A 55819-nucleotide genomic window follows, 5' to 3' on the forward strand; every position below is an offset into this window, starting at 1 on the left:
ACGACTTCGCCGGCGCCAAGCCGGACAAGGCGGCATTGCGGAAGCTGATGGGGATTTGAGGAATAGGGGAATAGGGCAGTAAGGCAGTGGGGCAGTAGGGGAAGCGGTAGGAGGCGGCTGGGCGGCAGATCGAGAGCGGACAGGTCGCGCTTCGTTTCGCTACTGCCTTACTGCCCTATTGCCTTACTGCCCTCACACGGGAGGACAAAATGGTCAGCGGCAAGACGATCGAATCCGGCAATGGGCCGATCAGGCTCGGCATGGTGGGTGGCGGGCAGGGCGCCTTCATCGGCGGCGTGCACCGCATCGCGGCACGCATCGACGGCGAGTTCCAGCTGGTCGCCGGCGCGCTGTCGTCGAGCCCGGAAAAGGCCAAGGCTTCCGCGGCCGAACTCGGCCTCGATCCGGCGCGCAGCTACGGCTCGTTCCAGGAAATGGCGAAGTCCGAGTCGAAGCGTGCCGACGGCATAGAGGCGGTGTCGATCGTCACGCCCAACCACATGCATTGGCCGGCGGCGAAAGCTTTCCTCGATGCCGGCATTCACGTCATCTGCGACAAGCCGCTGACGTCGAACCTTGCCGACGCCAAGAAGCTGGCAGCACTCGTCGCGAAGTCCGGCAAGGTCTTCGTGCTGACCCACAACTACACCGGCTATCCGATGATCCGGCAGGCGCGGGACATGGTGCAGAAGGGCCAACTCGGCGAGATCCGCGTCGTTCAGGCGGAATATCCGCAGGACTGGCTGACCACCAAGGTTGAGGACACCGGCGCCAAACAGGCGGTCTGGCGCACCGACCCGAAGCAGTCGGGCGTCGGCGGTGCGACCGGCGACATCGGCACGCATGCTTACAACCTCGCGCGTTTCGTTACCGGACTGGAGCTCGACAGCCTCTCCGCCGACCTCAAGGCCTTCGTGCCGGGACGCCTGCTCGACGACAACGCCCATGTCATGCTGCGCTTCAAGAGCGGTGCGAAGGGCATGCTCTGGGCGAGCCAGGTGGCGCCGGGCAATGAGAACGCGCTGAAGCTGCGCGTCTACGGCACAAAGGGCGGTATCGAGTGGAGCCAGGAACAGCCGAACCATCTCTGGTTCACGCCCTTCGGCGAGCCGAAGCAATTGATCACCCGCGCAGGTGCCGGCGCGGGGCCGGCCGCAGCCCGCGTCAGCCGCGTGCCGTCTGGCCATCCGGAAGGCTATCTCGAAGGCTTCGCGACCATCTATGCCGAAGCCGCCCGCGCCATCCGCGCGGCGCGCAGGAAGAATGGAAAGCCGGCAAAGGACGTAGTCTATCCAACCATTGCCGACGGCGTTGAAGGCGTGGCGTTCGTCGAAGCCTGCGTCAGGTCATCGAACAAGAACGCTGCCTGGACGAAGCTGTAGAAGGCAGTAGGCGGTAGGCAGTAGGCAGTAGAATGATCTGCGCCCGGCTTCGCCGAGACTGTGATCGGTATTGACCGTACGTCGCCGTCAGCACTTGTTCCCTACTGCCTACCGCGTACTGCCCCTACTCCTCCTGGAAGTATTCCCGGTTGAGATCGCGGATCTGGTGGATCTGCGTGTCGATCTTGCGCAGGTGCTTGCGCATATGCGCCTCGGCGAGGTCCGGATTGCCTGACAGGATCGCCTCGCCAATGTCGCGGTGCTCGCGGATCGTCGCCGGCATGCCGAGCTTGAGCGAGAGATAGCGCACGCGGTCCATCTGCACCTTCTGCGCGTCGATCAGCTTCCAGACGAACTCGTTGCCCGACAGCTTGGCGATCAACCGATGGAACGCGTCGTCCTTGGCGTGGAAGGCACGATAGTCGTTGGCGTCGGACGCGTCCGTCTGCGCCTTGAACAGCTCGTCGAACATATCGGCCGGCATCTCGGCACATTCGGTCGCGGCCTTGCGCACCACAGCCACCTCCAGCGCCTCGCGCACGAAGCGCGCATTCAACACGTCGCGGATCGAAATGCGGATCACTTCGGTCGACCGCTGCGGCCGTATCCGCAGCAGCCCCTGCTCTGCCAACTGGATGAAGGCCTCGCGCACCGGCTGGCGCGAGACGCCGAACCGCGCCGCGATATCGCTCTCCGAGATTGTGTCCCCGGGCTTGAGATCCAGTGAGACGATCGCATCGCGCAGCGATTCCGCGATGCGCTTGGCGATCGTCGGACGTGTCTCGGCATCGAAGGCCAGCCGCTCAATATTCATCATACGAATTTCGTCCAGTTCCGTGTTGACATAACATGTATGCTTCCATACCAGTTCATCGCAAGGAGTTCTCGGGAGGAAAGTCCAGCGTGCCCCTGCTGAGCGACGACAGGTTGTTTCCCGCCGACGCGGCTGCGCGTTCCATAGCGCGACAACTCTACGCGTCGGTCAAGGACCTGCCGATCGTCAGCCCGCATGGCCACACCGATCCGCGCTGGTTTGCCGAGAATGCCAACTTTCCCGATCCCGCCCAGCTCATCGTCGTTCCGGACCACTACATCTTCCGCATGCTGTTCAGCCAGGGCGTGCCGCTGGAGCGGCTGGGTGTGCCGCGGGTCGACGGCGGCGCGGTCGAGACCGATCCGCGCGCGATCTGGCGGCTGTTCGCCGAGCACTATCATCTCTTCCGCGCCACGCCCTCGCGGCTTTGGCTGGACCACACGTTCGAGAGCCTGTTCGGTCTCGACGCTCCGCTCTCAGCCTCAACGGCGGATCTCTACTACGACGCCATCGACGCGAAGCTGAAGCAGGACGACTACCGCCCGCGCGCCCTCTACGAGCGCTTCAACATCGAGGTGATCGCCACGACCGAAGGCGCGCTCGACGACCTGCGCTGGCACGCCCAGCTCAAGCAGTCGGGCTGGAAGGGCAGAGTGGTGACGACCTACCGGCCGGATTCGGTCACAGATCCCGATTTCGAGGGATTTCGCGACAATATCCGGGTTCTGGGCGAAATCACCGGCTGCGACACCGGCACATGGCAGGGCTATCTGGAGGCGCACCGTCGTCGTCGCGCCTTTTTCCGCGACCATGGCGCCACGGCAACGGACCACGGCCACCCGAGCGCCGACACCGCGAACCTGTCCGCCGACGCGGCCGCCAAGCTCTACCAGATCGTCACGTCCCGCGATGCGACGCCCGACGAGGCGCGCCTGTTCCGCGCCCAGATGCTGACGGAGATGGCGAAGATGAGTGTCGAGGACGGCATGGTCATGCAGATCCATGCCGGCTCGCGTCGCAACCACTCGGCCGACATTTTCGCCCGCTTCGGCCGCGACAAGGGTTTCGACATCCCTGGCCGCACCGACTACGTGCAGGCCCTCAAGCCGCTGCTCGACGCTGTCGGCCTTGAGCCGAACCTCACCGTGATCCTCTTCACGCTCGACGAGACCGTCTATTCGCGCGAGCTCGCACCCTTGGCCGGCGTCTATCCGTGCCTGCGGCTCGGCCCGGCCTGGTGGTTCTTTGACAGCCCGGCCGGCATGCGCCGCTTCCGCGAGCTGACGACCGAGACCGCCGGCTTCTACAACACCGTCGGCTTCAACGACGACACCCGCGCCTTTCCCTCGATACCCGCCCGGCACGATGTGGCCCGGCGGGTCGACTGCGCTTACCTCGCGGACCTCGTGGTCGCGGGCCAGCTTCGCGACGATGAAGCGGCGGAGCTTGCCCACGATCTCGCCTACCGCCTGGCCAAGTGCGCCTACCGACTCTGAACTGCAACGTCAGGAACAATGGGAGGAAAGCATGAACCTGATACGCACACTGGCGGCCGCCGTGGCCGTGACTGCCCTGATGACGGCAAGCGCTTTGGCGCAGACCGTGCTGAAATCGTCCGACACGCATCCGGACGGATATCCGACCGTGGAGGGCGTCAAGTATTTTGGCGAACTGGTGAAGGAGCGCACCAACGGGCGCTACTCCGTCGAGGTCTACCACTCGGCCCAGCTTGGCCAGGAGAAGGACACGATCGAGCAGGTCCGCTCCGGCGTGATCGAGCTGAACCGTGTCTCGATGGCGCCGTTCAACGGCACCGTGAAGGAGACCATCGTGCCTGCGCTGCCCTATCTCTTCCGCTCGGAAGAGCACATGCACAAGGTGATGGACGGTGCGATCGGCGACCAGATCAAGGCGGCGTTCGAGCCGGCCGGGCTGGTCGTTCTCGCCTTCTATGACGCCGGTGCGCGCTCGTTCTACAACAAGACCAAGCCGATCAACTCGGTGGCCGACATGAAGGGCCTGAAGTTCCGCGTCATCCAGTCCGACATCTTCGTCGACATGGTCGCGGCCCTCGGGGCCAACGCCACTCCGATGCCGTATGGCGAGGTCTATTCGGCCATCGAGACCGGCGTCATCGACGGCGCGGAGAACAACTTCCCGAGCTATGACACCGCCAAGCATTTCGAGGTCGCGAAGAACTACTCGCTCGACGAGCACACCATCCTTCCCGAAGTGTTCGTCATGAACAAGGGCGCGTGGGACAAGCTGACGCCCGAGGACCAGGCGATCTTCAAGCAGGCCGCCACCGACAGTGTCGCCAAGCAGCGTGAGCTGTGGTCCGCCAAGGTCGCGGAATCGCGCAAGATCGTAGAGGCCGCGGGCGCGCAGATCACCACGCCGGAGAAGCAGGGCTTCATCGACGCGATGAAGCCGGTCTACGAGAAGCACGTTACCGACGACGTGCTCAAGAAGATGGTCGCCGACGTCCAGGCGGTCCAGTGAGCTTGTGAAGTAGTGGAATGACCCCTCGCCGTCTCAGGCTTCGCCCGATCCACCTCGCCCCCAGAACGGGGGGAGGGGTGGCTGCCGAAGGCAGACGGTGAGGGGAGTGCTTTAGGCGTTGCGGAGCCATCTATGTCCACCGACCTACGAACCGGCGTGCCCATCCTCTCGCGCCTCAACACTACAGCGCTCTACCTCGCCGGCCTCGGCCTCGTGGTGATGACGGTTACCGTCGCCTACCAGGTGTTCTGCCGCTACGTGCTGAACGACTCGCCGAGCTGGACCGAGCCCGGCGCGGTGATGCTGATGAGCTGGTTCATCTTCCTCGGTGCGGCGGTCGGCGTGCGCGAAAACAACCACATGGGCTTCGACGTGCTGCTCTACGTGCTGCCCCCGGCGGCGAAGAAATGGCTGCGCATGACCTCCGACATCGTCGTGCTCGCCTTCGGCATCGGCATGATCTGGTACGGCGGCAAGCTCGTCGGACTGACCTGGAGCACCGTCATGCCGGCGCTGCACATCTCCGGCGGCTGGGACTACGTGCCGGTGGTCGCGGGCGGCCTGCTCGTTTCGCTCTTCGCGCTGGAGCGCATCGTGCTGCGCTTCACGGGCGCGCCGATCGACGACATCCTCGACGACCTGCCGCCGCCTGAAATCGCCGTCGAACTGGAAAACGTCGAGGAAGTGCGCCGCGACGCGGCAGAATTGGCGAAGAGGACCTGACGATGGAACTGTGGATCCTCTTCGGTACCTTCACGCTCCTGATGCTGATCGGCACGCCGATCGCCTTCTGCCTCGGCGTCGCCAGCTTCGCGACGGTGCTCTACATGGGCCTGCCGCCGCTGGTCGTCTTCCAGCAGCTCAATTCCGGCATGAGCGTCTTCTCGCTCCTGGCTATTCCCTTTTTCATCTATTCCGGCGACCTGATGGTGCGCGGCGGCATCGCCCAGCGCATCGTCGCCTTCGCCGCCTCGCTGGTCGGCCACATCCGTGGCGGCCTCGGCCAGGTCAACATCGTCACTGCCACGCTCTTCGGCGGCATCTCGGGCTCGGCGGTCGCGGAAGCCGCGGCGGTGGGCGGCCTGATGATCCCGCAGATGAAGGCGCGCGGCTATGGCGCGGACTACGCGGTCAACGTCACCTCCATGGCGGCGCTGATCGCGCTGCTGCTGCCGCCGTCGCACAACATGATCATCTATTCGATCTCGGCCGGCGGAAAGATCTCGATCGCCGACCTCTTCACCGCCGGTGTCATCCCCGGCCTGCTGCTCGCGGCGTCCCTCATGGTCACGGCCTATTTCGTCGCGCGCAAGCGCGGCTATCCGACCGAGCCTTTCCCCGGCTTCGGTGCGATCGTCTATCTCTTCGCGGTCGCCACGCCCGGCCTGCTTCTCATCGCCATCATCTTCGGCGGCGTCCGTTCAGGCATCTTCACGGCGACCGAGAGTTCCTGCATCGCTGTGCTCTACGCGCTGCTGGTCACGCTCACGATCTACCGCCAGATGAGGTGGGAGGATTTCGTCCACGCTACCATGGGCGCGGTGCGCACCACGGCGATGGTGCTGCTCATCATCGGCACGGCGGCAGCCTTCTCCTGGCTTATGGCCTTCCTGCGGGTGCCGGCGACGCTGGTCGCATGGATGCAGACGATTTCGGACAATCCGATCATCATCCTGCTCCTGCTCAACGTCATCATGCTCGTGCTCGGCACCTTCATGGACATGGGGCCGACCATCATCATCACCACGCCGATCTTCCTGCCGATCGTCCAGGCCTATGGCATCGACCCGGTGCATTTCGGCGTCATCATGATCCTCAACTACGGCATTGGCCTGAACACGCCACCGGTCGGCGGCGTGCAGTTCGTGGCCTGTGCGGTGGGCAAGATCACCGTGTGGGAGGCGATGCGGTCGATCTGGCCGTTCTACGGCGCCGGCGTCGTCGTTCTGTTGCTCGTCACCTACATCCCGGCGCTCTCGCTGTGGCTGCCGGCCGTGTTCAGGTGAGCATGGCGATGAGCGACGAAACGCTGGCCCCCCTCCGCAGGCCCAAGCTGGCCGACCGGCTCGTCGAGGAGATCCGGACCCGGATCTCCTCGGGCGACCTCAAGCCGGGCGCGCGGCTGCCGACCGAGCAGCAGCTTACCGAGGAGCATCGAGTGAGCCGGACCGTGGTGCGCGAGGCGGTCACCCGGCTCGCCGCCGACGGGCTCGTCACCGCGCGCCAGGGTGCAGGCGTCTTCGTCAACGATCGGCCTGAGGCCATGCTCGGAAGCCTGCTCGCCGACATGACCGGCAAGGTCTCCATGGTGCTCAACGTGCTGGAGGTGCGCATGGCGATCGAGATCGAGGCCGCAGCGCTCGCGGCACAGCGCAGGACGGCCTCGCAGGAAGCCGACATCCGCGTGGCCTTCTCCGCGTTCGACACGCAGCTGAGCCGCGGCGAGCCGACCGGCGCGGCGGATTTCGAATTCCACCGGGCGATTGCGGCGGCGACCAGCAATCCGTTCTATGTCGAGATCCTCGACGTGCTCGGCCGACGCACCATCCCGCGCGATCTGGTCACGACGGTCTCGGCCAGCCTGCTGCAATCCTCGGACTACCAGCAGCGGCTGCAGGCCGAGCATCGCGACATCATGAACGCCATCATCGACGGCGACGCCACCTCGGCACGCGACGCCATGCGGCGGCACCTGTCGGCGAGCCAGCGCCGCTACCAGAGCCTGCTGCACGGCGGCGACCTTCCGCGCTCCGCCGCCAGGGCGTGACGATCATCTTTCATACAGGGACTGCAAGCCATGCATGTTGAAGTCAGACAGGCCATCGATCCACAGGCAGCGGCGGGCTACGGTACCGACCGGCTCCGGGCGGAATTCCTGATCCAGAGCCTGTTCGTCCCGGGCGAGATCAGGCTCACCTATTCGCAATACGACCGGATGGTGGTCGGCGGCGCCACGCCCGCGGGCGCCGCGCTAAAGCTCGAGCCCGTCAAGCAGGCCGGCACGCCATCATTCCTCGATCGCCGCGAGCTCGTCGCGGTCAATATCGGCGGCAAGGGCACGATCTCCGCCGGCAACGACAGCTTCACGCTCGACCATCGCGACATGCTCTATCTCGGCATGGGCGCCGGGGAGGTTTTCTTCGCCAGCGCGGATGCCGCGAACCCGGCGAAGTTCTACCTGCTCAGCGCCCCCGCGCATCATTCCTATCCGTCACGGCTGGTGCGGATCGGCGAGGCGAACCGTCTCGACCTCGGCGCGCAGGCGACGTCGAACGAGCGCTCGATCTATCAGTTCATCCATCCCGACGTGTTGCAGACCTGCCAGCTCGTCGTCGGCATGACGGTGCTGGCGCCGGGTTCGGTATGGAACACCATGCCCTGCCACGTGCACGACCGGCGTTCCGAAGCCTATCTCTATTTCGCGCTGGGCGAGGACGCGCGCGTCGTCCATCTCATGGGCGAGCCAAACGAGACGCGGCATCTGATCGTGAAGAACGAGGAGGCGATCCTGTCGCCGGGCTGGTCGATCCATTCGGGCGCCGGCACCTCGAACTACACCTTCATCTGGGCCATGGCCGGCGACAATGTCGACTACAAGGACGTCGACATGGTCGCAATGGGAGATCTGAGATGAGCGGTCTGTTCAGCCTTGAAGGCCGGCGCGCCATGGTGACGGGCGCCAACACCGGCATCGGCCAGGGTATCGCGGTCGCGCTCGCCGCGGCTGGCGCGGAAGTGCTCGCGGTCGGGCGCTCGTCGATGGCCGAGACCGAAGCCGCGATCCGCGACGCCGGCGGCAAGGTCGTTGCGCTCAAGGCCGATCTCGCCAGGACGGCGAGCGTGGCGCCGATGCTCGACACCGCCTGGGAGGCGCACGGCCCGATCGACATCCTCGTCAACAATGCCGGCATCATCCGCCGCGCGGCGGCGGTGGATTTCTCAGAGCAGGACTGGGACGACGTGCTCGACGTCAACCTCAAGAGCGTCTTCCTGCTCAGCCAAGCCTTTGCCCGCCGCGTCTTCGCGGCGGAGCGCACCGGCAAGATCGTCAACATCGCCTCGCTGATGTCGTTCCAGGGCGGTATCCGCATTGCCTCCTACACGGCCGCGAAGAGCGGTCTCGCCGGGCTCACCCGCATCCTCGCGAACGAGTGGGCGGCCAAGGGCATCAACGTCAACGCCATCGCGCCGGGCTACATCGTCACCAACAACACCGAGGCGCTGCGCAACGATCCGGAGCGGTCGACCGACATCCTCAAGCGTATTCCGGCCGGCCGGTGGGGCAGCGCGCAGGACATCGGCGGCACGGCGGTCTACCTCGCCAGCGACGCGGCGAACTACGTCCACGGCGCGATCCTGCCGGTCGACGGCGGTTGGCTGGCACGCTAGGAGAACTCGATGACCGCGAGCGACAATTTCGTGAGACCGGGCGAGGCGGACTGGACCCCGACCGAGCCCGGCGTCAAGCGTCGCATCCTGACCTACAACGACCAGCTGATGGTGGTGGAGGTCGCCTTCGAGGAGGGCGCGGTCGGCTCGCTGCACCGGCACCCACACATCCAGGCGAGCTATGTCGCAGAGGGCGCCTTCGAGGTGACCATCTCCGGCCGCACCGAAGTGCTGACTAAGGGCCAGAGCTTCATCGTGCCGGGCGACGAATGGCATGGCTGCCGCGCCCTGGAGGCCGGCGTGCTGATAGACACGTTCACGCCGATGCGAGCCGAATTTCTCGCTAATTGAGCCGTTGCCGCGATTCTGCATGGATTTCATGCACGAAGTTGCGTTGACGGAATGCGACCCGCCTGTTCATCATTCCCTCCAAGCTCGCAAAGAGTACCCAGAACAATTTAAGGGAAGAAGCGATGTCGCATGCTGAAATCGGACTGATCGGGCTCGGCGTGATGGGGTCCAACCTCGCGCTCAACATCGCCGAGAAAGGTCATCCGATCGCGGTCTACAATCGCACGGCCTCGCGCACCGGCCTGTTCTTCGAGAATGCCGAGGACCTGCGCGAAAACATCGTTCCCTTACCACGCTCGCCGACCTCGTCGCCGCCATTCGGCCGCCGCGGCCGATCATCATCATGACCCAAGCCGGCAAGGCGGTCGACGAACAGATCGCCGCGCTGCGCAAGCTGTTGTCGCCGGGCGACATCATCATCGACGCCGGCAACGCCAATTTCCGCGACACGATGCGCCGCTTCGCCGAGCTCGAGGGCTCGGGCATCGAGTTCCTCGGCGTCGGCGTGTCCGGCGGCGAGGAGGGCGCACGACACGGCCCCTCCATCATGGTCGGAGGTGCCAAGGAGTCCTGGCAGCGCGTCGAAGCGGTTTTGACCGCGATCGCCGCCGCCTACAACGGCGAGCCCTGTGCCGCATGGCTCGGTCCGGACGGCGCCGGCCATTTCGTCAAGACGCTGCACAACGGGATCGAATATGCCGACATGCAGATGATCGCCGAGGTCTACGGCGTCATGCGCGACGGGCTCGGCATGGGGCCGAAGGAAATCGGCCATGTCTTCGGCCGCTGGAACGAAGGCCCGCTCAACTCCTACCTGATCGAGATCACCTCCACCGTGCTCGCCGCCGACGACCCGCAGACCGGCCGGCCGATGGTCGATGTGATCGTCGACAGCGCCGGCCAGAAGGGCACCGGCCGCTGGGCCGTGATCGAGGCGCAGATGATGGGCGTCCCGGCCACCGGCATCGAGGCGGCGGTCGCCGCGCGCAGCCTGTCGTCGATGCGGCAGGAGCGCGACGCGGCCGAGCGGGCCTATGGGTCGCCCGTAAAGTCGATCGATCCGGCCGATCGCGACGGGCTGATCGCGGATCTGGAACAGGCGCTGTTCGCCGCCAAGATCGGCGCCTATGCACAGGGCTTCGCGGTGATGCGCGCAGCCTCGCAGGAGTTCGGCTGGGACCTGCCGATGGCGACGGTGGCGCGGATCTGGCGCGCCGGCTGCATCATCCGCTCGCAGTTCCTCGACACCATCGCCTCCGCCTTCGAGGCGAAGGCCGACCTTCCCAACCTTCTCGTCTCGCGCGCCTTCGTCTCGATGGTGTCGAAGGCTGAGCCGTCGCTGCGCCGCGTCGTGGCAACGGCCGCCACGCATGGCCTCGCGGTGCCTGCCATCTCGTCGGCGCTGGCCTATTTCGACGCCTATCGTCTGGCGCGGGGAACGGCGAACCTGATCCAAGCCCAGCGCGACTTCTTCGGCGCCCACGGCTTCGAGCGCATCGATGGCCCTGGCGCGCATCACGGCCCGTGGGGTGGCCACATGGCCGGCTAGGCCGGCCGGGTGCTGTCTCTCACGATCAACGTCGCCGGCAGTGTGCGGACAAGTTCGGTCGTCTCGCCGTGGAAAGCCTTCAGGAACGTTGCGAACGCCGCCTCGCCGATCTCGTGCCGGGGCTGTCGCACCGTGGTCAGCGCCGGGATGTAGCGCTCCGCGATGTCGATGTCGTCGAAGGCGACGACAGACAGGTCGCGCGGCACCTCGACCCCCTTGCGGTGCAGTTCCGAGATGAAGCCGAACGCCATCTCGTCATTGGCGAGGAACACCGCGCGCGGGCGCTCTACCAACTCCAGCCATGCGCGCCCGGCCTGCACGCCGGACTCCAGCGTGAAGTCGCCCTGCAGGATCCAGTCCGCGCGGATCGGCAGGCCGTGCCGCGCCATCGCCCGCCTGTAGCCGGCGAAGCGGGCATCAGTCAGCACGTTGCCGGGCGGGCCGAGCAGGTGGCCGATGCGGCTGTGGCCGAGCGAGACGAGGTGGTCGACCGCCAGCTCCGCGCCGCCCTCATTGTCGAACCTTACCGAGGGAACGCCGAGCCCGTCGCGCCATTCGCAGGCGAAGACCAGCGTCGGCATGCCGCGCCCGCCGGCGGCGGACAGGACCGATCCGGGCAGATTGCCGTCGAGCGAGATCAGCCCGTCGGCGCGATTGTTGCGGACGAAGTCCATCAGCATCTCGCCGCCGCCCGGCGGGCGGGTGTCGGAAACCAGCACCGTGTAGCCCGCGCGGCTTGCGGCGGATTCGATGCCGGCGATGATGTGGGAGAAGAACTGGTTGCCGAGGTTCGGCACCAGCACGACGATGGCGCTCGTCATTCGCCGCCGCAGGTTGCGCGCGAGCTGGTTGACGACGTAACCGGTCTGCTCCACCGCGCGCAGCACCTTGAGCCGCGTCGCCTCGGACACCTTGTCCGGAAAGGACAGCGCCCGGCTCACCGTCGCGGCGGAGACGCCGGCGGCTTGTGCGACGTCGCGTACGGTCGGCTGGCGGTTCGGCATTCCCCCTCGCGTGCTTCGCCGGACTCTTTCGCGTCGAAGCCTGGAAATCAATGTAATCGATTGCAGAACCGGCGACTTTCGCTGTCGAAATACTGGAGCGCCGCCCCTTAATCGATTAGAACCAGACATGACAGATCGGCAATGGGCCGACGATACCGGGAGAAGACGCAGATGGCCTGGCAGCCCGCCGCGAACCGTTACGACAAGATGATCTACAACCGCTGCGGCACGTCGGGCCTGAAGCTGCCGGCACTGTCGCTCGGCTTTTGGCACAATTTCGGCGACGACACGCCGCACGCCACCAAGCAGGCGATCGCGCGCAAGGCCTTCGATCTCGGCATCACCCATTTCGACCTCGCCAACAATTATGGCCCGCCGCCCGGATCGGCCGAGCTGGCCTTCGGCGAGATGCTGCGCACCGATTTCGCCGGCTATCGCGACGAGATGATCATCTCCACCAAGGCCGGCTACAACATGTGGCCCGGCCCCTACGGCGAATGGGGCAGCCGCAAATACCTGCTCGCCTCGCTCGACCAGAGCCTGAAGCGGATGGGCCTCGACTATGTAGACATCTTCTATTCCCACCGCTTCGACCCGGACACGCCGCTGGAGGAGACGATGGGCGCGCTCGACCATGCGGTGCGCTCCGGCAAGGCGCTCTATGTCGGCATCTCCTCCTACAACTCGCAGCGCACCCGCGAGGCGGCGACCATCCTGCGCGAGCTGGGCACGCCCTTCATCCTCCATCAGCCGAGCTATTCAATGATCAACCGCTGGATCGAGGACGACGGCCTGCTCGATACGCTCGACGGTCTGGGCGTCGGCTCGATCGTGTTCTCGCCGCTGGCGCAGGGCATGCTGACGGACAAGTATCTGAAGGGCATTCCCGAGGGCAGCCGCGCCACGCAGGGCAAGTCGCTCCGGCAGGATTTCCTCAACGACAAGACGATTGAGAACATCCGCGCCCTGAACGGCATTGCCAGCCGCCGCGGCCAGACGCTGGCGCAGATGGCGATCGCCTGGGTGCTGCGCGGCGGCCGCGTGACCACGGCCCTGATCGGCGCGAGCCGGCCCGAGCAGGTCGAAGACTGCGTCGCAGCACTCGACAACCGCGATTTCACCCCGGCCGAACTCGCCGAGATCGACACCTACGCCAAGGAAGCGGACATCAACCTCTGGGCGGCGTCGGCGGAGCGGAAGGGACCGGCGAGGAAGTAGGCTATCCACGCAGGGCAGAGGGGGGTCCCTGCGCCACGCATCGACGAAACGGGCTTTGGGAGGAGCCGCACGCATGACAAAGATCCGCAACCCGATCCTGCCCGGCTTCAATGCCGATCCGTCGATCTGCCGGGTCGGCCGCGACTACTATATCGCGACATCGACCTTCGAGTGGTATCCGGGCGTGCAGATTCACCACTCGACCGACCTGGCGAACTGGACGCTGGTGAAGCGTCCGCTGGATCGCGCGAGCCAGCTCGACATGCGCGGCAATCCGGACTCGGGCGGCATCTGGGCGCCGTGCCTGTCCTATGCCGACGGCCTGTTCTGGCTGGTCTACACCGACGTGAAGCGGCTGGAGGGCAACTTCAAGGACGCGCACAACTACATCGTCACCGCGCCCGCGATCGAAGGCCCGTGGTCGGACCCGGTCTATGTCAATTCGTCTGGCTTCGACCCGTCGCTGTTCCATGACGACGACGGAAAGAAGTGGTTCCTCAACATGCAGTGGAACCACATCTCGCACGGCGTCGGCGGCAGCCCGAAGCATCCGTCCTTCGACGGCATCCTGCTGCAGGAATACGACCCGAAGGCGCAGAAGCTCGTCGGCCCGATCCGCAACATCTTCGCCGGTTCGACACACGGGCTGGTCGAGGGGCCGCATCTCTTCAGGCGCGACGGCTGGTATTATCTGACCACCGCGGAAGGCGGCACTGGATACGACCACGCGGTGACCATGGCCCGCTCGCGCGACATCGCCGGGCCCTATGAACTGCATCCCGGCACGCATCTCATTACCTCGAAGGACGCGCCCGACGCGCCGCTGCAGCGTGCAGGCCACGGCCAGATCGTCGAGACGCCGGACGGCGAGGTCTACCACACGCACCTGACCGGCCGGCCTCTGCCCGGTCTGCGCCGCTCGCCGCTCGGCCGCGAGACGGCGATCCAGAAATGCGAGTGGCGCGACGACGGCTGGCTGTATCTCGCGCATGGCGGGCAGGTGCCGGCGCTGGAAGTCGATGCGCCGAGGGGAACGGCGGGCAGCAGGGCGGACCGCTCGGTCTCCATCCGCCACGATTTCGCCGATGCTACGCTGCCGCTCGACTTCCAGTGGCTGCGCACGCCGGTGCCGGAGCGCATCTTTGCGCTGCCCGGCAAGGGGCTGCGCCTCTTCGGCCGCGAGTCGATCGGAAGCTGGTTCGAGCAGGCGCTGGTCGCGCGCCGGCAGGAGCATTTCATCTACCGCGCCGAGACGTCGCTCGCATTCCAGCCGGAAACCTACCAGCAGGCGGCGGGGCTGGTGAGCTACTACAACCGCCACAAGTTCCACTTCCTGGCGGTGACCTATACGCCCAAGGCCGGCCGCGCGCTGATGATCATGTCCTGCCTAGGCGACTGGCAGAACGGCAAGCTGACCTTCGGCCTGCCCGAGCCGATCCCGTTGCCGGACGGCGAGATCGGACTGCGCGCCGACGTCGACGGCGCTGCGCTGCAGTTTTCGTATTCCACCGGCGGGGACTGGATGCCCGTGGGCGAGATGCTCGACCAGTCGCTGATTTCCGACGAAGGCGGCCGCGGCGAGCACGGCTCCTTCACCGGCGCCTTCGTCGGCATGGCGGCGTTCGACACATCGGGCCGGGCGATGCCGGCGGACTTCGGATACTTCCTCTATGAGGGTTTCGACCGGCCTTAGGCGTTCGCGACCGGCACTTGCCGGCACTCGCCTACGTCGCGACCGGCTCGATCTCGATCAGGAAGATGTCGCAAGAGTGATTGGCCTGTACCCTGATCTTCTCCCCACGGCTGAGGGCGACCAGGGCGTCGAAGCGATGGAGGGGGGCGCCGACGACTGTGACCGGGCCGTTCAGCAGGAGCACGTTCGTGTCGCCGGCGCCCTGCACGACGACCAGTCCATCGCACCGCATCCGCGTCATGCGGTGGCTAAACGCGTCGCGCCGGGTCATGACGTTGAGGTCCGTGGTCTCGCCCGCGAGCAGCTCCGACCGGACCACCGCCTCTCCGGGGAACCGGAACGGTGCATCGTCCGGCGTCAGCACCATGAGCTCCCCGTCGACATCGAGCCGCATGCCTGCGCCGTCCAGCACCGCGATGCTGCGGTCGATGCCCGGGAAGCGCGAGAACGGGCCGGCTTCGGCCACCGTCGCGATGCTGATGCGCCAAAGGAACTGCGTGGGATTGGCGGGGTCCGGCTCGACCATGACCTCGCGCGTCAGGCCGCCGCCGTTTTTCCACGGCACGACGCGGTGGTCGGCGGCGCGGATGATGCGCATCAGTTGCCGAGGATGCCGGGCAGCCTGAGGCCCTTGTCCTTCGCGCAGTCGATGGCGATGTCGTAGCCGGCGTCCGCGTGGCGCATGACGCCCGTCGCCGGGTCGTTCCACAGCACCCTTTCCAGCCGGCGCGCCGCGTCGGCCGTGCCGTCGGCACAGATGACCATGCCGGCATGCTGCGAATAGCCCATGCCGACGCCGCCGCCATGGTGCAGCGACACCCATGTGGCACCGGACGCGGTGTTGAGCAGCGCGTTGAGCAACGGCCAGTCGGACACGGCATCGGAGCCGTCCTTCATCGCCTCCGTCTCGCGGTTGGGCGAGGCGACGGAGCCGGAATCGAGGTGGTCGCGGCCGATGACGACCGGGGCCTTCAGCTCGCCCTTCGCCACCATTTCGTTGAAGGCGAGGCCGAGCCGGTGCCTGTCACCCAGGCCGACCCAGCAGATGCGCGCGGGCAGCCCCTGGAAGGCAATGCGCTCGCGCGCCATGTCGAGCCAGTTGTGCAGATGCGTGTTGCCGGGCGTCAGCTCCTTGACCTTGGCGTCGGTCCTGTAGATGTCCTCGGGATCGCCCGACAGGGCTGCCCAGCGGAACGGGCCGATGCCGCGGCAGAACAGCGGGCGAATGTAAGCCGGCACGAACCCTGGGAAGGCGAAGGCGTTCTCGAAGCCTTCGTCCTTGGCGACCTGGCGGATGTTGTTGCCGTAGTCGAGCGTCGGCACGCCGTCGTTCCAGAAGGCGACCATCGCCTCGACATGCTCGCGCATGGAGGCGCGGGCGGCTTTTTCGACACGCTTGGGATCCGTCTCCCGCGCATCGCGCCACTCAGCGACAGTCCAGCCTTTGGGCAGGTAGCCATTGAGCGGATCGTGCGCCGAGGTCTGGTCGGTCAGCATATCGGGGCGAATTCCGCGCCGGTAGAGCTCCGGCACGATGTCGGCGGCGTTGCCCAGCAGGCCGACCGACTTCGCCTCACCGGCCTTCGTCCAGCGGTCGATCATCGCCAGCGCGTCGTCCAGCGTCGTCGCCTTCTCGTCGACGTAGCGGGTGCGGAGCCGGAAGTCGATGCGGGTCTCGTCGCATTCGATGGCGAGGCAGGACGCGCCGGCCATGACGGCGGCGAGCGGCTGCGCGCCACCCATGCCGCCGAGTCCTGCCGTCAGTATCCACTTACCTTTCAGGCTGCCGCCATAGTGCTGGCGGCCGGCCTCGACGAAGGTCTCGTAGGTGCCCTGCACGATGCCTTGCGTGCCGATGTAGATCCACGAGCCGGCGGTCATCTGGCCGTACATGGCCAGCCCCTTCTTATCCAGCTCGTTGAAATGGTCCCAGGTCGCCCAGTGGGGCACAAGGTTGGAATTGGCGATCAGCACCCGTGGCGCGTCCTTGTGGGTGCGGAAGACGCCGACCGGCTTGCCCGACTGCACCAGCAGCGTTTCTTCCTCGGTCAGTGTCTTCAGCGTCGCGACGATGGCGTCGAAGTCGGCCCAGGTGCGCGCCGCGCGGCCGATGCCGCCATAGACGACCAACTCGTTCGGGTTTTCCGCGACGCCCGGGTCGAGATTGTTCATCAGCATGCGCATCGGCGCTTCGGTCATCCAGCTTTTGGCCGAAAGCTCCGGACCGTGCGGGGCGCGGACCTCGCGGATATTGTGGCGGGGATTGGTCATGTGCGGCCTCCGAGTTCGTAGGCGATACGTTCGATCTGGGTGAGGATGTCGGCGAGCACGGTGCGCAGCCGCCGCGCCTTGCCTGGGTCGAGGGCGAAGGGGAGCTCCTCGGCGGCGAGGTGCGTGATCTGCGCCAGCTCCATCTGGATCGCGTGGACGCCAGTTTCTGGCCTGCCGTAGTGCCGCGTCGTCCAGCCGCCGCGGAAGCGGCCGTTGAGGACGGATGTGTAGCCGACGGCTCGTGCGCAAATCTCGGCCACGGCGCGTTCGATCTCCGGTGCGCAGGTGTTGCCGTTGTCGGTGCCGATGTTGAAATCCGGCAGGACGCCGTCGAACAGGAACGGGCAGCGCGAGCGGATGGAGTGGCAGTCGTAAACCACCGCGATGCCGTGCAGGGCTTTCACGCGCGAGATCTCGGCGGAAAGCGCGGCGTGGTAGGGCCGGTGGAAGTCGGCCAGCCGCTCCGCGATCTCCGCCTCGGCCGGTGCGTCGTTCCAGAGCGGCTGATTGTCGAAATCCGTCAGCGGCACCAGGCCGGTCGTGTTCTGGCCGGGATAGAGGCTTTGGCCGGACGGATCGCGGTTGGCGTCGATCACATAGCGATGGAACGTCGCGCGCACCGTCGTCGCGTCGGGCAGCAGGCCGCCATAGAGCTCGTGGATGTGCCAGTCGGTGTCGCGGAGTTTTGTCCCTTCAGCGTTGAGGCGGGCGGCGATCGAGGATGGCACCTCGGTTCCCGTGTGCGGGAAGGCGAGGATGACGGGGGAGGAGCCGGGGTGGAGTTCGAAGGGGGTCATCAAGGCGTGCCCCCTCCACCACGCTTCGCGTGGTCCCCCTCCCCCGCTTCGCAGGGGAGGATCGACGGCACCGCCGGCACGACCTTAATCCTCCCCCGTTTACGGGGGAGGGGGACCACGTAGTGGTGGAGGGGGCGCGGCGTCATGTCAGTCCCGGCAATATGCGCGCGCTGACGCTCGCATTCAGCGCGCCGCTCTTCACCAGTTCGGCACCTGCCTCCAGGTCGCCGGCCATGAAGCGGTCGACCTCCAGCGTCGGCACGACGCAGCGGATCGTCCGGTGTGCAGCAGCCAGCTCGATGCTTGTCGTCAGCGGCGCGCGGAAATCGAGTCCCTGCGCTGCCACCACCGCTTCGATGCCGATGATGCCGGCTAAATTGTCGGTCATCTGCAGCAGCCGCCGGGCGCCGTGGCAGGCCATCGACACGTGGTCCTCCTGGTCGGCGGAGGTCGGCGTGGAGTCGACGGAGGCCGGATGGGCCATCTGCTTGTTCTCGCTCATCAGTGCAGCTGATGTAACCTCGGCGATCATCATGCCGGAGTTGAGGCCCGCGTTCTTGGCCAGGAAGGGCGGCAGGCCGTAGGAGAGCTTCGGGTCGACTAGCAGCGCCACGCGGCGCTGCGCGATCGCGCCGATCTCGCAGACGGCGATGGCGATCTGGTCGGCGGCGAAGGCCACCGGTTCGGCGTGGAAATTGCCGCCGGAGACGACCCGGCCGTCGGAGAGAACCAGCGGATTGTCGGTGACGGCATTCGCCTCGGTCTCCAGCGTCGTCGCGGCCATGCGCAAGAGGTCGAGGCAGGCGCCGTCGACCTGCGGCTGGCAGCGTATGCAGTAGGGATCCTGCACGCGCTCGTCACCCTCCAGATGGCTGTCGCGAATCTCGGAGCCGGCCATCAGCGCGCGCAGCGCCGCTGCCGTCTCGATCTGGCCGCGATGGCCGCGCAGCGTGTGGATTTCCTCGACGAAAGGCGCGGACGAGCCCATCGCAGCATCGGTGGACAGCGCGCCGGTGATCAGCGCCGCATTGGCCGCGCGATGTGCGCGGAACAGGCCGGCAAGCGCAAGTGCTGTCGACACCTGGGTGCCGTTGATCAGCGCCAGCCCTTCCTTGGCCGAGAGCACGATCGCGGCAAGGCCGGCCCTGTCAAGCGCGGCCTTGCCGCTCATCCGGTCGCCGGCAAAGAAGGCTTCTCCCTCGCCGATCATCACCGCCGTCATATGCGCCAGCGGTGCGAGGTCGCCGGATGCGCCGACCGAGCCCTTCTCGGGGATCACCGGAATCACGCCCTTGGCCAGCATCGCCTCGATCAGCTCGACCACCACCGGCCGCACGCCCGATGCGCCGCGGCCGAGCGAGATCAGCTTCAGCGCCATGATCAGCCGGACGATGTCCGGGGCGAGCGGGGCGCCGACGCCGCAGCAGTGCGACAGGATCAGGTTGCGCTGCAGGGTCGCGAGGTCGGACGGCGGAATGCGCACCGAGGCGAGCTTTCCGAAGCCGGTATTGACCCCGTAGACGGCATCCCCGCCGCCCGCGATCTCCGCTATGCGGGCAGCGGCCTTCGCGATACCGGGGCGGAAGGCGTCGTCCAGCCGGGCGGGGGCGCCGCTGCGGTAGATGGTTTCAAGGTCGGAGAGGGGAACCGCGCCGGGGTGGAGGGTGATCATGCGTAATGCGCCTTTCCTGATAGGTCCGTCCCCCTCACCCGGCCTCCGCTTCGCTCGGCCACCCTCTCCCCAAGGGGAGAGGAGGCCTGCAGACGTCCGTGCTCCTTCCCCACCAAGGACGTGGCGGAGGCAGTGGATCGCCTCCTCTCCCCTCGGGGAGAGGGTGGCCGAGCGAAGCGGAGGCCGGGTGAGGGGACATCACGCAATCTTCCGGAACAGCGGGTTGAACCCGATCCTGTAAGTGAGCTCTGCCGGTTCGGCGGCGTTCCAGATGGCGATCTCGGCGCGCTTGCCAGGCTCCAGCGTGCCGATGTCGCCGGATAGGCCGAGCGCGCGGGCGGCGTTGCGGGTGAAGCCGGCCAGCGCCTCCTGCGGCGTCAGCCGGAACAGGGTACAGCCCATGTTCATCGTGGTGAGAACGGAGGTGAGCGGCGAGGTGCCGGGGTTGCAATCGGTGGCGAGCGCGATCGGCACGCCCGCCTCGCGCAGCAGCTTCACCGGCGGCGCCTGCGTCTCGCGCAGGAAATAGTAGGCGCCGGGCAGAAGCACCGCGACGGTGCCGGCCGCGGCCATTGCCGCGACGCCCGCGGCGTCGAGATGCTCCAGATGGTCGGCCGACAGCGCGCCATAGGAGGCGGCGAGCCGGGCCCCACCGAGATTGGACAATTGCTCCGCGTGCAGCTTCACCGGCAGGCCGAGCGCGCGCGCCCTGTCGAAGACGCGGGCGATCTGGGCCGGCGAGAAGGCGATGCCCTCGCAGAAGCCGTCGACGGCGTCGACGATGCCTTCGGCTTGGGCGGCTTCGAGCCCCGGCAGCGCGACCTCGTCGAGATAGGCCTCAGCGCGGCCCTTGTATTCGGCGGGCACGGCATGCGCGGCGAGCCAGGAGGTGACGACGCGCACGGGCCGCAGGCCGCCGAGCCGGCGTGCGGCGCGCAGCATCTTCAGTTCGTCGGCTATGGTCAGCCCGTAACCCGACTTGATCTCGACCGTGGCGACGCCCTCGGCCAGCAGTGCGTCGAGGCGCGGCAGCGCCTGGGCGACCAGCTCGTCCTCGCTCAATGCGCGCGTCTGCGTGACGCTCGAGACGATGCCGCCGCCGGCGCGTGCGATCTCCTCGTAGCTCGCGCCTTCCAGCCGCATCTCGAATTCGCGCGCGCGGTTGCCGCCGAAGACGAGGTGGGTGTGGCAATCGATCAGCGCCGGCGTGGCAAGGCGGCCGGCGAAGTCCTCGCGCTCCACGCCCTGCCAGCCGGCAGGCGCGGCGCCGACGAAAGCGATCCGCCCGTCCTCGATTCCGATCGCGCCGTCGACCATGCCCCAGCCGTGCGGCCCGGCCATGGTGGCGATGCGCAGATTGTCGAGAAGGCGACGGCTCATCGGAATTCGCTTTTAATGTCTGCGCATATTGCTATTATGTATAGACATAAAGAGTCAACGGGTGGTTTGTCGATGCAGACGATTTTCGCGCGGCGGGCATTGCTGGCAAGGGGCTGGGGTCACGACGTGGCGGTCTCGGTCGACGGGAGCGGACGGATCGCCGATGTCGTCGAAGCTGCTTCGAGGCCGTCCGGTGCGTCGAGCGTCGACGTCCTGCTGCCGGCGCTGTCCAACCTGCACAGCCACACCTTCCAGCGCGCCATGGCGGGACTGACCGAGACGCGCGGGCCGTCGCAGCACGATTCCTTCTGGACCTGGCGCGAGGTGATGTACCGCTTCCTCGACGTGCTGACGCCCGACGAGATCGAGGCGATCGCCGCCTTCGCCTTCATGGAGATGCAGGAGGCGGGCTTCTCGGCCGTGGCCGAGTTCCACTACCTGCACAATCGTCCGGGCGGGGCGGGCTACGACAACCCGGCGGAACTGTCGCAGCGCATCGCGGCGGCCGCGGCGGAGACCGGTATCGGCCTGACGCTGCTGCCGGTGCACTACGCGCAGGGCGGCGTCGACGGCCGGCCGCTTGCCGGCGGACAAATGCGCTTCCGCAACGACCTCGCCTCCTTCGAGGCGCTCGCAGCCCGGATGCCGCAGATCGCGGCCGGCCTGCCTGCCGACGCGGGTTGGGGCGTCGCGCCGCATTCGCTGCGCGCGGTCTCGCGCGACGATCTGCGCCATCTTGCGGCGATTGCGCCCGACCGCCCGCTGCATATGCACATCGCCGAGCAGGAGAAGGAGCTGGAGGAGACCCGCGCGGTCTTCGGTGTCCGGCCGGTCGAGTGGCTTCTGTTCGAGCACGACGTTTCCGCGCGCTGGTGCCTGGTCCATTGCACCCATATGACGCCGGCGGAGACCGAGGGCCTGGCGCGCAGCGGCGCCGTCGCAGGCCTGTGCCCGGTCACCGAGGCCAATCTCGGCGACGGAATTTTCGATGGCCGGCGCTATCTCTCCGCCGGGGGCTTCTTCGGCGTCGGCTCCGATTCCAACATCCGCATCTCGGCGTCCGAGGAACTGCGCCAGCTCGAGTATTCGCAGCGCCTGCGCGACCGGCTGCGCGTGGTGCTGGCCGATCCCGGCCAGTCGGCGGGCGATGTGCTCTACCGCGGCGCACTTGCCGGCGGCGCAAGGGCGCTCGGCCGCGACACGGGCGCGATCGAAACAGGCCGCTGGGCGGACCTCGTCGCACTCGATCTCGACGCGGCAGGCTATGCGCCTCTTGGCGAGCAGGCCGCGCTCGATGCATGGGTCTTCTCGGCCGGCAATGCCGCCGTGTCAGACCTCTGGTCGGCGGGGCGGCACAGGGTCAGGGGCGGCCGGCACGTCGCGCGCGAGGCGATCGCCTCGCGCTACCGGGCCTGCCTGGCATCGATACTGGAGCGTTTCTGATGGCCACCTTCCGGGCGATCAAGGAAGAGATGGAACGCCGCATCGCCGCGCGCGAATGGGAGCCAGGCGCGACCATTCCCGCCGAGGAGGAGCTGGCGCGCGAATTCGGCTCGGCGCGTGCGACCGTCAACCGCGCGCTGCAGGAACTCGCCCGCGCCGGCGTGGTCGAGCGCAAGCGCAAGGCCGGCACGCGCGTCTCGCTGCACCCGGTGCGCGAGGCGCGCTTCGTCATCCCGCTGGTGCGGCAGGAGATCGAGGCGGAGGGCGCGGAATACCGCTATGCGCTCTTGTCGCGCGGGATGGAGCGCGCGCCGGATCTCGTCCGCGCCCGCCTCGGCGTCGAGGGCGAGCTCCTCCACCTGCGCTGCCTGCATCTCGCCGACGGCGCGCCGTTCCAGTTCGAGGACCGCTGGATCAATCCGGCGGCGGTGCCCGGCGCCCTGGAGGAGAGCTTCGCCGGAATCAGCCCGAACGAATGGCTCGTCCGCAATTCGCCCTTTTCGCAGGCCGACTTCTCCTTCCGCGCCGCCCGCGCTTCGCGCTCCGAGGCCGAAATCCTCGGCCTGCCGGAAGGCGAGGCCGTGTTCGTCGCCGAGCGCGCGACCTTCATCGGCAAGGCGCCGGTCACCCTCGTCCGCCTAGTCCATCCGCCCGGCTACGTCCTGCGCACCTCGCTTTGATGGACGGCGCGGCAATCCTTCCTTGACGCTGATCCGCCTGCGGCCTTGACCTCGGGCGCAGAGCGGCATTCTGATCCGGCCAGCCAGAAAGCCATCCGGAGTTGTTCATGCCTCGCCTCGTTGCCTCCACCCTTGCCGCGCTTGCTTTCATCCTGTCTGCCGGCGGGGCGAACGCCCAGGATACCGAGGCGGGCAAGAAGATCTTTGCCCGCTGCGCCGTCTGCCACGGCATTGGCGATGCGAAGAAGCCGATCGGCCCGACCCTCAACGGCGTGATCGGCCGCACCGCGGGAACCGAGCCGGAATTTGCCGCCAAGGCGTCCGGCTACTCGAAGGTGATGAAGGAAGCCGGAGAGCACGGCCTGGTCTGGGACGAGGCCAATCTCGACGAGTATCTGGCGGAGCCGCGCAAGAAGCTGCCCGGCAACAAGATGGCGTTTGCCGGTCTCAAGGAGGAAAAGGACCGGCTCGACGTCATCGCCTACATCAAGACGTTCGGCGAGTGAGCGCGCACACGACACAGTTTCGATACGCCGCCATGCTACCGCCGAACCGTCCGGATGTCCGGACGACGAAATGTTTTCCGGGCCGATGCGAGCAGCGTACCTAGCCCAAACCTGGTTGAGATTTGCGTTGTGCCTCGCTCTGCTTGGCGCAGCGGTGGCGCTTGTCGCGCGGCCGGCGCTGGCGCAGGAGCCGAAGAGCCTGAACGGCGTGGCGCTGGTCATCGGGCAGTCGGCCTACGAGAACATCGCGCCTCTGCCCAACCCGGCCAACGATGCGCGCGAGATGGTGAAGCTGCTGACCGATCTCGGCTTCGATGCGCGCGGCGTCACGGACCGGGACGCCAGCCGGCTGCGGCGCGACATCGAGCGCTTCGTCGAGGACGCCGCGGAGGCGGACGTGGCGCTGCTCTATTATTCGGGACACGGCATCGAGGCCGCCGGCGACAACTGGCTGGTCCCGGTCGACGCCGGCCCGGCGGCGCTGGAGTCGGCGGAGGAGTCCTTCATCTCGCTGGCCTCGATCGTCGAGGAGCTGAAGAAGTCCGTGCCGGTGACGATCGTCCTGCTCGACGCCTGCCGCACCAACCCGTTCCCGCCGGACGCGACGCTGAAGCGCACGCCGACCGGCTCGGCCGAACCCGTCTCCGCCGGAGGTCTCGGCGCGGTGCGCGGTGTCACCGGCTTCAAGGCGCAGACGCCTGCCAACGACAATCTCGGCATGGTGATCGGCTTCGCGGCCGAACCCGGCCAGCCGGCGCTCGACGGCGAGCCGGGCGCCAACAGCCCCTATGCGGCCGCGCTGATCCGCCATCTCGCGGCGATGAAGGGGCTGGAGTTCGGCCAGGTCATGCGCATGGTGACGGAGGAGGTCTATCTCGCCACCGGCGCGAAGCAGCGGCCGTGGATGAACGAGAGCCTCAGGCGCCTGCTCTATTTCGGCCTCGCGCCGGAGGAACCCGAGGGCATCGACGCCACGATCACCGGCGAGCGGCGGCAACTGCTGCTCACCATGGCCGACCTGCCCGACTTCGAGCGCGTCCAGGTCGAGCAGGTCGCGCTGCGCGAGGGCGTCAAGCTCGATTCGCTCTACGGCGTGCTGCGCGCGCTGGGCGAGGAGCAGACGCCCGGCAATCCGGAGGAACTGGGCAAGCTGCTCGACGCTCAGGCCGGCCGGCTGAAGTCGATGCTGTCGGAGCGCGCGGCGCTGCATACCGACGATCCCGAACTGCTGGCGCTCGCCAACGCGGCCGACCGCGCCATCGGCGAGGGCGCGATCGTCGCGGCACGGCGCTTTCTCGACGACGCGGTGGCGAAGGTAGAGGCGGGGAGCGCCGCGGTCGACGCGCTGGAAGACCAGGTGAAGGAAAAGCGCCTCGCCGACGCCGCGATCTACGCCAAGCGCGCCGACGCATCGGCTCTCGTCTTCGATTTCCGCGCTGCGGCGGCCGATTATGCCAAAGCCTTCGACCTCGTCGAGAAATGGGACGACCGGCTGGCCTGGAATTACAAGAACCTTGAGGCGGAGGCACTGCGCGGCCAAGGTGCTGCCACCGGCGACCGCGCGGCTCTCGACGGCGCGCTGACCGCCTACCAGGCGGCTCGACATGCTGCCCAACGGCGAGAAGGGCCGGGACTGGGCGATTACCCGCAACAACATGGCGGTGGTGCTGAACACGATCGGCGAGCGTGAGGAAGGCACCGAGACGCTCAAACGCGCGCTCGACACGTTCCGCGAAGCGATGGAGATCTTCAAGGCCGAGGGCGACGACACCAACTGGGCCGCCGCGCAGAACAATATCGGCAACATCCTGCTCGCCATGGGCGGGCGATCTGGCGACCTGGCCATGACGCGCGATGCCGTCGCCGCCTATCGCGCAGCGCTGGAGAAGCGTTCGCGCGACAAGGTTCCGCTGGACTGGGCGTCGTCGCATAACAATATCGGCATCGCGCTGTTCCAGCTCTCGCAGCCCACTGGCGACGTGGCGGGGCTGGTCGAGGCGGAGGCGTCCTATCGCGCCGCGCTGGAGGTGCTGACGCGCGATTCCGCACCTGTCGACTGGGCGCTGGTGCAGAACAATCTCGGCAATACGCTGAACGCGCTCTCGCTCGCGCGCAACGATCCGGAGCCGGCGAAACAGGCGGCCGAGGCCTTCAAGGCGGCCATGACCGTGCGCACCAAGGAGACCTGGCCGCTGCAGTGGGCCAGCAGCCAGCTCAATCTCGGCAATTCCTACACCGCGCTCGGCCGCCACGAGCTCGGCACGGCGAGTATCGAGGAAGCGCGCGGGGCCTACGAGAACGCGCTGACCATCTTCGACCGCCAGAAGACGCCGCTCGACTGGGCGTCGGTGCAGAACAATCTCGGCTCCTCGTGGCAGACCATCGGCCAGCGCACCCAGGACCTGTCCGCACTGCAGAAATCGCTGGACGCCTTCCAGGCGGCGCGGCGCGTCTACAAACGCAAGGATTTTCCGTCAGACTGGGCGATGACTGAGAACAATGCCGGCAACACGCTGCGGCTGATGGCGGTGGTGTCGGGCGACCCAAAATATTACCGCGAGGCGATCGAGGCCTATGACCTGGCGCTGCGCGAATACACCCGCGAGCGCGCGCCGATGCAGTGGGCGCTGGCGACGTCGAGCATGGGCGACGCGATGCAGTTCCTCGCCGCGACGGAAGAGAAGACCGACAATCTCCACGCTGCCGTGGCCGCGCGCCGCGCGGCGCTGGAGGTCCTGACCGCGGAGAATGCGCCGGTGGACTGGGCCAATGCGCAGAACGGCCTCGGCATGTCGCTGCTCAACCTCGCCACGCGCGAACAGAATGCGGCCTTCCTGCTCGAGGCCAAGGCCGCGTTCGAGGCGACGACCAAGGTCTTCACCCGCGAGACGCAGCCGGTGCAGTGGGCCTTCGCGCTCAACAATATCGGCGACGTGCACTGGTCGCTCGCCGCCCAGGGCGGCGGCGCGGCCGACTACCGCCAGGCGCTCGCCATGTTCGAGCAGGCGAAGGAAGGCTTCGCGGCGGCAGGCTACGCGCCGCTGATCCAGCTCGTCGACCAGAAGATCGACCTGGTGAAGCAGAACCTGGCGAAGTGAGCCGGAAGTGATTTTCGGCTCGGTGCGGGGCAATTGACTCTCATTACTGGCGCAATACCCCCGACCCCTCCCCACAAGGGGAGGAGGATCTGGGCGTGCGCCTATGGGGCAGTCCGGCGTGTCAGCCGAGCCCGTCGAACAGGACCGTCGACAGATACCGCTCGGCGAAGGAGGGGATGATGACGACGATGTTCTTGCCGGCATTTTCCGGCCGGCGGCCGACTATGGTTGCCGCCTGCAGCGCGGCGCCCGAGGAGATGCCCACCGGCACGCCTTCCAGCCGGGCGACGAGGCGGGCATTGGCGAAGGAATCCTCGTTGGAGACGGTGACGACCTCGTCATAGACCGTGGTGTCGAGGATCTTCGGCGCGAAGCCGGCGCCAATGCCCTGGATCTTGTGCGGGCCGGGCTGGCCGCCCGAGAGCACGGGCGAGGCTTCCGGCTCGACGGCGACGACGCGGACGCCGGGCTTGCGCGCCTTGAGCACCTGGCCGACGCCGGTGATGGTTCCGCCGGTGCCGATGCCGGCGACCAGGATGTCGACGCCGCCCTGCGTGTCGTTCCAGATCTCCTCGGCCGTCGTCTTGCGATGGATCTCCGGATTGGCCGGATTCTCGAACTGCTGCGGGATGATCGCGCCGGGGATGGTCTGCACGAGCTCCTCGGCCTTGGCGATGGCGCCCTTCATGCCCTTGGCGCCTTCGGTGAGCACGAGCTCGGCGCCGAGCAGCGCAAGCATCTTGCGGCGCTCCATCGACATCGTCTCGGGCATGGTCAGGATCAGCCGGTAGCCCTTGGCGGCCGCGGCGAAGGCGAGCGCGATGCCGGTATTGCCCGAGGTCGGCTCGACCAGCGTCGTCTTGCCGGGGACGATGCGGCCGTCGGCCTCCATAGTCTCGATCATCGCCACGCCGATACGGTCCTTGACGCTGGCGATCGGGTTGAAGAATTCGAGCTTCGCCAACAGGTTGGCGACGATCCCCTTCTCCTTGGCGAACTTGTCGAGCCGCACGATCGGCGTGTCGCCGATGGTCTCGGTGATGGAATTGTAGACCCTGCCGCGGCCCGGCACGTGCGTGGCGCTCGCATGCTTGTTCATCGTTTTCTCCCTGAGGCGGTTTGCAGCACCATAGTCTCTCGCAGGCCGAAATCCGAGAGGCGAACGATCGCGCTGGGCCCCTTCTGTAGAATTTCGTCCCAAGAACGCGCGGAACCTAGAATGAAATTCTATGGCTTGGATACCCGCTGCCTTGCGGGCACCGTTCGGATGGCAACGGAAGGCCCGGCGGAGTCGTCCGAGGCGCTTGCAATCCGTCATCCACGCGCTAAACCCGTGGTCGACAGGCGCCCCGTGGATGGACGGCGCGAAGAGCGGGACGCTTCATGAGTCAGTATGACGTGCTGTGCATCGGCAACGCGATCGTGGACATCATCGCGCGGTGCGAGGAGAGTTTTCTCGTCGACAATGCCATCATCAAGGGCGCGATGAACCTGATCGATACCGATCGCGCCGAACTTCTCTACAGCCGGATGGGGCCTGCGATCGAAGCCTCCGGCGGCAGCGCGGGCAACACGGCGGCCGGCGTCGCGAGCTTCGGTGGCAGGGCCGCCTTCTTCGGCAAGGTGGCGAAGGACGCGCTGGGCGAGATCTACGCGCACGACATCCGCGCCCAGGGCGTTGCCTTCGACACCAAGCCGCTCGATGCGCCGCCGCCCACTGCGCGCTCCATGATCTTCGTGACCGCCGACGGCGAGCGCTCGATGAACACCTATCTCGGCGCCTGCGTGGAGCTTGGACCCGAGGATGTCGAGGAGGACAAGGCGGCCGGCGCCAAGGTCACCTATTTCGAGGGCTATCTGTGGGACCCGCCCCGCGCCAAGGACGCGATCCGGCTGACCGCGAAGCACGCGCACGCCGCCGGCCGCGAAGTGTCGATGACGCTGTCCGATTCCTTCTGCGTCGACCGCTATCGCGACGAGTTCCTCTTCCTGATGCGTTCGGGAACGGTCGACATCGTCTTCGCCAACGAGAGCGAACTGAAGGCGCTCTACCAGACGTCGTCCTTCGAGGCCGGGCTGGAGGCGATCCGCAAGGATTGCAAGCTCGCAGCCGTGACGCGCTCGGAGCTCGGCTCCGTCGTCGTGCGCGGCGACGAGACCGTCGTGGTGGACGCAATCGAGATTGGCGAACTGGTTGACACGACGGGTGCGGGCGATCTCTACGCCGCCGGTTTCCTGTTCGGCTACACGAGCGGCCGCTCGCTTGCGGATTGCGGCAAGCTCGGCTCTCTCGCGGCGGGGCTGGTGATCCAGCAGGTCGGCCCACGCCCCCGCCAGAGCCTGCGCCAGGCGGCCGTCGAGGCGGGGCTGCTCTGAGCAGGGCTTGACAAGGCGGGCCGCTGCGGCAGTTCATGGGTGCGGGCCGGCATGGCAGCGCACCCAGGGAGGTCGCCAATGAACGTCGCCAATCTCCAGCTTCAGGGTCTTCTGATGGCGGTTGCGTCCATCAACGAGATGCTCGTCAGAAAAGGCCTTCTGTCGGTCGAGGAAATCGACCTCGCGCTGCGCAAGGCGGAAGCCGATCTCACCTCCGAGGAAAGGATGACGGAAGACCTGTCGCACTCCAACCGGGACGCGATCTGCTTTCCTATCCGTCTTTTGAAGGCCGCGAACCGCGGAACGTCGGAACGGACGACTTTTTCCGACCTTTCGCGCAAGGTCGGCACCAACAAGGAACGCTATGCCGATCAGGCGTAGCGATCAGAGACTGTCTGGAAGTTCTGCTCTGACGGCCATCTGAGGGCGCTTTCTGCGCTTCCGGTGCTCACGGACCCGTTTCCGAAACCACCACCAGCTGACTCGCCAGAGCTCTCAGAACTTGTAGGTGAGCTTGCCTTCGATCAGGTCGATCTCGAGCGAGTTGCCGGTGTTGTTCAGGTCTTCGAACTTGTATTTCAGGTACTGCAGCCCGAAGATCGCGTTCTGCAGCGTCGCGAAATCGAGGCCTGCGCCCACGGCCGTGCCGCGGCCGTCGAAGCCGGCGCTCGTGCTGCCATAGGCGCCGCCGGCGGTGCCGTAGACCAGCACGCGGTCGAAGGAATAGCCGAGCCTTGCCCTGAGATCGATGACGGAGGTCAGTCGGTTGTCGGGGCCGATCTCGATGTCGGCGGCGGACAGCGAGCCTTCCACACCCGCGACCGCGTCGCCAAGCGTCCAGTCATAGCCGCCATGGATACCGCCGATCGCGCCGTCGCCGGCCACGACACCCGGGCTGCCCCAGGCGTAGCCACCCTGCACGCCGAGCCGGAAGCCGCTCCAGTCGAAGGTCTGCGCATTGGCGAAGCGCTCGGCCGAGGGGGCCGGAATCTCGTCAGCCGCTACGGCGGGCGTCGCGGCGAGCAGCAGGATTGCGGTCACACAACGTTTCACGCTTCAGTTCCCAGATACAACAGCCGTGTTTGTATCGAATCACCGTTTCAGCAGAATGCCGTTCACCGATAATTGTTCCGTTAAAACGGTTACGTGAACGTTGCTGTCGAAATGCGTCAGAAATGCGAAAACCGTGTGGCGAAGGTCAAGGGATGTCTTCCGGCCGCCGTCCCGGCCGGGTGCGGTAGCGCGGAAAGGTCCAGCTGAACTTCAGCGCGCCGCCGCGCACCACGAAGGCGGCCGCCGCCGCGATCAGTGCCGAGGCGAGCAGCGGCAGGTCCGCAAGCATCAGCCCGGTATGCATCGCCGCGCCGACGAGGGCCGCGGTGACATAGATTTCCGGCCGCAAAAGCACCGAAGGCTCGTTGGCGAGCAGGTCGCGCAGGATGCCGCCGAAGGTCGCCGTCAGGACGCCGGTAACGATCGCGACGGCCGGCGAGCCGGTCGTAACCAGACCGATCTGCGCGCCGAGCACGCAATAAGCAGCCAGACCGACCGCATCCAGCCAAAGAAGAAGCTTCCACCGGCTCTCGAAAAGATGGGCCGTGAAGAACACCAGCACAGCGACGCCCGCGCAGACGAGGATGTAGCCCGGTTCCCGGACCCAGAACACCGGCGTCAGGCCGAGGATCAGGTCGCGGAACATGCCCCCGCCGACGCCCGTCACGCCGGCCAGGAACAGGAAGCCGATGATGTCGAGCTGCTTCCGCGACGCCGCCAGTGCGCCGGTGGCGGCGAAAACCGCGATGCCGGCGTAGTCGAAGGCGAGGATGGGGTTCATGGACTAAGGGAGTAGGGGAGTAAGGGAATAGGGCAGTAGGGCACTAAAGACGCATTTATAGCACGTCTCCGCGGGTGCCAGGAACGACTTCCTCCTGCCTTACTCCCCTATTCCCTTGTTCCCCTACTCACGCATCCTTCTCGGCCTGCTCGTTCACCGGGCCCGGTTCCGCGGCCTGTGCGGGTGCAGCCTTGGGGCCGCCCTTGGCGATGCCGACCATGGCGGGGCGCAGCACGCGGTCGCCGATCGAATAGCCCGACTGAACCACCTGCACCACGGTGCCGTTCGGCACGTCGGGGTTCGGCACTTCGAACATCGCCTGGTGGAAATTGGGGTCGAAGCGTTCGCCCTGCGGCTCCAGCTTCTTCACGCCGTGCCGTTCGAGCGCCGAGAGCATGGCGCGCTCGGTGATGTCGACGCCTTCGAACAGCGCCTTGAAGCCGGCGTCGCCAGCTTCCTTCGCCTCGGCCGGCACGGCATCGAGCGCGCGGCGCAGATTGTCCGACACCGTCAGCATGTCGCGCGCGAAATTCGTCACCGCGTAGGTGCGCGCGTCCGCCACGTCGCGCTGGGTGCGGCGGCGCAGGTTTTCCATCTCGGCTGCAAGGCGAAGCGCCCGGTCCTTGAGCTCCTCGTTCTCCTTCATCAGCCGCACCAGCGCCTCATAGTCGCCGTCATTGCCCTGGCCACTTTCGCCGGGCGTGGCATCTTCGATGCGCTCGTCGTTCATGTCGTCGTTGGGCTTCTCGCTCATCGCGTCGGTCCTGCATCAACTGTTCGTGAGTTGTGCCCGATATCGATACTTGCGGTCGAAAAATCAAGGCTGGATGCGCATGCCGCTAACGACGGCGCGCTTTTGCTCCGGCCTGCCGCCAGGCCATCCGCAGGGCGTCGGCAAGTTCGGCCTCGGAAAGAGCCGAAAGCGTCGCAGTCGTCCAGCCCTGTCGACCCCAGGCGTTGGGCACTGCCGCGAAGGCGTCAGGCGCGACCTCGCATTTCAGTGCCTGCTCGTCCGGCGTGAACTTAAAGTTGGCGGTGGCGCCATCGGCGGCGAGCGTCACATATATCCGCTTTACCTTGAAGGCTGCGCGGTCGAAATGCGGCGCCTCGGTGGTGCCGTCGAGCGCAAGGGCGGCCTGCCGCAGATCGCTGGCGGTTGTCACCTGAGCATCCGGCTGATCATTTGCGCGGTATAGTCCACCATCGGCACGATGCGGGCATAGTTGAGCCGCGTCGGCCCGATGACGCCGAGCGCGCCGACGACGCGGGAGTCCTTGTCGCGATAGGGCGCGACCACCAGCGACGAGCCGGACAGCGAGAACAGCTTGTTCTCCGAGCCGATGAAGATGCGCACGCCCGATCCGCCCTCGGCGAGGTCGAGAAGCTGCATCAGCCCGTCCTTGGTCTCGAGATCCTCGAACAGGTGACGCAGGAGCTGGATGTCGGCCTCGGCGGTGACGTTTTCCAAAAGGTTGGCGCGGCCGCGCACGATCAGCGTCGCCGGCAGGCCGCCGTCGCCGCCCGACCAGACGGCCAGACCCTTGTCGACCAGGTCCTGCGACAGCGCGTCGAGCGCCGTCTTGGTCTGCGCCTTGAGCCGGGCGACCTCGGCGCGGGCCTCGGCCAGCGTGCGCCCGACGATATGCGCGTTGAGGAAGTTCGACGCCTCCATGAGCTGCGAGGTGGTGACGCCCGGCGGAAGCTCGACGATGCGGTTTTCCACGTCGCCGTTCTGCGACACCAGCACGGCGAGCGCCCGGGTCGGCTCGAGCTGGATGAATTCGAGATGCTTCAGCGGCACCTCGTTCTTGGCCGCGACCACGAGGCCGGCGCCGCGCGACATGCCCGACAGCATCTGGCTCGCCTCGGTCAGCATCTGCTCCAGCGTCGATCCGGAACCTGAGGCCTTCACCTGCGCGTCGATCGTCCGCCGCTCTTCCTCGGACAGGTCGCCCAGCTCCATGAAGGCGTCGACGAAGAAGCGCAGGCCCTTCTGGGTCGGCAGGCGGCCGGCCGAAATGTGCGGCGCATAGATCAGGCCGAGCTGTTCCAGGTCGCTCATCACGTTGCGCACGGTCGCCGGCGACAGCGAGGCCGGCAGCATGCGCGACAGGTTGCGCGAGCCGAGCGGCTCGCCGTCGCGCAGGTAGGAATCGACGATCGCCCGGAAGATGTCCCGGGAGCGGACGTCGAGCGACTGGAGATTCTGATCGAAGACGGGGTTCGTCATGGCCGGAGGATGGGACCGGAGCGCTGGATTCTGTGCAGAAGAATATAGTCGGGTGCGCGACCCGCGCAACCGAGCCGGCGTTTCGGTTGCCCCGCGCCCGGACTGCGTCTACAAGCGCCCTTCTCCAGCCAACCGGAACCGAGTCATGCGTCCTTCCAAGCGCCAGCCCGACGAGATGCGGGCCATTTCCTTCGAACGCGGCATTTCCAAGCATGCCGAGGGCTCGTGCCTCGTCAAGTTCGGCGACACGCATGTCCTGTGCACCGCGAGCCTGGAGGAGAAGGTGCCCGGCTGGCTGCGCAATGCCGGCAAGGGCTGGGTCACCGCCGAATACGGCATGCTGCCGCGCTCGACCGGCGACCGCATGCGCCGCGAGGCGGCGAGCGGCAAGCAGGGCGGCCGCACCATGGAGATCCAGCGCCTGATCGGCCGCTCGCTCCGCTCCGTCATCGACCTGCAGGCGCTGGGCGAGGTGCAGATCACGGTCGACTGCGACGTGATCCAGGCCGACGGCGGCACGCGCACGGCGGCGATCACCGGCGGCTTCGTCGCGCTGCACGACTGCCTGTCCTGGATGGCGGCGCGCAAGATGATCGACCTGTCCAAGGTGCTGAAGGACCACGTCGCGGCGATTTCCTGCGGCATCCATGACGGCGTGCCGGTGCTCGACCTCGACTATCTGGAGGACTCCTCCGCCGGCACCGACGCCAATTTCGTCATGACCGGCAAGGGCGGCATCGTCGAGATCCAGGGCACGGCGGAGGGGATTCCCTTCACCGAGGAGGAATTTGCCGCGCTGATGGGGCTGGCGAAGAAGGGTATTGCCCGGTTGGTCGACCTGCAGAAGATGGCGGTGGCTTAGGCTTCCGACGGCGATGTCGATGCTCCACGGCGCCCCCCTCTGTCCTGCCGGACATCTCCCCCACAAGGGGGGAGATCGGCCGTCACAGATGGTTTCGCTTTCCTCTGCAGCATTGGGAGTTGGACGACGTCGGCGGTTAGCCGATCTCCCCCCGTGTGGGGGAGATGTCCGGCAGGACAGAGGGGGGCGTGACGGAGCACGTCGCCAGGCTCCTGCAAGGAGCTACCGATGAAACCCGCCGCCGTCCTCGAATCCGCCCTCTACGTCACCGACCTCGCCGCCGCCGAACACTTCTACGGCGCGGTGCTCGGGCTGGAGCCGCTGGGCAGGGTCGAGGGCCGGCACGCCTTCTTCAGATGCGGCGGGAGCGTCGTGCTTCTGTTCAATGCCGAGGCGACGCGGCATCCGCCGGCGCCCGATGCGCGCCTGCCGGTGCCGCCGCATGGGACCGTGGGCGAAGGACATCTCTGCTTCGCTGCGACCGAAGCGGAAATCGACCGCTGGAAGGCGCATCTGACCGAGGCCGGCGTGGCGATCGAGGCCGAGTTCGAATGGCCGCAGGGCGGCCGCTCCATCTATTTCCGCGATCCGTCGGGCAATTCGCTCGAATTCGCCAATCCGTCCATCTGGGGGCTCTGATGAGGGATCTCGGCAAGCGTATCGTCGTTGCCAGCCACAATGCCGGCAAGCTGGCCGAATTCGCCGACCTTCTGGCGCCGTTCGGCCTGGAGGCGAGGTCTGCCAAGGAATACGGCCTGCCGGAGCCGGAGGAGACCGGCACGACCTTCGAGGAGAACGCCTACATCAAGGCGCATGCCGCGGCGCAGGCCACCGGCCTCCCGGCCATGTCGGACGATTCCGGCCTGGTGGTGGATGCGCTGGACGGCGCCCCCGGCGTCTACACCGCCGACTGGGCGACGAAGCCCGACGGCACGCGCGACTTCATGATGGCGATGCAGAAGACGGAGGATGCGTTGCAGAAGGCCGGGGCGAGCGATCCGGCGCAGCGCACCGGCCGTTTCGTCGCCGTGATCTGCCTGTGCTTCCCCGACGGCGAGGCGGAGTATTTTCGCGGCGAGGCCGAGGGCACGCTGGTCTGGCCGCCGCGCGGAACCAGCGGCTTCGGCTACGATCCGGTCTTCCTGCCCGAGGGCCATTCGCGTACCTTCGGCGAGATGACGGCCGAGGAAAAGCACGGCTGGAAGCCCGGCATGGAAACCGCCACCTCGCACCGGGCGCGCGCCTTCAAGAAGTTCGCCGAGGCGAGACTGGGGCTGAAGTGACCGGCGCCGGCACCCCCTCACCGACCCCGGCTTCGGCGTCTACCTGCACTGGCCGTTCTGCGCGGCGAAGTGCCCGTATTGCGACTTCAACAGCCATGTCCGCCACCAGCCACCCGACCAGGCGCGGTTCGCGCAGGCCTTTCGGCGCGAGCTGGAGCATTTCCGCGTCCGCACCGGACCGCGCGAGGTGACGTCGATTTTCCTCGGCGGCGGCACGCCGTCGCTGATGGAGCCTGAGACGGTCGGCGCGCTGCTCGACGCGGTGGCTGGCCTCTGGACCGTGCCGGAGGGCATCGAGGTGACGCTGGAGGCCAATCCCTCCTCGGTCGAGGCCGGGCGCTTCCGTGGTTACCGCGCCGCCGGCGTCAACCGCGTCTCGCTCGGCGTCCAGGCGTTGAACGATCCGGACCTGCGCTTCCTCGGTCGGCTGCACGACGTGGCGGAGGCCAAGCGTGCCATCGCGCTGGCGCGCGACATCTTTCCGCGGCTTTCCTTCGACCTGATCTATGCCCGCCCCGGCCAGTCGCTCGACGCCTGGCAGCGTGAACTGGGCGAGGCGATCGACCTCGCGGCCGACCACCTGTCGCTCTACCAGCTCACCATCGAGGAAGGCACGCGCTTCCACGTGCTTCACGCGGCCGGCAAGTTCGTCATGCCAGATCCCGACCTTTCGGCGGACCTCTATGCGCTGACGCAGTCGGTGACGGCCCAGCGCGGCCTGCCGGCCTACGAGATCTCCAACCATGCAAGGCACGGCGCGGAAAGCCGCCACAACCTCGTCTACTGGCGCTACGGCGAATATGTGGGCGCCGGTCCCGGCGCGCATGGGCGTTTCGTCGAGGACGGCCGCCGCGTCGTCACCTTCACCGAGAAGATGCCGGAGACCTGGGCCAATCTGGTCGAGGCCAACGGCCATGGCGTGGTAGGCGGCGAGGTGCTCCACCGGAGCGAGGAGGCCGACGAGTTCCTGATGATGGGCCTGCGGCTCGCCGAAGGCATCGATCTCGCCCGCTACGAGGACATGGCCGACCAGCCGCTGTCCTCGAAGCGCATCGCCGTGCTGCAGGGCGAGGGGCTGGTCGAATCCCTAGGCAACTCCCGGCTGCGTGCCACGCCCACCGGCATGATCGTGCTCGACGCTCTCGTTGCCGATCTTGCGCGCACCGATTAGCGCTTTGCGATGCTGAACCTGGTTTCCGGGAGCTTAGACCCGTGCCCGCCGCCTTCGCGGCGCCGGCGGTGGTCAGCCGAACTGGAGCCCTGATCGCCGGCGGCGCCGTCCTGGTCGCCATCCGTTGACCGGGCGCCCTGCGCGGCGTCCATCGTGTGGACGAGATACTCGATCTTCGCCGAAAAGCGTGCCGCGGCGCTCATTGGCGGGGCAGCCGCTCCCAGGGCTTCGGCAGGTTCGCCGGCAGCGGGGTCGCTGGCTGAGTCGCGGCGTCCCGGGTCTCGGTGCGCCGTTGGGCCGGCGGCTGCGGCGGTTTCTCCTTCCGGCGCTCGCGCCCGGCATAATAGGGCTCGTAGCTGTCGTGTATGAGCAGGCCGTCCATCCTTCGCCTCCCGATGTCCGATGCCTAAATCCACCTGATCGGTTTTCGTTCCCGATCGTGGCGCGGGCGTGGCGATGCTCTTCCCTTGGACCGGACGGTCATGCGACACACGGCGCATGAGCAGGCACGACACATCTCCCGAAGCCACGCCGCGCCGGACCTTCCTTATCGGCGAGAGCGAGGTCGTCGCCCGCCCGCTGGAGCCGGCGCTCTATCTGGTCGCGACGCCGATCGGCAACCTCGGCGACATCACGCTGCGGGCGCTGGAGACGCTCGCCGCGGCCGACCTGCTCGCCTGCGAGGACACGCGCGTCACCCGTAACCTGCTCTCGCGCTACGGCATCCGCCAGCGGCCGGTGTCCTACCACGAGCACAATGCGGCAGAGGCCGGTCCCGGCCTGATCGCGGCCCTTGGCGAGGGCAAGAGCGTGGCGCTGGTCTCCGACGCCGGCACGCCGCTGGTCTCCGATCCGGGCTACCGGCTGGTCGGCGAGGCGATCGGCGCGGGGCACCGCGTCGTGCCGATCCCCGGCGCCTCGGCGCCGCTCGCCGCGCTGACCGCCAGCGGCCTGCCGTCGGATGCGTTCCTGTTTGCCGGCTTCCTGCCGGTGAAGGACGGCCAGCGCCGCCAGCGACTGGAGACGCTGAAGGCGGTGCCCGCCACACTGATCTTCTTCGAATCGCCGCGTCGGCTTGACGATACGCTTGCCGCGATGGCCGAGGTGCTCGGCGAGCGTTCCGCCGTAGTCGGGCGCGAGCTGACCAAGACCTTCGAGGAATTCCGCCGCGCCGGCCTCGCCGACCTCGCGGCGCATTATGCCTCGGTCGATGCGCCGAAAGGCGAGGTGGTAATCTGTGTCGGCCCGCCGGCGGAGGAGGCCGCGCAAGCGCGGGACGTCGACCGGCTGCTCGTCTCGCTCGCCGCCGAGATGCCGGCCTCGAAGGCGGCGGCCGAGGCGGCACGGCTGACCGGGCAACCGAAGCCGGGCCTCTACCGCAGGCTTCTCGAACTCAAGGGCGAGGGCGGTGGCGCCTGACGGCCGTCGCAAGCGCCTGCGCGCCTATCGCCTCGGCTTCCGCGGCGAATTCCTCGCCTCGCTCGCCCTGATGGCCAAGGGCTACCGCATCGTCGCGCGGCGCTACCGCACCAAGCTCGGCGAGATCGACCTGATCGCCCGGCGCGGCGACCTGATCGCTATCGTCGAGGTCAAGGCGCGGCCGACGCTGGCGGAGGCGATGGACGCGATCGGCCGCGAGTCGGCCTGGCGCATCGAGGGCGCGGCCGACATGTGGCTGTCGCGCCAGCGCGATTTCCCGCGCCTGTCGGTGCGCTTCGACATGGTGGCGGTGCTGCCATGGCGCTGGCCGGTGCATGTCGAGAACGTTTTTTCCGGCAGGCGGTAACCGCGCCTCATACTTCCCTTGCGGAACACCGCGTTCCTCTGCACTCTGAATGGTCTCAATAACCTTCGGAGTTATCGATATGTGTCACGCCTGCGTCATGGAGAACGTCAAGTCGAACATGCTGTCGCGCCGCGCCCTGTTCCGCGGCATCGCCGGGGCCGGCGCTGTCGCCGCCGTCGCGTCGGCTCCCGCGCCGCTGTTTGCCCAGTCCGCCGCGCCCGCCAAGGCGCATGACCTGACCCACGAGCTCTACGATAAATTCCCGACCTATTTCGGCGCGCAGCAGTTCTGGATGGACCAGAAGTTCAGCCACGCCAAGGACACGTTCAACCTGTTCGAGTGGCGGCTGAGCGAGCACACCGGCACCCATATCGACGCGCCGCTGCATTTCACCGCCGACGGCAAGTCGGTGGCCGAACTGCCGGTGGAAGACCTCGTCGGGCCGCTCGTCGTCATCGACATCAGGGCCAAGGCCGCCGAGAACCCGGACGCTCAGGTGACGCCCGAGGATCTCAAGGCCTGGACCGACGCAAACGGGCCCATTCCGGACGGCGCGGTGGTGGCGATGAACTCGGGCTGGTCGGCGCATGTCGCCACCGACAAGTTCCGCAACCTTGGCGCGGACGGCAAGACGATGCATTTCCCAGGTTTCCACGTCGACGCGATCAAACAGTTGCTGGAAGGGTCGACCAAGGCGATCGCGGTCGACACGCTGTCGCTCGACTTCGGCCAGTCGCCCGACTTCATCGTCCACAACACCTGGCTGCCTGCCGGCCGCTACGGCATCGAGGGCATCGCCAACCTCGACGCCCTGCCCGCCAAGGGCGCGACCATCGTCGTTGGCGCGCCGAAGGTGAAGGGCGGCACCGGCGGCCCGGCTCGCGTGTTCGCGCTGGTGTGAGGGCTATCGCGTCGCCAGCACCGCCAGTCGCGGATCGGCGGCGAAGAGCGTGACCGGGAACGACAGGCGCGCCTCGGGGCGGTCGCACAGCGCGATCGCCTCCCGTGCCGAGAAACCGATGCGCCACGTGGCGTATCGGGCAGGCGCCGGTGCGGAGAAGGCGAGGCAGGACAGGAGCGCGAGGTTCGCCCTGCCGTGCGGATCGCGGATCGATCCGTAGCGGATCGCGGTCATTCCGGCCGCGCGCGCGGCGTCGGACAGATCGAGGCAGGCCGAATAGTCGGCCGGATGCGTCCAGAGCGCTGCATCGGCGGAGAAGGGCGCCGCCGTCAGGTCGATCGCGGCGTCGACGCGGAAGGCCGCCTCGAACCCGGTGAATTCGAGCGGATTGCGCGGAAAGGGCGTCGTCGGGCTCTCGGCGAAGAAGAGCAGCCGGTAGAACACGGTCTCCGCCACCGCGGTTTCGGGGTGTTCGGCCGCGTAATAGACGCCCGGCGAATAGCCCTCGCGCCGGAACCTAGAACTTCCGGGATAGCGGCCGTATCGGAACGGCGTGGACAGGAGATAGTGGAGGCCGGAACATTCGGGCGGGCCTGGCGGCTTCGTCCGTTCCAGTTCCTCTTCCAGCAGCGCCTGCTCTTCCAGCGTGTCGACCAGTTTCATCGTCGACACGCGGTGCTGTGCCTCGACGAGGCGCCAGCAATCGCCGCCGAGCGGCCTCGCCTCAGACCGGAGCGCGTCGGGCGTCCAGATAGGCGAGGACATGAGCGAGCCCGTCTATGCTTCTGATGCGCGACAGCGGCTGTCCGCCCAGCGCGAGGTTCTCGGCACGCAGCCAGTGGCGCGAGGCGGCATCGTCCCCACCCATGATGGCGTCCAGCGAGCGATAGAGCCTGATGAACAGCAGCGCCAGCTCGTAGGGCTTGCCGGAGAGGCGGAAGCTGGCGTCGCCGCGTTTCATCCGCGACAGGCTTGCCTCCGACACGCCAATGATCGCGGCGAGATCCCTGCCCGAAACATCGAGCAGATCGGCGGCTCGTGTCACGGCCTTGGCGGCAACCGTGGATGTATCCGGCGAAATATCCCGTTTAAGCGCGGTCGACACAGCTCGAACCTTTCTTCTGAAAGAAAATATAGCTCTTCTTTCCAAAGAAATCAAACCGCCTAGCTATGCGCGCGCTGTCACCTTCATCGGCAGGCCGCCTTCGGGCTGTGTGGTCAGCTTCTGCACCGGCCACGGCCTCGTCTCCGCCACCGTGTCGAAGCGGAAGCGCGAGAGGAGAACGGCGAGCGCGATGACGGCTTCCTGCATGGCAAAGCTGGCGCCGATGCAGATGCGCGGGCCGGCGCCGAAGGGGAGGTATTGATAGCGGTCGATCGCGTCGCGCCGGCCGGGGTGGAAGCGCGACGGCATGAAGGCGTCGGGCTTGTCCCAGAGCTTGCGGTGACGGTGCACCGTCCAGGGCATGACGAGCACGGTCGCGCCCTTGCGCAGGATCAGGTCGCCATAGCGGTCTTCTTCCACCGGCTCGCGGTTGATCGACGGCGCGGGCGGATAGAGCCGCATCGCTTCCTCGAAAGCCGCCCGTGTCAGCGGCATGGCGTCGAGCCATTTCACCGGATCCGGCTCGCGGGCGAGGACGGACGCGATCTCTTCCTCGATCTTCTCCCGCTCCCATGGCGATTCCGCCAGGCAGTAGACCGTCCAGCCGAGCGCGCGGGCGGTGGTCTCGTGGCCGGCGCCGATGAAGGTGATGATGTTGTCTTCCACCTCGCCGCGCGTCAGCCCGTCCGGCCCTTCCGCCCTCAGCAGCAGGGTCAGGAAGTCCTGCGGCGCGCTACCGGGATCCTTTGCCAGGTGCTCCTCGCGCAGGGCGATCGTGTCGGCCACGATGCCGCGAAAATACGCCATCGTCTTGCGTCCGCGGAGGCGCGTGATGCGCGGCAGCCAGTCCGGCGCCCTGAGCAGGTCGAGCGGGTCGACGCGGCCCATCGTTTCGAACAGGCGGTCGATCTGGGCTTCGAACGTGCCGGGAGGCGCTGCGATCTCGCCGGAAAACAGCGTCTCGGCCAAGATGTCGTAGGTCAGCGTCGTCATGTCGCGCGCCAGGTCGACCGTCGTGCCCGACACGTAGCGGTCGGCGAAGTCTTGGGCGCGCTTCAGCATCGGCTGCGCGAAGCCGAAGATGTGGCGCGGCGTGAACACCGGCGCCATCGCCTTGCGCGAGCGCTTCCAGGTGTCGCCCTCGGCGGTCAGCAGGCCATCGCGCAGGATCGGCCGCAGCACCTTCTGCCGTACGGTCGACATGCGATAGTTCTTGACGTTGTCGACGAGGATATGCCGGATCAGCCCGGGGTCGTTGGCGACGACCAGTGGCCCGCCGAAGCCCGAGACCGAGATCCAAGGCTGGTTATAGGACGGCTCGCCCCACAGTTCGAGCGGGTTGCGGTAGACGATCCGCATCATTTCCAGCGTCGACGGCGGCGAGGTCCGCGGTTTCGGCGCGGGCGGCACGAAGGGGGCGGGCGTTGCGTCCATCGCTTTCGATCCGTTTCGTCCTCTAGATAGGTGATGTGCGACATGCCGCCAACTTCACTCGACGCCTGGTCGTGTGGCACATAGTCGTCACGCGACAGAAACCCTGGAAAAGTCGACTTAATTGCGTTCCAGCGTGCGGTTCGGCGTGATAAAAGGGTGTGAGTGCAACTTTATCTGTCATCGGAAGTTTGAGTATCCCGGAGAAGGGCAAAAGAGGTTCGCAAGCGGAAGTCTGGAATGTCGTGCAGGATACTTGTGGTTGAAGACGAGATCTTCGTCGCTATCGAGATAGAACACGTGGTTTCTCAGATGGGCCATCGGCCGATCGGCATTGCGGCCGACAGCCGCAAGGCCGAGGAACTTGCGGGTGAAGCCGAAGTTGCGTTGGTCGACCTCAATCTGCGCGACGGGCCGACCGGTCCGGCGATCGGACGCATGCTTGCCGAGAGGCATGGGGTGACGGTGCTGTTCGTCACCGCGAATCCGGCGCAGCTCGGCGACGGAATCCCGGGGACGCTCGGTGTGATTCCAAAGCCCGTCAATGACGATGAGATGCGCCAGGCAGTGAGTTTTGCGATTGCGCACCGGCAGCGCCAAGAGGCAAAGCCGCCGGCGAGCATGAAGCTCTTTGATGCGGAGCCCAGCAGGCTCGCGGGCTGACCTGCGCTCCCTACGCGGAGCGGCGGAGCGCCCGGGCCGGTATGGTGGCACGCACGCGCAGGCCGTCCTCTTCCCACACCCGCTCCAGTCGGCCCGATAGCTGACCTTCCACCGACAAGGACATCAGGCGGGTGCCAAAGCCCTCCTGTTGAGGCGGAGCCGTCGTGGTCGATCCGCTTTCCTTCCAGTCGATGTAAAGGTTGTCGGAGTCGGTCTCGAGGTTGACGATGACCCGTCCGCCTTTCTGCGCGAGTGCGCCGTATTTTGCGGCGTTGGTGGCAAGCTCGTGCAGCAACAGCGAAATCGGAGTGGCGGAGCGCTCGTCGATATGCGCGTCGTCTCCGGAGATGGACAGCCGGTCATCTCCTTCGTCGCGATATGGCTTCAGCAATGTCGTGATGAGCCCCTTCACGGTCATCTCGATCCCCGCAGGCCGGGAGGCGATCGAATGAGGGCGCACGAAATCATGCGCCACGCCGAGCGCCGAGATGCGTGCCCGCAGTGTGCTGGCCAGCGGCGCCAGCTCTGGATAGGTGCGTGCCGAAAGCGAGACGATTCCACTCAACACCGAGAAGATGTTCTTGATCCGGTGGCTGAGTTCCTGCGCGACGATCTCGCGCTCTTCAGCCGCCAGCTTGGTCTCATGGATGTCCGTGCAGGTGCCGAACCATCGGACGATCCGCCCGTCATTGTCGCGGATGGGCATCGCCCTGCCAAGCGTCCACCGGTATTCGCCGCTGTGGTGCCTCAGGCGATACTCGATCTGATACGGCTCGCCGGTCGCAAGCGAATGCCGCCATGCCGCCCAGGCGCGTTCCTGGTCGTCGGGGTGGAACATCCCGTTCCAGCCTTCGCCGTCCGTCGAGCCGTCCGGCATGCCGGTATATTCGTACCAGCGGGCATTGTAGTAGTCGTGGTATCCGTCCGGCAGCGTAGACCACACCATCTGCGGCATCGAGTCGGCGATCGCACGGAACTTCGCCTCGCTCTGGGCCAGTTGCTCGGCCACCATCTTCTGAGCGGTGATGTCGACCGCGACACCTGCAAGCCGCGTGGGTGTGCCGTCTGAATCGACGATCACCCGACCTGTCGCGAGCACCCAGCGTTCCTCCTGGGATCCACCGTTCAGCCGATACTCGGCCCGGAAAGGGGCTCGTTCGGCGATGGAATAGTTGATCGCCTCCGTCAGCAGCTGACGGTCGCCGACATGAACGCTGTCAAGGTAGACTTCGATCGGGGCGCCGCTTTGCGCAACCGTCGCATCGATCCCGAACATCGCGCCGAAACGCTCGTCGGCAGTGACGCGGTCGGCGATCAGGTCCCAGTCGAACACGCCGACGATGCCCGATGCATCCAACGCCAGCGACAGACGCTCCTCGCTCCGCGCCAGCGCCCGCTCCGCCAGCACGCGTTTCGTCATCTCGCTGACGATCACCAGTTCTGCGATCGGCACGCCGCGTTCGTCGAGCACTGGGCTGTAGTTCAGATCAAGCCATAGATCTTCGAAGACGCCGGTTCGATCCAGGGTCATTTTCTGATCGGTAAAGGAGACGGTCTCGCCGGAAAGGACCCGTTTCAGGATCTCAAGATTGAATTCAGCGATCTCGGGCCAGGCGAGCGCAACGTCCTTGCCCAATATTTCCGGATGCCGCCGGCCGGCAAACACGGCATAGCCGTCATTGTAGACCAGAACGCCGGTCTCACCCATCAGCATGACCATGGGAACCGGCGAGGACAGCATGATCCTGACCGCGGCGCGGAGACACTCGGGCCAGTCCCGTATCGGGCCTACAGCCGTTCCTTCCCAGTCGAAGCTGTTGATCAGACCGAGCATCTCGCCGGAGCCGGCGCCCTTGGGGGAAACGCCGCCGGCGGCCGGAAATATCGTATTGGGCATCGTAGAGAGATCTCGGGAAAGAACGGGCGGGTTTTGAATATCTATAGATGCAGTTTTGTCTTTGTCACGATGCCGGAACGGAAGTTGCCGGGTGTCCAAACGCGGAGAGCGGCTCCCGGTTCCGCCCCGCCGGCCTGCCAAGGCCATCCCCGACGGGATTTAGCGGGGATAGCTCGGCTTTCAGCCGCCCTATCGGGGCCTGCAAACTTGGAAAGACCCCATCAAGCGCCTATATCTAGGCAGGGTTTGACGCCTGATTCGGCGTGATCCGAGCGCCTGTCCGGCGCGCTGGAGAAAAAGCACTGCATGAGCGATAACACCGAGAATCCGGCTGCTGCCGCGCCCGGAAACGAACCGGCCGAGTACGGCGCCGATTCCATCAAGGTTCTCAAGGGGCTGGACGCCGTCCGCAAGCGTCCCGGCATGTATATCGGCGACACCGACGACGGCTCGGGCCTGCACCACATGGTCTATGAGGTCGTCGACAACGCGATCGACGAGGCGCTGGCCGGCCATGCCGACCTGGTGACCGTGACGCTCAACCCGGACGGTTCCTGCACCGTCACCGACAACGGCCGCGGCATCCCCACCGACATCCACTCTTCGGAAGGCGTGTCGGCGGCGGAAGTCATCATGACGCAGCTCCACGCCGGCGGAAAGTTCGACCAGAATTCCTACAAGGTCTCGGGCGGCCTGCACGGCGTCGGCGTGTCCGTCGTCAACGCGCTCTCGATCTGGCTGAAGCTCAAGATCCGCCGCGACGGCAAGGTCCACGAGATGAGCTTCACCCACGGCAACGCCGACGGACCGCTGGCCGTGACGGGCAGCTATGAGGCGCGCAAGGTGTCCGGCACGAACGAGGGCCGCAGCGGCACCGAGGTGACGTTCATGCCGTCGAGCGAGACCTTCACCATGGTCGAGTTCGACTACAACACGCTGGAACACCGGCTGCGCGAGCTCGCCTTCCTCAATTCAGGCGTGCGCATCGTGCTGACCGATGCGCGCCATGCCGACGTGAAGGTTCAGGAACTGCACTACGAGGGCGGGCTCGAGGAGTTCGTGAAATATCTCGACCGGGCCAAGAAGCCGCTGATCGGCGCACCGATCGCCATCCGCGCCGAGCGCGACGGCATCACGGTCGAGGTCGCGATGTGGTGGAACGACTCGTACCACGAGAACGTGCTCGCCTTCACCAACAACATCCCGCAGCGCGACGGCGGCACCCATCTCGCCGGCTTCCGCGGCGCGCTGACGCGCCAGGTGACCGGCTATGCCGACACGTCCGGCATCTCCAAGAAGGAGAAGGTCTCGCTCACCGGCGACGACTGCCGCGAGGGCCTGACGGCCGTGCTGTCGGTCAAGGTGCCCGATCCCAAGTTCTCCTCGCAGACCAAGGACAAATTGGTCTCCTCCGAGGTGCGCCCGGTGGTCGAGGGCCTCGTCAACGAGGCGCTTGGCACCTGGTTCGAGGAGCATCCCGCGGAGGCCAAGGTTCTGGTCGCCAAGGTCGTCGAGGCCGCCGCCGCCCGCGAGGCGGCGCGCAAGGCGCGCGAACTCACCCGCCGCAAGGGCGTGCTGGACATCACCTCGCTGCCCGGCAAGCTCGCCGACTGCCAGGAACGCGATCCGGCCAAGTCCGAAATCTTCATCGTCGAGGGTGACCTCGGCAGGTGGTTCGGCCAAGGGCGGGCGCTCGCGCCAGAACCAGGCGATCCTGCCGCTGCGCGGCAAGATCCTGAATGTCGAGCGCGCCCGTTTCGACCGCATGCTGTCGTCGGACATGATCGGCACGCTGATCACCGCGCTCGGCACCGGCATCGGCAAGGACGAGTTCAACGCCGACAAGCTGCGCTACCACAAGATCATCATCATGACGGACGCCGACGTCGACGGCGCCCACATCCGCACGCTGCTCTTGACCTTCTTCTTCCGCCAGATGCCGGAACTGATCGAGCGCGGCCATCTCTACATCGCCCAGCCGCCGCTCTACAAAGTCTCGCGCGGCAAGAGCTCGCAATACCTCAAGGACGAGACAGCCTATGAGGAGTTCCTGATCGAGTCCGGACTGGACGAGGCGACCCTGACGGTCGGAGGTGGCGAGGTGCGGGCCGGGCAGGACCTGCGCGCCGCAATCGGCGATGCGCTTGCCGTGCGCGGCCTGATCAACGGCCTGCATACCCGCTACAACCGCGCCGTGGTCGAACAGGCCGCGATCGCAGGCGGGCTGAACGCCGAGATCGCGGGCGACCCGGCCCGCGCGCTCGAGATGGCGGCCAAGATCGCCGCGCGCCTCGACCTGATCGCCGAGGACACCGAGCGCGGCTGGGAAGGCCGCACCAGCACGTCCAACGAGGGCGCCGGCGGCTTCATCTTCGAGCGCATGGTGCGCGGCGTTCGCGAATATGCGCATCTCGACATGGGGCTGCTCAACTCGGCCGACGCCCGTGCGCTCGACCGCTACGCGCAGCGCCTCGGCGAGGTCTACGGCACCCCGCCGGTGTTGCGCCGCAAGGACGTCAATGAGACCATCACCGGGCCGGTGGCGCTGCTCGATGCCGTGTTCGCGGCGGGCCGCAAGGGCCTCACCATGCAGCGCTACAAGGGCCTGGGCGAGATGAACGCCGAGCAGCTCTGGGAAACGACGCTCGACCCGAACGTCCGCTCGCTGCTGCAGGTGAAGGTGACGGAAGCCAACGACGCCGACTCGCTCTTCGCCCGGCTGATGGGCGACGATGTCGAGCCGCGCCGCGAGTTCATCCAGGACAACGCGCTGAGTGTCGCCAACCTGGACGTCTAGCGGCCGTTCTCGGCCTCTTACATCGCACCGTTCGACGCCCTGGCGTCATTCCGGTTCGTGGCGATAGGCCCGGTGGATCTGCCGGGTCTGCGCGGCCTTCTCGTTCGGGCTCAGCCGTCTGCGGGTGAGCAGGGCGTAAGCGATGACGCATCCGAGCACGATCGGGCCGAGCACGGTGGCCCACCACCAGTTCATGATCCACTCCATTGCCGGCCTCCTTCCGTTCGGCCGCTGTCCGCGGCGATCAATAGCGCAACCGGTGCGGCGGGCGTTTGTTCCGCAAATCGACCCCGCAGGCGGAACTTCCTTGCCGACATGGGATTAGCCTTCATCACAAGCTGAAGGAGGCCATCATGACCGACCGAAACAGCGGACCTGCCGGCACGAGCGACCAGAAGCCCCGTTGGGAAGGCCCGCCAGAGAACCGACCGCGTGGCTATCTGCCGGCGCGTGACGATCCGGAGAACGAGCCGGACGCGGCGGGCGAGACCCTGCCGAAATTCCCACCCGAAGACGAGACCGGAGGCGAAGATGCCGAGAGGTGACAAGTCCAAATATACCGACAAGCAGGAGCGCAAGGCGGATCACATCGCCGAGGGCTACGAGAAGAGAGGCGTGTCCGAGAAGGAAGCGGAGCGACGTGCCTGGGCCACGGTCAACAAGGATGACGGCGGCGGCAAGAAATCCGGGTCCGGCCGCGGCAAGCACACCGGCAACCCGGCCGCGCACAAGGGCGGCGAGAAGGGCGGCAAGGCCGCTGCCTCGCGCTCGGCCGCGGACCGGTCGGCGAGCGCGAAGAAGGCCGCCGCAACCCGCAAGCGCAATGCCGAGCAGCGGGCTCACTAGGCAATGGCGAGCGATGATCATGTGCCGCTCACTGCGTTCGCGCTCAACTGCTCGCTGAAGGCTTCGGGCGCGTCCGCGAAGAGTTCCACGGACAGGATGATCGCAGACCTGTTCGCTACGCTCGCGGCCTACGGGGTGACCGGCTCCGTCGAGCGCGCCGCTGATTACGACATCAGGCCTGGCGTCTCGTCCGATGAGGGCAAGGGCGACGAATGGCCGAAGCTGCGCGAGCGCGTGCTCGAGGCGGATATCTTTGTCCTCGGTGCGCCGATCTGGCTCGGCCAGCCCTCAAGCATCGCCAAGCGGGTGGTCGAGCGCATGGATGCCTTCCTGTCCGAGACCGACGAGGCGGGCCGCATGCCGCCCGCCGGCAAGGTCGCGATCGTCGCCGTGGTCGGCAACGAGGACGGGGCGCATCACTGCCACGCGGCGATGTTCCAGGCGCTGAACGACGTTGGTTTCACGATCCCGGCCAATGCGGGCGTCTACTGGGTCGGCGAGGCCATGGGCGATGCCGACTATGTCGACCTCGACACCACCCCGGAGCCTGTGAAGCAAACTCTGGAGACGGCCGCCGCGAACGCAGCCCACCTCGCGCGGGTCCTGCGCCAGAACCCCTATTGCGGCACGAAAGCCGGCGGAAAATAATCCGCCGGCGCCTGCTGCGGGCGGCTTCCCGGCGGGCGTGCGGCGTGCAAATGTAGGCGTCGCGCGGCGAGGGGTGCCGCGTTTCTTTCGGGGACTTTTTCCATGAACAGCCTTTTCATGCGCAGCCTGGCGGCTGCCGCATTCGCCACGACGGCCGTGCTCGCGGCGTCGTCCTTCTCGCTGGCGAGCGACGTGACTTTCGTCATGAAGAATTCGCATCCCAACGCGCTGGAGGTCGAACTCTACAGCCAGGATCGCGATCATGTCTGGCCCGGTAACAACCAGGTCTATTATCTCGACGACGGCGAGACGAAGACGATGCCGCTTTCCTGCGAGGAGGGCGAAACGATCTGCTACGGCGCCTGGATCTCGGGCGACAAGGGGACCTACTGGGGCGTGGGGCCGGACAATTCCGAGGATTGCGAGAACTGCTGCTACACCTGCACCGGCGGCGAGACCGAGGAAATCGATCTGGTCCCGTAGGCCGAGCTTTCGTGGCTTCGCGAGATGAAGTAAGGGGCGCGGAGACATCCGCGCCCTTTTCAGTTTGCGAGCCTCGATGACGACCGACCGAAACGCTTTGCCGATCTTCCTCGGCATCGACACCGGCGGCACCTATACCGACGCCGTGCTCTGGGCGGAGGAACGCGGCGTCGTCGCCAAGGCGAAGTCGCTGACCACCCGGCACGACCTCGCCGAGGGCATATCCGGCGCGGTGGATGCGGTGCTCGACAAGGCGGCGGTCGCGCCGCCCTCGATCAAGCTCGTCTCCATGTCGACCACGCTGGCGACCAACGCGCTGGTGGAGGGGCAGGGCGGTCGCGTCGCACTGGTGATGGTCGGCTTCTCGGCGGCGGACCTCGAGCGCGACGGGCTCAAGGCAGCACTTGGCTCCGATCCGGTCGTCTTCTGCCCCGGCGGCCACGACGTCCACGGTAACGCCCAGCCGCTCGACCTGTCCGCGCTGGAGGAGGCGCTTCCGGCGCTCGGCGGCTCGGTTTCGGGCTTCGCGGTCTGCGCCTATTTCGCCACGCGCAATCCCGCGCACGAGAACGCCGCGCGGGACATGATCCGCAAGGCTACCGGCCTGCCGGTCACGGCCAGCCACGAACTCAGCTCGAAGCTCGGCGGCCCGCGCCGAGCGCTCACCACGCTGCTCAACGCCCGGCTGATCTCGATGATCGACCGGCTGGTGGCGGCGACCGAAGGCTTTCTTGCGCAGCGCGGCATCGACGCGCCGCTGATGGTGGTGCGCGGTGACGGCGCGCTGGTGTCCGCGGCGTTCGCCCGCGCCAGGCCGATCGAGACCATTCTGTCCGGCCCCGCGGCGAGCCTCGTCGGCGCGCGCCACATGACCGGGCTCGACGATGCCATGGTGTCCGACATCGGCGGCACCACCACGGACGTCGCTGTGCTCGACCGCGGGCGGCCGCGCCTCGACCCGGAAGGCGCCACGGTCGGCGGCTTCCGCACAATGGTGGAAGCGGTGGCGATGCGCACCTTCGGCCTCGGCGGCGATTCGGAGGTCTCGCTGGAGGATGGCGGGCTTGCGCCGCGCATCCAGCTCGGCCCGCGGCGGCTGGTGCCGCTGGCGCTGGCCGGCGTGAGGCACGAGGCGGTTGTGAGGGAGCATCTCGAACGTCAGCTGCGCGCGCCCAATCCCGGCCGCATGGACGGCCGCTTCGCCCTTCGCACCGGCGTGCCGGACCGGCTGGCGGCCGGCCTGACCGCGCCCGAGCAGAAGCTCTACGACACGCTGACCGACGTGCCGCAGCCGCTCGACCGGGTTCTGGCGTCCACTGCGCAGGCGGCGACGCTCAACCGGCTCGTCGCGCGCGGACTTGTCCATGTCTCTGGCTTCACGCCGTCGGACGCGGCCCACACGCTGGGACTGCAGCGCAACTGGAATACGGCGACGGGCCGGATGGCGGCGGAGCTGTTCGCGCGCCGCCGCGACGGCCGCGGCCAGCCGATCGCGGCGACGCCCGAGGAGATCTCGCGCCGCGTGCTCGACGCGCTGAGCCGCCGCTCGGCCGAGGTGATCCTGGAGACGGCGTTTGCCGAGGACGGGCTCGACGGTGCTGCGACCGTGGCGCATGCGCTGGTGCAGCGCGCCGTCGACGGCGACCATGGCATTGCGCGGCTTGCCGTCTCGCTCGACCGGCCGGTGATCGGCCTCGGCGCCTCCGCCCCGCTGCACTATGCGGGCCTGCCGCCACTGGTCGGCAACGACTGCGTTGTGCCGGAGGACACCGACGTTGCCAATGCGCTCGGCGCCGTGGTCGGCCAGGTGCGCGTCTCGGTCGAGGCGCGCATCAGCCAGCCGAAGGAAGGGCTGTTCCGGGTCGCCGCCGGCGACACGATCAGGGATTTCCCGAACGAGGCGGCCGCGATGGAACTGGCGGAAACCGAGATACGCGCTGTGGCGGCGGAGCGCGCCCGGGAGGCGGGCGCGGCAGACGCCAATGTCGAGCTCCTGCGCGACATCCGCACCGCCACCGTCGAGGGCCAGCGCACCTTCATCGAGGCGATCCTGACCGCGACGGCCGCGGGCAGGCCCCGGATCGCTGAGTGATTTGCTTTCCTGAAGAGTGTTTGGCGGTTTGGACAGCTTGACGCCCTTCGCGCCCGCGTGTTGAAGCGGGCGCGACGAAAATGGGAGAACGTGCATGACCGACCGCATCGACATCGACGGATTGAAGATCGCGCGTGAGCTGCATGACTTCGTAGCCAACGAGGCGCTGCCCGGCACCGGTATCGATGCGGCGAAATTCTGGGCCGACTTTTCAGCCATCGTTCACGACCTCGCGCCGAAGAACCGGGCTCTGCTTGCCCGCCGCGACGAGCTGCAGGCCAAGATCGACGCCTGGCACCGCGACAATGGCGCGCCGACCGATCTCGCTGCCTACAAGGCCTTCCTGTCCGACATCGGCTACCTGCTGCCCGAAGGCGCGGATTTCTCGGTCGCCACGGCGAATGTCGATCCCGAGATCGCGACCATCGCCGGCCCGCAGCTCGTCGTGCCGGTCATGAATGCGCGCTATGCGCTGAACGCCGCCAACGCCCGCTGGGGCTCGCTCTACGACGCGCTCTACGGCACCGACGCGATCCCCGAGACGGACGGCGCGGAGAAGGGCAAGGGCTACAATCCGGTGCGCGGCGCCAAGGTCATCGCCTGGGCGCGAGGTTTCCTTGACGAAAGCGCGCCGCTCGACGGTGCGTCCTGGACGGACGTCAAGTCGTTCGACGTGGCCATGGGTCGCCTCGCCGTGACGCTCACCGACGGCCGCATGACCGGGCTGGTCGACGGCGCCCAGCTGGCCGGCTATCTCGGCTCGCCGTCGGCGCCCTCGCAGTTCCTGCTGCGCAAGAACAACCTGCTGGTCGAGGTGCTGATCGACGCCACCTCGGCGATCGGCAAGGACGATCCCGCCAACATTTCCGATGTCTGGCTGGAATCGGCCATAACCACGATCATGGACTGCGAGGATTCGGTCGCCGCCGTCGACGCCGAGGACAAGGTGGTCGTCTACCGCAACTGGCTCGGCCTAATGAAGGGCGATCTCACCGAAGAGGTGGCCAAGAGCGGCAAGACCTTCACCCGCAAGCTCAATCCCGATCTCGACTATATCGCGCCGGACGGCACCGCGTTCGAGCTCAAGTGCCGCTCGCTGATGCTGGTGCGCAATGTCGGGCACCTGATGACCAATCCGGCGATCCTGCTGAAGGACGGCTCGGAAGTGCCGGAAGGCATCATGGATGCCTTCGTCACCGCCGCGATCGCACTGCATGACATCGGTCCCAATGGGCGCCGGAAGAATTCCCGCGCGGGCTCCATGTACGTCGTGAAGCCCAAGATGCACGGCCCCGACGAGGTCGCCTTCGCCTCCGAGATCTTCGCCCGCGTCGAGGATGCGCTGGGCATGGCCCGCAACACGATCAAGATGGGCATCATGGACGAGGAGCGCCGCACCACGGTGAACCTCAAGGAGGCGATCCGCGCCGCGAAGGAGCGGGTGGTGTTCATCAACACCGGCTTCCTCGACCGCACCGGCGACGAGATGCACACCTCGATGGAAGCCGGCCCGATGATCCGCAAGGGCGACATGAAGGCCGCCCCCTGGATCCAGGCCTACGAGAACTGGAACGTCGACATCGGGCTGGCCTGCGGCCTGCAGGGCCGGGCGCAGATCGGCAAGGGCATGTGGGCGATGCCGGACATGATGGCGGCGATGCTGGAGCAGAAGATCGCGCATCCGAAGGCCGGCGCCAACACCGCCTGGGTGCCGTCGCCGACCGCGGCGACGCTGCATGCGACGCACTACCACAAGGTCGACGTCAAGGCGGTGCAGGAGAAGCTGAAGAGCCGCCCGCGCGCCAAGCTGGACGACATCCTCTCCGTGCCGGTGGCGATCCGCCCCAACTGGACGCCCGAGGAGATCCAGCGCGAGCTCGACAACAATGCCCAGGGCATCCTCGGCTATGTCGTGCGCTGGATCGACCAGGGCGTCGGCTGCTCAAAGGTGCCTGATATCAACGACGTCGGCCTGATGGAGGACCGCGCGACGCTGCGTATCTCCTCGCAGCACATCGCCAACTGGCTGCATCACAAGGTCTTACCGAGGACCAGGTGACCGAGACGATGAAGCGCATGGCCGGCGTGGTCGATCGCCAGAACGCCGGCGACCCGCTCTACCGGCCGATGGCGCCGGATTTCGCGGGCTCCATCGCCTTCCAGGCCGCCAGCGACCTGGTCTTCAAGGGCCTTGCCCAGCCAAACGGCTATACCGAGCCGGTGCTGCATGCGCGGCGGCTGGAGCTGAAGGCGCGGCAGAAGTCGGCTTAACGGCTGGACAATGTCGTCGGAGTAGAGTTCGAGAGGGGATGCTTCTCGAACCAAGAGCTATGATGGCGTTCCTTCGCGCCCCCCTCTGTCCTGCCGGACATCTCCCCCACAAGGGGGGAGATTGGCTGTCGCGGCGACCTTCGCCAATTTTCGGCGTTGCGGGAGAGGCAGTGGCGGCGGAATTGCCAATCTCCCCCTTGTGGGGGAGATGTCCGGCAGGACAGAGGGGGGCGCCACAGGGCGCGTTGCCTGCAACATGTGGCAATCATGATCCTCCTCGCCATCGACACCGCCTCGTCCCTCTGCGCCGCCTGCGTCTTCGACGCCGCGGCGGGTCGCGAGCTCGGCCGCGCGGTCGAGGATATCGGCAAGGGCCATGCCGAGCGGCTGATGGATGTGATCGCGGAGGCACTCGCAGCTGCCGGGAAGATCCATGCGGATCTCGGCGCCGTCGCCGTCTCGATCGGTCCTGGCTCGTTCACGGGCATCCGGGTCGGCGTCGCCGCCGCGCGCGGGCTGGCGCTGGGGCTGAGGGTGCCGGCCCATGGCATCACCACGCTCTCGGCCATCGCCGAGGAAGCGCGCGACACTTTCCCGGGTTGCCGCATCGTCGCATCGATCGACGCCAAGCGGGACGAAATCTATGTCGAGGACCATGCGGCGGACGGCTCGATCACGCATGGCCCGAGCATCGTCCCGGTGGATCAAGCCTCAGCCCTGCTCGACGGCGAGCGTCCCGTCCTCGCCGGCTCCGGCGCGGCGGTCATCGCGGCCGGCGCTGACCCGGCGCGATATGAGCTTGCGGGCGGCGCGGCGACCGCCGATATCGCCGTCTATGCCCGCCTTGCCGCCGCCGGCCGGACCTTCAATTCGCCGCCGAAGCCGCTCTATCTGCGCGGGCCCGATGCGCGTCCGCAGGACGGCTTCGCGTTGCCGCGGAGGGCGACCTGATGCGCCTGCCCTTCGTCTCCCGCCGCCGCGAATACATGGTCGAACGCCTGCTGCGCGACGATGCGCCGTCGGTGGCGAAGCTGCACAAGGAGGATTTCACCCGCCCCTGGTCTCCTGGCGAGTTCGCCGACCTGATCGACCAGGCGACAGTGTTCGGCTTTATCGTGCGCGAGGTCGGCCGCAAGGCGGACCCTGCCGGCTTCGTGCTGGCGCGGCGCGCCGCCGACGAAGCCGAGATCCTGACCGTCGCGGTTGCGCGTGCGCACCGCCGCGAGGGCCTAGGCCGTGAGCTGATGGAGGCGGTGCTGCGCCAGCTCCACGCCGACCGCGCCTCGCATCTCCTTCTCGAAGTGGACGAGACCAACGCGCCGGCGCTGGCGCTCTACCGCCGCCTCGGCTTCCGCGAGGTCGGCAGGCGCCGGAACTATTACGAGCATGCAGGCGCCCCGGCCACCGGCGCGCTTGTCATGCGCCGCGATCTCCGCTAGCGCGGCCCGGGCGAGGTGGAGGGCACTCGGGCATGATCGGCTGGTTCCGCCTCGTGTTCGGCCTCGCTGTCGCGGTCGTCGTCACTCCGCCGCTGATTCTCTGGCAGATACTCGCCATGCGCTTCGGCTGGAACGAGAAGCCGGCACCGCGCCTGTGGCACCGCATCGTGCTGAGGCTGCTCGGCATCCGCGTCCATGTCCACGGCGGCCTCGCCCGCGAGCGTCCGCTGCTGATCGCGGCGAACCACGTGTCCTGGAGCGACATTGTCGTGCTCAGCTCGATCGCCGACGTGCATTTCATCGCCAAGTCGGAGATGGCGACATGGCCGGTGTTCGGGCTGCTGGCGAGATGCCAGCGCAGCGTCTTCGTCGAGCGCGAGCAGCGTCGCAAGTCGGGCGCCCAGGCGGACGAGATCGGCTCGCGCATCGCCAAGGGCGACCCGATGGTGCTGTTCGCCGAAGGCACCACAGGGGACGGCAATCAGATCCTGCCTTTCAAGTCGACCCTGTTCGGCGCTGCCAAGGTGGCGCTGTCGAATGATGGCGGCGAGCGCGTCTTTATCCAGCCGGTCGCCATCGCCTACACCCGGCTCCACGGCATGCCCATGGGTCGCCAACATCGCATCCATGCCGCCTGGATCGGCGACAGCGTTCTAGCGCCGCATATCGGCGCCCTGCTGCGGGAGGGGGCGATGGACGTCGAAGTGCATTTCGGCGCGCCGCTGGAGTTCACGTCCGACAGCCGCCGCAAGGAGGTCGCGGCGGCTGCGGAAAACGAGGTGCGGCGCATGATGTCGGCGGCGCTGTCCAATCCAGACCCGGCGAGCCGCAAACGCTGATCCGGCGCCCTGCCCGCCAGGGCATCTGTCGCTCGGCGTCAAAAAGCGTTATGAGCCCGCCCATGAACGAAGAGATGATGACCCTCGAAGCGCGCGGCGCGGGCGATGTGGCGGCG

The 55819-nt window shown here is 67.0% G+C and carries 55 protein-coding genes and 4 pseudogenes (2 of these 59 only partly in view); 39 read left to right on the forward strand and 20 right to left on the reverse strand.

Annotation, left to right across the window (positions count from 1 at the left end; genetic code table 11):
- Together LRS09_RS13230 and LRS09_RS13235 are read left to right on the forward strand one after the other, a co-directional pair.
- Positions 1 to 59 carry the 3' portion of a sugar phosphate isomerase/epimerase gene (locus LRS09_RS13230; protein ID WP_257807233.1) on the forward strand. The gene continues 997 nt to the left of window position 1, outside the view, so the window shows 59 of its 1056 coding nt (coding positions 998-1056); its start codon lies off the left edge, out of view; the stop codon is at positions 57 to 59.
- Between the two features lie 150 nt (positions 60 to 209).
- Positions 210 to 1382: a Gfo/Idh/MocA family protein gene (locus LRS09_RS13235; RefSeq protein WP_257807234.1), complete on the forward strand. Its 1173-nt coding sequence runs from the start codon at positions 210 to 212 to the stop codon at positions 1380 to 1382.
- 124 nt (positions 1383 to 1506) lie between these two features.
- Here LRS09_RS13235 and LRS09_RS13240 read toward each other — a convergent pair whose 3' ends face one another.
- Entirely contained in the window at positions 1507 to 2199 is a 693-nt protein-coding gene (locus LRS09_RS13240; RefSeq protein ID WP_257807235.1) for a GntR family transcriptional regulator, read from the reverse strand.
- A 32-nt stretch (positions 2200 to 2231) separates the two neighbouring features.
- Here LRS09_RS13240 and uxaC point away from each other — a divergent pair, with 32 nt between their 5' ends.
- The 9 genes and pseudogenes from uxaC to gndA all read left to right on the forward strand — a co-directional run bounded on the left by uxaC (position 2232) and on the right by gndA (position 10987).
- Positions 2232 to 3692: a glucuronate isomerase gene (gene uxaC / locus LRS09_RS13245; protein ID WP_374684837.1), complete on the forward strand. Its 1461-nt coding sequence runs from the start codon at positions 2232 to 2234 to the stop codon at positions 3690 to 3692.
- A 31-nt stretch (positions 3693 to 3723) separates the two neighbouring features.
- On the forward strand, positions 3724 to 4698 hold the full coding sequence (locus tag LRS09_RS13250; protein WP_257807237.1) for a TRAP transporter substrate-binding protein: 975 nt from the start codon (positions 3724 to 3726) through the stop codon (positions 4696 to 4698).
- A 132-nt stretch (positions 4699 to 4830) separates the two neighbouring features.
- The gene (locus LRS09_RS13255) at positions 4831 to 5421 is read left to right on the forward strand and encodes a TRAP transporter small permease (RefSeq protein WP_257807238.1); all 591 of its coding nucleotides are present in this window, start codon (positions 4831 to 4833) and stop codon (positions 5419 to 5421) included.
- A gap of 2 nt (positions 5422 to 5423) precedes the next feature.
- Positions 5424 to 6704 carry a TRAP transporter large permease gene (locus tag LRS09_RS13260; RefSeq protein ID WP_257807239.1) on the forward strand — a complete coding sequence of 427 codons (1281 nt, stop codon included), beginning with the start codon at positions 5424 to 5426 and terminating at the stop codon, positions 6702 to 6704.
- 8 nt (positions 6705 to 6712) lie between these two features.
- Positions 6713 to 7465, forward strand: coding sequence for a FadR/GntR family transcriptional regulator (locus LRS09_RS13265; protein WP_257807240.1), 753 nt, complete (start codon positions 6713 to 6715; stop codon positions 7463 to 7465).
- A 30-nt stretch (positions 7466 to 7495) separates the two neighbouring features.
- Entirely contained in the window at positions 7496 to 8332 is an 837-nt protein-coding gene (gene kduI / locus LRS09_RS13270) for a 5-dehydro-4-deoxy-D-glucuronate isomerase (protein WP_257807241.1), read from the forward strand.
- On the forward strand, positions 8329 to 9087 hold the full coding sequence (gene kduD / locus LRS09_RS13275) for a 2-dehydro-3-deoxy-D-gluconate 5-dehydrogenase KduD (RefSeq protein WP_257807242.1): 759 nt from the start codon (positions 8329 to 8331) through the stop codon (positions 9085 to 9087). The genes kduI and kduD overlap by 4 nt, the downstream gene beginning before the upstream one ends.
- 9 nt (positions 9088 to 9096) lie before the next feature.
- Positions 9097 to 9438 (forward strand): cupin domain-containing protein, encoded by a 342-nt coding sequence (locus LRS09_RS13280; RefSeq protein WP_257807243.1) that lies wholly within the window; start codon positions 9097 to 9099, stop codon positions 9436 to 9438.
- Positions 9439 to 9560: 122 nt separating this feature from the next.
- A pseudogene (gene gndA / locus LRS09_RS13285) lies at positions 9561 to 10987 on the forward strand (NADP-dependent phosphogluconate dehydrogenase).
- Here gndA and LRS09_RS13290 read toward each other — a convergent pair.
- Positions 10984 to 11991: a LacI family DNA-binding transcriptional regulator gene (locus LRS09_RS13290; protein WP_257807244.1), complete on the reverse strand. Its 1008-nt coding sequence runs from the start codon at positions 11989 to 11991 to the stop codon at positions 10984 to 10986. The pseudogene gndA and the gene LRS09_RS13290 sit on opposite strands and share 4 nt — an antisense overlap.
- 171 nt (positions 11992 to 12162) lie before the next feature.
- On the opposite strand from LRS09_RS13290, the gene mgrA reads away from it, so the two are divergent.
- Together mgrA and LRS09_RS13300 are read left to right on the forward strand one after the other, a co-directional pair.
- A complete protein-coding gene (mgrA, locus tag LRS09_RS13295) occupies positions 12163 to 13209 on the forward strand; it encodes an L-glyceraldehyde 3-phosphate reductase (RefSeq protein ID WP_257807245.1) in 1047 nt (348 codons plus the stop codon).
- A gap of 73 nt (positions 13210 to 13282) precedes the next feature.
- The gene (locus LRS09_RS13300) at positions 13283 to 14902 is read left to right on the forward strand and encodes a glycoside hydrolase family 43 protein (RefSeq protein WP_257807246.1); all 1620 of its coding nucleotides are present in this window, start codon (positions 13283 to 13285) and stop codon (positions 14900 to 14902) included.
- 31 nt (positions 14903 to 14933) lie between these two features.
- Here the strand turns inward: LRS09_RS13300 and LRS09_RS13305 are convergent, their stop codons facing one another.
- The 5 genes from LRS09_RS13305 to hutI all read right to left on the reverse strand — a co-directional run bounded on the left by LRS09_RS13305 (position 14934) and on the right by hutI (position 21022).
- The gene (locus LRS09_RS13305) at positions 14934 to 15500 is read right to left on the reverse strand and encodes a HutD family protein (RefSeq protein WP_257807247.1); all 567 of its coding nucleotides are present in this window, start codon (positions 15498 to 15500) and stop codon (positions 14934 to 14936) included.
- Entirely contained in the window at positions 15500 to 17173 is a 1674-nt protein-coding gene (gene hutU / locus LRS09_RS13310) for a urocanate hydratase (RefSeq protein ID WP_257807248.1), read from the reverse strand. The genes LRS09_RS13305 and hutU overlap by 1 nt, the downstream gene beginning before the upstream one ends.
- Positions 17170 to 17970: an N-formylglutamate deformylase gene (gene hutG, locus LRS09_RS13315; protein WP_257807249.1), complete on the reverse strand. Its 801-nt coding sequence runs from the start codon at positions 17968 to 17970 to the stop codon at positions 17170 to 17172. Before hutG ends, hutU begins: the two co-directional genes overlap by 4 nt.
- Before the next feature lie 142 nt (positions 17971 to 18112).
- Positions 18113 to 19642, reverse strand: a complete 1530-nt coding sequence (gene hutH, locus LRS09_RS13320) for a histidine ammonia-lyase (RefSeq protein WP_257807250.1) — start codon at positions 19640 to 19642, stop codon at positions 18113 to 18115.
- 198 nt (positions 19643 to 19840) lie between these two features.
- The gene (hutI, locus tag LRS09_RS13325; RefSeq protein WP_257807251.1) at positions 19841 to 21022 is read right to left on the reverse strand and encodes an imidazolonepropionase; all 1182 of its coding nucleotides are present in this window, start codon (positions 21020 to 21022) and stop codon (positions 19841 to 19843) included.
- Between the two features lie 72 nt (positions 21023 to 21094).
- Between hutI and LRS09_RS13330 the strand changes: the two genes are divergently transcribed.
- The 5 genes from LRS09_RS13330 to LRS09_RS13350 all read left to right on the forward strand — a co-directional run bounded on the left by LRS09_RS13330 (position 21095) and on the right by LRS09_RS13350 (position 26749).
- The gene (locus LRS09_RS13330; RefSeq protein WP_257807252.1) at positions 21095 to 22465 is read left to right on the forward strand and encodes a formimidoylglutamate deiminase; all 1371 of its coding nucleotides are present in this window, start codon (positions 21095 to 21097) and stop codon (positions 22463 to 22465) included.
- Positions 22465 to 23145 carry a GntR family transcriptional regulator gene (locus LRS09_RS13335; protein WP_257807253.1) on the forward strand — a complete coding sequence of 227 codons (681 nt, stop codon included), beginning with the start codon at positions 22465 to 22467 and terminating at the stop codon, positions 23143 to 23145. The genes LRS09_RS13330 and LRS09_RS13335 overlap by 1 nt, the downstream gene beginning before the upstream one ends.
- A 107-nt stretch (positions 23146 to 23252) precedes the next feature.
- Entirely contained in the window at positions 23253 to 23651 is a 399-nt protein-coding gene (locus tag LRS09_RS13340; protein WP_257807254.1) for a cytochrome c family protein, read from the forward strand.
- 127 nt (positions 23652 to 23778) lie between these two features.
- Positions 23779 to 25341: a caspase domain-containing protein gene (locus LRS09_RS13345; protein ID WP_257807255.1), complete on the forward strand. Its 1563-nt coding sequence runs from the start codon at positions 23779 to 23781 to the stop codon at positions 25339 to 25341.
- Complete coding sequence (locus tag LRS09_RS13350; RefSeq protein ID WP_257807256.1) at positions 25256 to 26749, forward strand: tetratricopeptide repeat protein; 1494 nt, start codon at positions 25256 to 25258, stop codon at positions 26747 to 26749. Before LRS09_RS13345 ends, LRS09_RS13350 begins: the two co-directional genes overlap by 86 nt.
- 121 nt (positions 26750 to 26870) lie before the next feature.
- On the opposite strand, the gene cysK is transcribed toward LRS09_RS13350, so the two are convergent.
- Entirely contained in the window at positions 26871 to 27848 is a 978-nt protein-coding gene (cysK, locus tag LRS09_RS13355) for a cysteine synthase A (protein WP_257807257.1), read from the reverse strand.
- 284 nt (positions 27849 to 28132) lie between these two features.
- On the opposite strand from cysK, the gene LRS09_RS13360 reads away from it, so the two are divergent.
- Together LRS09_RS13360 and LRS09_RS13365 are read left to right on the forward strand one after the other, a co-directional pair.
- Complete coding sequence (locus tag LRS09_RS13360) at positions 28133 to 29125, forward strand: adenosine kinase (RefSeq protein ID WP_257807258.1); 993 nt, start codon at positions 28133 to 28135, stop codon at positions 29123 to 29125.
- Between the two features lie 78 nt (positions 29126 to 29203).
- Positions 29204 to 29506: a hypothetical protein gene (locus tag LRS09_RS13365; RefSeq protein WP_257807259.1), complete on the forward strand. Its 303-nt coding sequence runs from the start codon at positions 29204 to 29206 to the stop codon at positions 29504 to 29506.
- Positions 29507 to 29620: 114 nt separating this feature from the next.
- Here LRS09_RS13365 and LRS09_RS13370 read toward each other — a convergent pair whose 3' ends face one another.
- The 5 genes from LRS09_RS13370 to hrcA all read right to left on the reverse strand — a co-directional run bounded on the left by LRS09_RS13370 (position 29621) and on the right by hrcA (position 33189).
- A complete protein-coding gene (locus tag LRS09_RS13370) occupies positions 29621 to 30166 on the reverse strand; it encodes an outer membrane protein (RefSeq protein ID WP_257807260.1) in 546 nt (181 codons plus the stop codon).
- 157 nt (positions 30167 to 30323) lie between these two features.
- A complete protein-coding gene (locus tag LRS09_RS13375; RefSeq protein ID WP_257807261.1) occupies positions 30324 to 30959 on the reverse strand; it encodes a trimeric intracellular cation channel family protein in 636 nt (211 codons plus the stop codon).
- A gap of 127 nt (positions 30960 to 31086) precedes the next feature.
- Complete coding sequence (gene grpE / locus LRS09_RS13380; RefSeq protein WP_257807262.1) at positions 31087 to 31713, reverse strand: nucleotide exchange factor GrpE; 627 nt, start codon at positions 31711 to 31713, stop codon at positions 31087 to 31089.
- 85 nt (positions 31714 to 31798) lie between these two features.
- A complete protein-coding gene (locus tag LRS09_RS13385) occupies positions 31799 to 32122 on the reverse strand; it encodes an MmcQ/YjbR family DNA-binding protein (RefSeq protein ID WP_257807263.1) in 324 nt (107 codons plus the stop codon).
- Positions 32119 to 33189, reverse strand: coding sequence for a heat-inducible transcriptional repressor HrcA (hrcA, locus tag LRS09_RS13390; protein ID WP_085463505.1), 1071 nt, complete (start codon positions 33187 to 33189; stop codon positions 32119 to 32121). Before hrcA ends, LRS09_RS13385 begins: the two co-directional genes overlap by 4 nt.
- 145 nt (positions 33190 to 33334) lie before the next feature.
- Here hrcA and rph point away from each other — a divergent pair, with 145 nt between their 5' ends.
- The 4 genes from rph to hemW all read left to right on the forward strand — a co-directional run bounded on the left by rph (position 33335) and on the right by hemW (position 36505).
- The gene (rph, locus tag LRS09_RS13395) at positions 33335 to 34051 is read left to right on the forward strand and encodes a ribonuclease PH (RefSeq protein WP_257807264.1); all 717 of its coding nucleotides are present in this window, start codon (positions 33335 to 33337) and stop codon (positions 34049 to 34051) included.
- A 228-nt stretch (positions 34052 to 34279) separates the two neighbouring features.
- Positions 34280 to 34690, forward strand: a complete 411-nt coding sequence (locus LRS09_RS13400; RefSeq protein WP_257807265.1) for a VOC family protein — start codon at positions 34280 to 34282, stop codon at positions 34688 to 34690.
- Positions 34690 to 35334 carry an RdgB/HAM1 family non-canonical purine NTP pyrophosphatase gene (gene rdgB, locus LRS09_RS13405; RefSeq protein WP_257807266.1) on the forward strand — a complete coding sequence of 215 codons (645 nt, stop codon included), beginning with the start codon at positions 34690 to 34692 and terminating at the stop codon, positions 35332 to 35334. Before LRS09_RS13400 ends, rdgB begins: the two co-directional genes overlap by 1 nt.
- 43 nt (positions 35335 to 35377) lie before the next feature.
- Positions 35378 to 36505, forward strand: a complete 1128-nt coding sequence (gene hemW, locus LRS09_RS13410; RefSeq protein WP_257810185.1) for a radical SAM family heme chaperone HemW — start codon at positions 35378 to 35380, stop codon at positions 36503 to 36505.
- Here the strand turns inward: hemW and LRS09_RS13415 are convergent.
- The gene (locus LRS09_RS13415; protein ID WP_257807267.1) at positions 36502 to 36708 is read right to left on the reverse strand and encodes a hypothetical protein; all 207 of its coding nucleotides are present in this window, start codon (positions 36706 to 36708) and stop codon (positions 36502 to 36504) included. The two genes, hemW and LRS09_RS13415, sit on opposite strands and share 4 nt — an antisense overlap.
- The gene (locus LRS09_RS13420) at positions 36705 to 36887 is read right to left on the reverse strand and encodes a hypothetical protein (RefSeq protein ID WP_257807268.1); all 183 of its coding nucleotides are present in this window, start codon (positions 36885 to 36887) and stop codon (positions 36705 to 36707) included. Before LRS09_RS13420 ends, LRS09_RS13415 begins: the two co-directional genes overlap by 4 nt.
- A gap of 116 nt (positions 36888 to 37003) precedes the next feature.
- Between LRS09_RS13420 and rsmI the strand changes: the two genes are divergently transcribed.
- The 3 genes from rsmI to LRS09_RS13435 all read left to right on the forward strand — a co-directional run bounded on the left by rsmI (position 37004) and on the right by LRS09_RS13435 (position 39192).
- Complete coding sequence (gene rsmI / locus LRS09_RS13425; RefSeq protein ID WP_257807269.1) at positions 37004 to 37924, forward strand: 16S rRNA (cytidine(1402)-2'-O)-methyltransferase; 921 nt, start codon at positions 37004 to 37006, stop codon at positions 37922 to 37924.
- Positions 37914 to 38291: a YraN family protein gene (locus tag LRS09_RS13430; protein ID WP_257807270.1), complete on the forward strand. Its 378-nt coding sequence runs from the start codon at positions 37914 to 37916 to the stop codon at positions 38289 to 38291. The genes rsmI and LRS09_RS13430 overlap by 11 nt, the downstream gene beginning before the upstream one ends.
- 79 nt (positions 38292 to 38370) lie before the next feature.
- On the forward strand, positions 38371 to 39192 hold the full coding sequence (locus LRS09_RS13435; RefSeq protein ID WP_257807271.1) for a cyclase family protein: 822 nt from the start codon (positions 38371 to 38373) through the stop codon (positions 39190 to 39192).
- Between the two features lie 3 nt (positions 39193 to 39195).
- Here LRS09_RS13435 and LRS09_RS13440 read toward each other — a convergent pair whose 3' ends face one another.
- From LRS09_RS13440 to LRS09_RS13450, 3 genes are all read right to left on the reverse strand, one after another.
- A complete protein-coding gene (locus LRS09_RS13440; RefSeq protein WP_257807272.1) occupies positions 39196 to 39957 on the reverse strand; it encodes an RES family NAD+ phosphorylase in 762 nt (253 codons plus the stop codon).
- Positions 39917 to 40297 (reverse strand): MbcA/ParS/Xre antitoxin family protein, encoded by a 381-nt coding sequence (locus tag LRS09_RS13445; protein ID WP_308240299.1) that lies wholly within the window; start codon positions 40295 to 40297, stop codon positions 39917 to 39919. Before LRS09_RS13445 ends, LRS09_RS13440 begins: the two co-directional genes overlap by 41 nt.
- A 63-nt stretch (positions 40298 to 40360) precedes the next feature.
- Positions 40361 to 41731, reverse strand: a complete 1371-nt coding sequence (locus LRS09_RS13450; RefSeq protein WP_257807274.1) for a cytochrome P450 — start codon at positions 41729 to 41731, stop codon at positions 40361 to 40363.
- Between the two features lie 234 nt (positions 41732 to 41965).
- On the opposite strand from LRS09_RS13450, the pseudogene LRS09_RS13455 reads away from it, so the two are divergent.
- Positions 41966 to 42391: pseudogene (locus LRS09_RS13455) on the forward strand (response regulator); the annotation flags it as partial.
- Positions 42392 to 42401: 10 nt separating this feature from the next.
- On the opposite strand, the gene LRS09_RS13460 reads toward LRS09_RS13455, so the two are convergent.
- A complete protein-coding gene (locus LRS09_RS13460) occupies positions 42402 to 44435 on the reverse strand; it encodes a PAS domain-containing protein (RefSeq protein WP_257807275.1) in 2034 nt (677 codons plus the stop codon).
- Positions 44436 to 44594: 159 nt separating this feature from the next.
- On the opposite strand from LRS09_RS13460, the pseudogene gyrB reads away from it, so the two are divergent.
- Positions 44595 to 47085, forward strand: a pseudogene (gene gyrB, locus LRS09_RS13465) (DNA topoisomerase (ATP-hydrolyzing) subunit B).
- 45 nt (positions 47086 to 47130) lie between these two features.
- On the opposite strand, the gene LRS09_RS13470 reads toward gyrB, so the two are convergent.
- Positions 47131 to 47292, reverse strand: coding sequence for a hypothetical protein (locus LRS09_RS13470; protein ID WP_257807276.1), 162 nt, complete (start codon positions 47290 to 47292; stop codon positions 47131 to 47133).
- Between the two features lie 146 nt (positions 47293 to 47438).
- On the opposite strand from LRS09_RS13470, the gene LRS09_RS13475 reads away from it, so the two are divergent.
- From LRS09_RS13475 to miaB, 10 genes and pseudogenes are all read left to right on the forward strand, one after another.
- Positions 47439 to 47630, forward strand: coding sequence for a hypothetical protein (locus tag LRS09_RS13475; protein WP_257807277.1), 192 nt, complete (start codon positions 47439 to 47441; stop codon positions 47628 to 47630).
- A complete protein-coding gene (locus tag LRS09_RS13480; protein WP_257807278.1) occupies positions 47617 to 47931 on the forward strand; it encodes a plasmid stabilization protein in 315 nt (104 codons plus the stop codon). Before LRS09_RS13475 ends, LRS09_RS13480 begins: the two co-directional genes overlap by 14 nt.
- A gap of 21 nt (positions 47932 to 47952) precedes the next feature.
- Positions 47953 to 48579: a flavodoxin family protein gene (locus LRS09_RS13485; RefSeq protein ID WP_257810186.1), complete on the forward strand. Its 627-nt coding sequence runs from the start codon at positions 47953 to 47955 to the stop codon at positions 48577 to 48579.
- A 102-nt stretch (positions 48580 to 48681) separates the two neighbouring features.
- Positions 48682 to 49062, forward strand: a complete 381-nt coding sequence (locus LRS09_RS13490) for a hypothetical protein (protein WP_257807279.1) — start codon at positions 48682 to 48684, stop codon at positions 49060 to 49062.
- Between the two features lie 76 nt (positions 49063 to 49138).
- On the forward strand, positions 49139 to 51154 hold the full coding sequence (locus LRS09_RS13495) for a hydantoinase/oxoprolinase family protein (RefSeq protein WP_257807280.1): 2016 nt from the start codon (positions 49139 to 49141) through the stop codon (positions 51152 to 51154).
- Between the two features lie 94 nt (positions 51155 to 51248).
- Positions 51249 to 53425, forward strand: a pseudogene (locus tag LRS09_RS13500) (malate synthase G).
- Between the two features lie 267 nt (positions 53426 to 53692).
- Entirely contained in the window at positions 53693 to 54376 is a 684-nt protein-coding gene (tsaB, locus tag LRS09_RS13505) for a tRNA (adenosine(37)-N6)-threonylcarbamoyltransferase complex dimerization subunit type 1 TsaB (RefSeq protein WP_257807281.1), read from the forward strand.
- Positions 54376 to 54864 carry a ribosomal protein S18-alanine N-acetyltransferase gene (gene rimI / locus LRS09_RS13510; protein ID WP_257807282.1) on the forward strand — a complete coding sequence of 163 codons (489 nt, stop codon included), beginning with the start codon at positions 54376 to 54378 and terminating at the stop codon, positions 54862 to 54864. The genes tsaB and rimI overlap by 1 nt, the downstream gene beginning before the upstream one ends.
- Before the next feature lie 32 nt (positions 54865 to 54896).
- Complete coding sequence (locus LRS09_RS13515; RefSeq protein ID WP_257807283.1) at positions 54897 to 55703, forward strand: 1-acyl-sn-glycerol-3-phosphate acyltransferase; 807 nt, start codon at positions 54897 to 54899, stop codon at positions 55701 to 55703.
- Positions 55704 to 55765: 62 nt separating this feature from the next.
- Positions 55766 to 55819: the 5' portion of a tRNA (N6-isopentenyl adenosine(37)-C2)-methylthiotransferase MiaB gene (gene miaB, locus LRS09_RS13520; RefSeq protein WP_374684838.1), read on the forward strand. 1344 nt of this gene lie beyond the right edge of the window; the window shows 54 of its 1398 coding nt (coding positions 1-54); the start codon lies at positions 55766 to 55768; the stop codon falls past the right edge of the window.

It is taken from the genome of Mesorhizobium sp. J428 (assembly GCF_024699925.1).
In the GTDB taxonomy this organism is placed as follows: domain Bacteria; phylum Pseudomonadota; class Alphaproteobacteria; order Rhizobiales; family Rhizobiaceae; genus Mesorhizobium_A.

Coding starts and splice junctions, on each gene's coding strand:
- LRS09_RS13235 (WP_257807234.1), top strand. CDS start 210: ATGGTCAGCGGCAAGACGATCGAATCCGGCAATGGGCCGATCAGGCTC.
- LRS09_RS13240 (WP_257807235.1), bottom strand. CDS start 2,199: ATGATGAATATTGAGCGGCTGGCCTTCGATGCCGAGACACGTCCGACG.
- uxaC (WP_374684837.1), top strand. CDS start 2,232: ATGTATGCTTCCATACCAGTTCATCGCAAGGAGTTCTCGGGAGGAAAG.
- LRS09_RS13250 (WP_257807237.1), top strand. CDS start 3,724: ATGAACCTGATACGCACACTGGCGGCCGCCGTGGCCGTGACTGCCCTG.
- LRS09_RS13255 (WP_257807238.1), top strand. CDS start 4,831: ATGTCCACCGACCTACGAACCGGCGTGCCCATCCTCTCGCGCCTCAAC.
- LRS09_RS13260 (WP_257807239.1), top strand. CDS start 5,424: ATGGAACTGTGGATCCTCTTCGGTACCTTCACGCTCCTGATGCTGATC.
- LRS09_RS13265 (WP_257807240.1), top strand. CDS start 6,713: ATGAGCGACGAAACGCTGGCCCCCCTCCGCAGGCCCAAGCTGGCCGAC.
- kduI (WP_257807241.1), top strand. CDS start 7,496: ATGCATGTTGAAGTCAGACAGGCCATCGATCCACAGGCAGCGGCGGGC.
- kduD (WP_257807242.1), top strand. CDS start 8,329: ATGAGCGGTCTGTTCAGCCTTGAAGGCCGGCGCGCCATGGTGACGGGC.
- LRS09_RS13280 (WP_257807243.1), top strand. CDS start 9,097: ATGACCGCGAGCGACAATTTCGTGAGACCGGGCGAGGCGGACTGGACC.
- LRS09_RS13290 (WP_257807244.1), bottom strand. CDS start 11,991: ATGCCGAACCGCCAGCCGACCGTACGCGACGTCGCACAAGCCGCCGGC.
- mgrA (WP_257807245.1), top strand. CDS start 12,163: ATGGCCTGGCAGCCCGCCGCGAACCGTTACGACAAGATGATCTACAAC.
- LRS09_RS13300 (WP_257807246.1), top strand. CDS start 13,283: ATGACAAAGATCCGCAACCCGATCCTGCCCGGCTTCAATGCCGATCCG.
- LRS09_RS13305 (WP_257807247.1), bottom strand. CDS start 15,500: ATGCGCATCATCCGCGCCGCCGACCACCGCGTCGTGCCGTGGAAAAAC.
- hutU (WP_257807248.1), bottom strand. CDS start 17,173: ATGACCAATCCCCGCCACAATATCCGCGAGGTCCGCGCCCCGCACGGT.
- hutG (WP_257807249.1), bottom strand. CDS start 17,970: ATGACCCCCTTCGAACTCCACCCCGGCTCCTCCCCCGTCATCCTCGCC.
- hutH (WP_257807250.1), bottom strand. CDS start 19,642: ATGATCACCCTCCACCCCGGCGCGGTTCCCCTCTCCGACCTTGAAACC.
- hutI (WP_257807251.1), bottom strand. CDS start 21,022: ATGAGCCGTCGCCTTCTCGACAATCTGCGCATCGCCACCATGGCCGGG.
- LRS09_RS13330 (WP_257807252.1), top strand. CDS start 21,095: ATGCAGACGATTTTCGCGCGGCGGGCATTGCTGGCAAGGGGCTGGGGT.
- LRS09_RS13335 (WP_257807253.1), top strand. CDS start 22,465: ATGGCCACCTTCCGGGCGATCAAGGAAGAGATGGAACGCCGCATCGCC.
- LRS09_RS13340 (WP_257807254.1), top strand. CDS start 23,253: ATGCCTCGCCTCGTTGCCTCCACCCTTGCCGCGCTTGCTTTCATCCTG.
- LRS09_RS13350 (WP_257807256.1), top strand. CDS start 25,256: ATGCTGCCCAACGGCGAGAAGGGCCGGGACTGGGCGATTACCCGCAAC.
- cysK (WP_257807257.1), bottom strand. CDS start 27,848: ATGAACAAGCATGCGAGCGCCACGCACGTGCCGGGCCGCGGCAGGGTC.
- LRS09_RS13360 (WP_257807258.1), top strand. CDS start 28,133: ATGAGTCAGTATGACGTGCTGTGCATCGGCAACGCGATCGTGGACATC.
- LRS09_RS13365 (WP_257807259.1), top strand. CDS start 29,204: ATGAACGTCGCCAATCTCCAGCTTCAGGGTCTTCTGATGGCGGTTGCG.
- LRS09_RS13375 (WP_257807261.1), bottom strand. CDS start 30,959: ATGAACCCCATCCTCGCCTTCGACTACGCCGGCATCGCGGTTTTCGCC.
- grpE (WP_257807262.1), bottom strand. CDS start 31,713: ATGAGCGAGAAGCCCAACGACGACATGAACGACGAGCGCATCGAAGAT.
- hrcA (WP_085463505.1), bottom strand. CDS start 33,189: ATGACGAACCCCGTCTTCGATCAGAATCTCCAGTCGCTCGACGTCCGC.
- rph (WP_257807264.1), top strand. CDS start 33,335: ATGCGTCCTTCCAAGCGCCAGCCCGACGAGATGCGGGCCATTTCCTTC.
- LRS09_RS13400 (WP_257807265.1), top strand. CDS start 34,280: ATGAAACCCGCCGCCGTCCTCGAATCCGCCCTCTACGTCACCGACCTC.
- rdgB (WP_257807266.1), top strand. CDS start 34,690: ATGAGGGATCTCGGCAAGCGTATCGTCGTTGCCAGCCACAATGCCGGC.
- LRS09_RS13415 (WP_257807267.1), bottom strand. CDS start 36,708: ATGAGCGCCGCGGCACGCTTTTCGGCGAAGATCGAGTATCTCGTCCAC.
- LRS09_RS13420 (WP_257807268.1), bottom strand. CDS start 36,887: ATGGACGGCCTGCTCATACACGACAGCTACGAGCCCTATTATGCCGGG.
- rsmI (WP_257807269.1), top strand. CDS start 37,004: ATGAGCAGGCACGACACATCTCCCGAAGCCACGCCGCGCCGGACCTTC.
- LRS09_RS13435 (WP_257807271.1), top strand. CDS start 38,371: ATGTGTCACGCCTGCGTCATGGAGAACGTCAAGTCGAACATGCTGTCG.
- LRS09_RS13440 (WP_257807272.1), bottom strand. CDS start 39,957: ATGTCCTCGCCTATCTGGACGCCCGACGCGCTCCGGTCTGAGGCGAGG.
- LRS09_RS13450 (WP_257807274.1), bottom strand. CDS start 41,731: ATGGACGCAACGCCCGCCCCCTTCGTGCCGCCCGCGCCGAAACCGCGG.
- LRS09_RS13460 (WP_257807275.1), bottom strand. CDS start 44,435: ATGGCCTTGGCAGGCCGGCGGGGCGGAACCGGGAGCCGCTCTCCGCGT.
- LRS09_RS13470 (WP_257807276.1), bottom strand. CDS start 47,292: ATGGAGTGGATCATGAACTGGTGGTGGGCCACCGTGCTCGGCCCGATC.
- LRS09_RS13475 (WP_257807277.1), top strand. CDS start 47,439: ATGACCGACCGAAACAGCGGACCTGCCGGCACGAGCGACCAGAAGCCC.
- LRS09_RS13480 (WP_257807278.1), top strand. CDS start 47,617: ATGCCGAGAGGTGACAAGTCCAAATATACCGACAAGCAGGAGCGCAAG.
- LRS09_RS13490 (WP_257807279.1), top strand. CDS start 48,682: ATGAACAGCCTTTTCATGCGCAGCCTGGCGGCTGCCGCATTCGCCACG.
- LRS09_RS13495 (WP_257807280.1), top strand. CDS start 49,139: ATGACGACCGACCGAAACGCTTTGCCGATCTTCCTCGGCATCGACACC.
- tsaB (WP_257807281.1), top strand. CDS start 53,693: ATGATCCTCCTCGCCATCGACACCGCCTCGTCCCTCTGCGCCGCCTGC.
- rimI (WP_257807282.1), top strand. CDS start 54,376: ATGCGCCTGCCCTTCGTCTCCCGCCGCCGCGAATACATGGTCGAACGC.
- LRS09_RS13515 (WP_257807283.1), top strand. CDS start 54,897: ATGATCGGCTGGTTCCGCCTCGTGTTCGGCCTCGCTGTCGCGGTCGTC.